At 72.9% G+C, this 56879-nt stretch carries 57 protein-coding genes and 1 pseudogene (2 of these 58 running past the window's edge); 45 read left to right on the top strand and 13 right to left on the bottom strand.

The annotated features are described in order from the left end of the window. The 5 genes from AB0F58_RS06075 to AB0F58_RS06055 all read left to right on the top strand — a co-directional run. A protein-coding gene (locus AB0F58_RS06075) for a sugar transferase (RefSeq protein ID WP_357138544.1) crosses the window boundary here: on the top strand, window positions 1–412 show its final stretch. 1100 nt of this gene lie to the left of the window's left edge; the window shows 412 of its 1512 coding nt (coding positions 1101–1512); the start codon falls outside the window, past its left edge; it ends in the stop codon at window positions 410–412. A gap of 56 nt (window positions 413–468) precedes the next feature. Next, window positions 469–1746, top strand: a complete 1278-nt coding sequence (locus AB0F58_RS06070) for a histidine kinase (protein WP_357138542.1) — start codon at window positions 469–471, stop codon at window positions 1744–1746. Further along, window positions 1743–2501 (top strand): LytTR family DNA-binding domain-containing protein, encoded by a 759-nt coding sequence (locus AB0F58_RS06065; protein ID WP_357138540.1) that lies wholly within the window; start codon window positions 1743–1745, stop codon window positions 2499–2501. The genes AB0F58_RS06070 and AB0F58_RS06065 overlap by 4 nt, the downstream gene beginning before the upstream one ends. A gap of 177 nt (window positions 2502–2678) precedes the next feature. After that, window positions 2679–3086 (top strand): hypothetical protein, encoded by a 408-nt coding sequence (locus AB0F58_RS06060; RefSeq protein ID WP_357138537.1) that lies wholly within the window; start codon window positions 2679–2681, stop codon window positions 3084–3086. A 1-nt stretch (window position 3087) separates the two neighbouring features. Further along, window positions 3088–4728 carry a cation acetate symporter gene (locus AB0F58_RS06055; protein WP_357138535.1) on the top strand — a complete coding sequence of 547 codons (1641 nt, stop codon included), beginning with the start codon at window positions 3088–3090 and terminating at the stop codon, window positions 4726–4728. A gap of 75 nt (window positions 4729–4803) precedes the next feature. On the opposite strand, the gene AB0F58_RS06050 is transcribed toward AB0F58_RS06055, so the two are convergent. Both AB0F58_RS06050 and AB0F58_RS06045 read right to left on the bottom strand, forming a co-directional pair. Beyond that, on the bottom strand, window positions 4804–5454 hold the full coding sequence (locus AB0F58_RS06050; protein ID WP_357138531.1) for a response regulator transcription factor: 651 nt from the start codon (window positions 5452–5454) through the stop codon (window positions 4804–4806). Continuing rightward, the gene (locus AB0F58_RS06045; protein WP_357138528.1) at window positions 5451–6605 is read right to left on the bottom strand and encodes a sensor histidine kinase; all 1155 of its coding nucleotides are present in this window, start codon (window positions 6603–6605) and stop codon (window positions 5451–5453) included. Before AB0F58_RS06045 ends, AB0F58_RS06050 begins: the two co-directional genes overlap by 4 nt. A gap of 86 nt (window positions 6606–6691) precedes the next feature. Between AB0F58_RS06045 and AB0F58_RS06040 the strand changes: the two genes are divergently transcribed. The 3 genes from AB0F58_RS06040 (at window position 6692) to AB0F58_RS06030 (ending at window position 10767) form a co-directional block, all read left to right on the top strand. Then, entirely contained in the window at window positions 6692–8143 is a 1452-nt protein-coding gene (locus tag AB0F58_RS06040; RefSeq protein ID WP_357138525.1) for a serine hydrolase domain-containing protein, read from the top strand. Between the two features lie 186 nt (window positions 8144–8329). Further along, complete coding sequence (locus AB0F58_RS06035; protein WP_357138522.1) at window positions 8330–9094, top strand: ABC transporter ATP-binding protein; 765 nt, start codon at window positions 8330–8332, stop codon at window positions 9092–9094. Beyond that, entirely contained in the window at window positions 9079–10767 is a 1689-nt protein-coding gene (locus AB0F58_RS06030; RefSeq protein WP_357138519.1) for an ABC transporter permease, read from the top strand. Before AB0F58_RS06035 ends, AB0F58_RS06030 begins: the two co-directional genes overlap by 16 nt. Window positions 10768–10797: 30 nt before the next feature. Here AB0F58_RS06030 and AB0F58_RS06025 read toward each other — a convergent pair whose 3' ends face one another. Further along, the gene (locus AB0F58_RS06025; RefSeq protein WP_357138516.1) at window positions 10798–11052 is read right to left on the bottom strand and encodes a hypothetical protein; all 255 of its coding nucleotides are present in this window, start codon (window positions 11050–11052) and stop codon (window positions 10798–10800) included. A 92-nt stretch (window positions 11053–11144) separates the two neighbouring features. On the opposite strand from AB0F58_RS06025, the gene AB0F58_RS06020 reads away from it, so the two are divergent. The 17 genes and pseudogenes from AB0F58_RS06020 to AB0F58_RS05940 all read left to right on the top strand — a co-directional run bounded on the left by AB0F58_RS06020 (window position 11145) and on the right by AB0F58_RS05940 (window position 28518). Further along, window positions 11145–11633, top strand: coding sequence for an SRPBCC family protein (locus tag AB0F58_RS06020; protein WP_357138513.1), 489 nt, complete (start codon window positions 11145–11147; stop codon window positions 11631–11633). 28 nt (window positions 11634–11661) lie between these two features. Next, window positions 11662–12195: pseudogene (locus AB0F58_RS06015) on the top strand (flavin reductase family protein); the annotation flags it as partial. Between the two features lie 344 nt (window positions 12196–12539). Further along, window positions 12540–13838, top strand: a complete 1299-nt coding sequence (glyA, locus tag AB0F58_RS06010; protein WP_357138510.1) for a serine hydroxymethyltransferase — start codon at window positions 12540–12542, stop codon at window positions 13836–13838. A gap of 21 nt (window positions 13839–13859) precedes the next feature. Next, entirely contained in the window at window positions 13860–15122 is a 1263-nt protein-coding gene (locus AB0F58_RS06005) for an ATP-grasp domain-containing protein (RefSeq protein WP_357138507.1), read from the top strand. Beyond that, complete coding sequence (locus AB0F58_RS06000) at window positions 15119–16522, top strand: MFS transporter (RefSeq protein WP_357138503.1); 1404 nt, start codon at window positions 15119–15121, stop codon at window positions 16520–16522. The genes AB0F58_RS06005 and AB0F58_RS06000 overlap by 4 nt, the downstream gene beginning before the upstream one ends. After that, window positions 16519–16977 (top strand): hypothetical protein, encoded by a 459-nt coding sequence (locus AB0F58_RS05995; protein WP_357138500.1) that lies wholly within the window; start codon window positions 16519–16521, stop codon window positions 16975–16977. Before AB0F58_RS06000 ends, AB0F58_RS05995 begins: the two co-directional genes overlap by 4 nt. Before the next feature lie 172 nt (window positions 16978–17149). Next, window positions 17150–17515: a DUF485 domain-containing protein gene (locus AB0F58_RS05990; protein WP_357138497.1), complete on the top strand. Its 366-nt coding sequence runs from the start codon at window positions 17150–17152 to the stop codon at window positions 17513–17515. Then, window positions 17493–19166 (top strand): cation acetate symporter, encoded by a 1674-nt coding sequence (locus AB0F58_RS05985; RefSeq protein WP_357138493.1) that lies wholly within the window; start codon window positions 17493–17495, stop codon window positions 19164–19166. Before AB0F58_RS05990 ends, AB0F58_RS05985 begins: the two co-directional genes overlap by 23 nt. 193 nt (window positions 19167–19359) lie before the next feature. Then, window positions 19360–20337 (top strand): NAD-dependent epimerase/dehydratase family protein, encoded by a 978-nt coding sequence (locus AB0F58_RS05980; protein ID WP_357138490.1) that lies wholly within the window; start codon window positions 19360–19362, stop codon window positions 20335–20337. 77 nt (window positions 20338–20414) lie between these two features. Next, a complete protein-coding gene (locus tag AB0F58_RS05975; protein ID WP_357138487.1) occupies window positions 20415–21644 on the top strand; it encodes an LCP family protein in 1230 nt (409 codons plus the stop codon). Between the two features lie 201 nt (window positions 21645–21845). Beyond that, on the top strand, window positions 21846–23060 hold the full coding sequence (locus AB0F58_RS05970) for an LCP family protein (protein WP_357138484.1): 1215 nt from the start codon (window positions 21846–21848) through the stop codon (window positions 23058–23060). A gap of 262 nt (window positions 23061–23322) precedes the next feature. After that, window positions 23323–24261 (top strand): LCP family protein, encoded by a 939-nt coding sequence (locus tag AB0F58_RS05965; protein WP_357138763.1) that lies wholly within the window; start codon window positions 23323–23325, stop codon window positions 24259–24261. Window positions 24262–24290: 29 nt separating this feature from the next. Next, window positions 24291–24626 (top strand): rhodanese-like domain-containing protein, encoded by a 336-nt coding sequence (locus AB0F58_RS05960; protein WP_357138481.1) that lies wholly within the window; start codon window positions 24291–24293, stop codon window positions 24624–24626. Between the two features lie 10 nt (window positions 24627–24636). Continuing rightward, window positions 24637–25425 carry a glycerophosphodiester phosphodiesterase family protein gene (locus AB0F58_RS05955; RefSeq protein WP_357138478.1) on the top strand — a complete coding sequence of 263 codons (789 nt, stop codon included), beginning with the start codon at window positions 24637–24639 and terminating at the stop codon, window positions 25423–25425. Between the two features lie 136 nt (window positions 25426–25561). Then, entirely contained in the window at window positions 25562–27019 is a 1458-nt protein-coding gene (locus AB0F58_RS05950; protein ID WP_357138475.1) for an ATP-binding protein, read from the top strand. A gap of 74 nt (window positions 27020–27093) precedes the next feature. Continuing rightward, entirely contained in the window at window positions 27094–27510 is a 417-nt protein-coding gene (locus AB0F58_RS05945) for an ATP-binding protein (protein ID WP_357138760.1), read from the top strand. Between the two features lie 123 nt (window positions 27511–27633). Next, window positions 27634–28518, top strand: a complete 885-nt coding sequence (locus tag AB0F58_RS05940) for a DUF5926 family protein (RefSeq protein ID WP_357138472.1) — start codon at window positions 27634–27636, stop codon at window positions 28516–28518. A gap of 66 nt (window positions 28519–28584) precedes the next feature. On the opposite strand, the gene AB0F58_RS05935 is transcribed toward AB0F58_RS05940, so the two are convergent. Continuing rightward, a complete protein-coding gene (locus AB0F58_RS05935) occupies window positions 28585–29793 on the bottom strand; it encodes an arginine deiminase (RefSeq protein ID WP_357138469.1) in 1209 nt (402 codons plus the stop codon). Window positions 29794–29956: 163 nt separating this feature from the next. On the opposite strand from AB0F58_RS05935, the gene AB0F58_RS05930 reads away from it, so the two are divergent. The 5 genes from AB0F58_RS05930 to pheA all read left to right on the top strand — a co-directional run bounded on the left by AB0F58_RS05930 (window position 29957) and on the right by pheA (window position 33372). Continuing rightward, window positions 29957–30697 carry a hypothetical protein gene (locus AB0F58_RS05930; RefSeq protein WP_357138466.1) on the top strand — a complete coding sequence of 247 codons (741 nt, stop codon included), beginning with the start codon at window positions 29957–29959 and terminating at the stop codon, window positions 30695–30697. Window positions 30698–30866: 169 nt separating this feature from the next. After that, entirely contained in the window at window positions 30867–31328 is a 462-nt protein-coding gene (locus tag AB0F58_RS05925; protein ID WP_357138463.1) for a hypothetical protein, read from the top strand. 84 nt (window positions 31329–31412) lie between these two features. After that, window positions 31413–31802 carry an ACT domain-containing protein gene (locus AB0F58_RS05920; RefSeq protein WP_357138460.1) on the top strand — a complete coding sequence of 130 codons (390 nt, stop codon included), beginning with the start codon at window positions 31413–31415 and terminating at the stop codon, window positions 31800–31802. An 81-nt stretch (window positions 31803–31883) separates the two neighbouring features. Further along, window positions 31884–32405, top strand: coding sequence for a hypothetical protein (locus AB0F58_RS05915; protein ID WP_357138457.1), 522 nt, complete (start codon window positions 31884–31886; stop codon window positions 32403–32405). Window positions 32406–32415: 10 nt separating this feature from the next. Next, entirely contained in the window at window positions 32416–33372 is a 957-nt protein-coding gene (gene pheA, locus AB0F58_RS05910) for a prephenate dehydratase (RefSeq protein WP_357138455.1), read from the top strand. A gap of 81 nt (window positions 33373–33453) precedes the next feature. Here the strand turns inward: pheA and AB0F58_RS05905 are convergent, their stop codons facing one another. From AB0F58_RS05905 to AB0F58_RS05895, 3 genes are all read right to left on the bottom strand, one after another. After that, window positions 33454–34176 (bottom strand): AIM24 family protein, encoded by a 723-nt coding sequence (locus AB0F58_RS05905; RefSeq protein ID WP_357138452.1) that lies wholly within the window; start codon window positions 34174–34176, stop codon window positions 33454–33456. A gap of 93 nt (window positions 34177–34269) precedes the next feature. Beyond that, window positions 34270–34632 (bottom strand): metallopeptidase family protein, encoded by a 363-nt coding sequence (locus tag AB0F58_RS05900; RefSeq protein ID WP_357138449.1) that lies wholly within the window; start codon window positions 34630–34632, stop codon window positions 34270–34272. A 75-nt stretch (window positions 34633–34707) separates the two neighbouring features. Then, complete coding sequence (locus AB0F58_RS05895) at window positions 34708–35139, bottom strand: OsmC family protein (protein ID WP_357138446.1); 432 nt, start codon at window positions 35137–35139, stop codon at window positions 34708–34710. A gap of 271 nt (window positions 35140–35410) precedes the next feature. On the opposite strand from AB0F58_RS05895, the gene AB0F58_RS05890 reads away from it, so the two are divergent. From AB0F58_RS05890 to AB0F58_RS05880, 3 genes are all read left to right on the top strand, one after another. Continuing rightward, on the top strand, window positions 35411–36256 hold the full coding sequence (locus AB0F58_RS05890; RefSeq protein ID WP_357138444.1) for a hypothetical protein: 846 nt from the start codon (window positions 35411–35413) through the stop codon (window positions 36254–36256). Window positions 36257–36406: 150 nt separating this feature from the next. Then, window positions 36407–37228: an HAD family hydrolase gene (locus tag AB0F58_RS05885; protein ID WP_357138441.1), complete on the top strand. Its 822-nt coding sequence runs from the start codon at window positions 36407–36409 to the stop codon at window positions 37226–37228. Further along, entirely contained in the window at window positions 37228–38067 is an 840-nt protein-coding gene (locus tag AB0F58_RS05880) for an HAD family hydrolase (protein WP_357138438.1), read from the top strand. The genes AB0F58_RS05885 and AB0F58_RS05880 overlap by 1 nt, the downstream gene beginning before the upstream one ends. A 7-nt stretch (window positions 38068–38074) precedes the next feature. Here the strand turns inward: AB0F58_RS05880 and AB0F58_RS05875 are convergent, their stop codons facing one another. Further along, window positions 38075–38674 (bottom strand): bacterial proteasome activator family protein, encoded by a 600-nt coding sequence (locus AB0F58_RS05875; protein WP_357138435.1) that lies wholly within the window; start codon window positions 38672–38674, stop codon window positions 38075–38077. 153 nt (window positions 38675–38827) lie between these two features. On the opposite strand from AB0F58_RS05875, the gene AB0F58_RS05870 reads away from it, so the two are divergent. Both AB0F58_RS05870 and AB0F58_RS05865 read left to right on the top strand, forming a co-directional pair. After that, window positions 38828–39625 (top strand): alpha/beta hydrolase, encoded by a 798-nt coding sequence (locus AB0F58_RS05870; protein ID WP_357138432.1) that lies wholly within the window; start codon window positions 38828–38830, stop codon window positions 39623–39625. A gap of 89 nt (window positions 39626–39714) precedes the next feature. Then, window positions 39715–40902 (top strand): ABC transporter substrate-binding protein, encoded by a 1188-nt coding sequence (locus tag AB0F58_RS05865; protein WP_357138430.1) that lies wholly within the window; start codon window positions 39715–39717, stop codon window positions 40900–40902. Window positions 40903–40964: 62 nt separating this feature from the next. Here the strand turns inward: AB0F58_RS05865 and ddaH are convergent, their stop codons facing one another. After that, window positions 40965–41798: a dimethylargininase gene (gene ddaH / locus AB0F58_RS05860; protein ID WP_357138428.1), complete on the bottom strand. Its 834-nt coding sequence runs from the start codon at window positions 41796–41798 to the stop codon at window positions 40965–40967. Window positions 41799–41857: 59 nt separating this feature from the next. Here ddaH and AB0F58_RS05855 point away from each other — a divergent pair, with 59 nt between their 5' ends. Together AB0F58_RS05855 and AB0F58_RS05850 are read left to right on the top strand one after the other, a co-directional pair. Then, a complete protein-coding gene (locus AB0F58_RS05855; RefSeq protein ID WP_357138426.1) occupies window positions 41858–42316 on the top strand; it encodes an Lrp/AsnC family transcriptional regulator in 459 nt (152 codons plus the stop codon). A 185-nt stretch (window positions 42317–42501) separates the two neighbouring features. Further along, window positions 42502–44412 carry a beta-propeller domain-containing protein gene (locus tag AB0F58_RS05850; protein WP_357138423.1) on the top strand — a complete coding sequence of 637 codons (1911 nt, stop codon included), beginning with the start codon at window positions 42502–42504 and terminating at the stop codon, window positions 44410–44412. A 131-nt stretch (window positions 44413–44543) separates the two neighbouring features. Here AB0F58_RS05850 and AB0F58_RS05845 read toward each other — a convergent pair whose 3' ends face one another. The 3 genes from AB0F58_RS05845 to AB0F58_RS05835 are packed head-to-tail and all read right to left on the bottom strand — an operon-like array spanning window position 44544 to window position 46567. Further along, the gene (locus tag AB0F58_RS05845; RefSeq protein ID WP_357138420.1) at window positions 44544–45656 is read right to left on the bottom strand and encodes a hypothetical protein; all 1113 of its coding nucleotides are present in this window, start codon (window positions 45654–45656) and stop codon (window positions 44544–44546) included. Between the two features lie 51 nt (window positions 45657–45707). After that, window positions 45708–45965, bottom strand: coding sequence for a DUF6457 domain-containing protein (locus tag AB0F58_RS05840; RefSeq protein WP_357138418.1), 258 nt, complete (start codon window positions 45963–45965; stop codon window positions 45708–45710). Next, entirely contained in the window at window positions 45962–46567 is a 606-nt protein-coding gene (locus AB0F58_RS05835; protein ID WP_357138415.1) for an NTP transferase domain-containing protein, read from the bottom strand. The genes AB0F58_RS05840 and AB0F58_RS05835 overlap by 4 nt, the downstream gene beginning before the upstream one ends. Before the next feature lie 198 nt (window positions 46568–46765). Here AB0F58_RS05835 and fdhD point away from each other — a divergent pair, with 198 nt between their 5' ends. After that, window positions 46766–47611: a formate dehydrogenase accessory sulfurtransferase FdhD gene (fdhD, locus tag AB0F58_RS05830; protein WP_357138411.1), complete on the top strand. Its 846-nt coding sequence runs from the start codon at window positions 46766–46768 to the stop codon at window positions 47609–47611. Window positions 47612–47812: 201 nt separating this feature from the next. Here the strand turns inward: fdhD and AB0F58_RS05825 are convergent, their stop codons facing one another. After that, the gene (locus tag AB0F58_RS05825) at window positions 47813–48853 is read right to left on the bottom strand and encodes a DUF4192 domain-containing protein (RefSeq protein ID WP_357138408.1); all 1041 of its coding nucleotides are present in this window, start codon (window positions 48851–48853) and stop codon (window positions 47813–47815) included. Between the two features lie 219 nt (window positions 48854–49072). On the opposite strand from AB0F58_RS05825, the gene AB0F58_RS05820 reads away from it, so the two are divergent. From AB0F58_RS05820 to AB0F58_RS05790, 7 genes are all read left to right on the top strand, one after another. Then, window positions 49073–49990 (top strand): fructosamine kinase family protein, encoded by a 918-nt coding sequence (locus AB0F58_RS05820; protein WP_357138405.1) that lies wholly within the window; start codon window positions 49073–49075, stop codon window positions 49988–49990. Further along, on the top strand, window positions 49987–51000 hold the full coding sequence (gene moaA / locus AB0F58_RS05815) for a GTP 3',8-cyclase MoaA (RefSeq protein ID WP_357138403.1): 1014 nt from the start codon (window positions 49987–49989) through the stop codon (window positions 50998–51000). Before AB0F58_RS05820 ends, moaA begins: the two co-directional genes overlap by 4 nt. A gap of 1 nt (window position 51001) precedes the next feature. After that, complete coding sequence (locus tag AB0F58_RS05810) at window positions 51002–51247, top strand: MoaD/ThiS family protein (RefSeq protein WP_357138400.1); 246 nt, start codon at window positions 51002–51004, stop codon at window positions 51245–51247. 12 nt (window positions 51248–51259) lie between these two features. Next, window positions 51260–52507 carry a metallophosphoesterase gene (locus AB0F58_RS05805; protein ID WP_357138397.1) on the top strand — a complete coding sequence of 416 codons (1248 nt, stop codon included), beginning with the start codon at window positions 51260–51262 and terminating at the stop codon, window positions 52505–52507. Window positions 52508–52639: 132 nt separating this feature from the next. Next, window positions 52640–55837, top strand: a complete 3198-nt coding sequence (locus AB0F58_RS05800; RefSeq protein WP_357138394.1) for a UvrD-helicase domain-containing protein — start codon at window positions 52640–52642, stop codon at window positions 55835–55837. A 288-nt stretch (window positions 55838–56125) separates the two neighbouring features. Further along, a complete protein-coding gene (locus tag AB0F58_RS05795; RefSeq protein ID WP_357138391.1) occupies window positions 56126–56509 on the top strand; it encodes a VOC family protein in 384 nt (127 codons plus the stop codon). A gap of 178 nt (window positions 56510–56687) precedes the next feature. Then, window positions 56688–56879: the start of a flagellar basal body protein FliL gene (locus AB0F58_RS05790; protein WP_357138388.1), read on the top strand. Its footprint extends 720 nt past the window's final position; only the first 192 of its 912 coding nucleotides appear in the window; its start codon is at window positions 56688–56690; its stop codon lies off the right edge, out of view.

Below are 56879 nucleotides of genomic sequence, written 5' to 3'. Positions count from 1 at the left end.
GTACGTCGACGCGGAGGACCGCCTCGCCAGCCTGGTGGACCAGAACGAGACCGACGGCATGCTCTTCAAGATGAAGGAGGACCCCCGGGTCTTCCCGGTCGGCCGGTTCCTGCGTGCCTCCTCGATGGACGAGCTGCCCCAGTTGATCAATGTGCTCTGGGGCGAGATGTCCCTGGTCGGGCCGCGTCCGCTCCCCGCCGACGACGGTGACTTCCTGGGCGACGTACGGCGTCGGCTGCTGGTCCGGCCCGGCATGACCGGTCTGTGGCAGGTTTCCGGTCGCTCCGACCTCTCCTGGGACGAGGCGGTCCGGCTCGACCTGTACTACGTCGACAACTGGTCGCTCGCGTACGACCTGAGCATCCTCTGGCGGACCGTCGGGGTGGTGCTCGCCCGCAAGGGCGCCTACTGACCGAGGTCGGCCCGGGAGGGCTTGGCGGCCGGCGCAAGACCGGACAGGATCGGGGGGTGAGCGGCAACGTCCCCGCGGCGCTCGCGGTCGTCGCACTGGTGACCGCGCTGGTGGCCGCCCTGTTCGGAGTGGGTCGGCTGCGCGCCAGGCGGGGTATCGCCACCGCCACCCAGCGGGCCACGTACGAGGTGCTGCACACCGTCGGGCTGGCCGCCGCACCGCTGCGTACCGGACTGGACGAGGCCAGCGCGGCGAAGGCGGTCCGTCACCTGCGGGCGCTGGTGGGTGCGGTCGGGTTGGCGCTGGCCGACCGGGACCACCTGCTCGCCCTCGACGGGCGCGGCGCGCACCACAGCGACCAGCTGCGCGCGGCGGCCCGCCGCGCGGTGGCCGCCGGCCGCTCGACCGTGCTCGGCGAGGTGGAACTGCACTGCGACCAGGTCGACTGCCCGGTACGCGGCGCGGTGGTCGCCCCGCTGCGCGGCCCGGACGGGCGGGTGGTCGGGGCGCTGGTGGCGGTCGCCGACGAGGCTCCCGCCCCGGGGCTGGTGCAGGCCACCCTGGAGACCGCCGACTGGGCCGGGGACCAGCTCGCCCTAGCCGAGCTGGACTCCTCCCGGGAACGGCTGGCCCGGGCCGAGGTCCGGGCGCTGCGGGCGCAGATCAGCCCGCACTTCATCTACAACGCGCTGACCGCCATCGGCTCGTTCGTCCGTACCGACCCGGAACGGGCCCGGGAACTGATCCTGGAGTTCGCCGAGTTCACCCGGTACTCGTTCCGGGCGCACGGCGAGTTCACCACGTTGGCCGAGGAGCTGCGCTCGATCGACCGCTACCTGACCATCGAGCGGGCCCGGTTCGGCGACCGGCTTCAGGTGCGGCTCCAGATCGCCCCGGAGGTACTGCCGGTGACGCTGCCCTTCCTCTGTCTGCAACCACTGGTGGAGAACGCCGTCCGGCACGGGTTGTCCCGCAAGCCCGGCACGGGCATGGTGAGCATCGAGGCCCGGGACGCGGGCGCCGAGTGCCACATCACCGTGGAGGACGACGGCGTGGGGATGGATCCGGCGGCCCTGACCGCCGGGATCGCCGAGCTGGCCGGGGAGTCGGACGGTGCGGGGCGGTCCGGCGGTCCGGGACAGCCGGGTTCGGGACATTCCGGCGGTCCGGGGGACGATTCCGGCCAGCACGTCGGGCTCTCCAACGTCGACGAGCGGCTCCGGTCGGCTTTCGGCGATCGGTTCGGCCTGGTCGTGGAGACCGGTCTCGGATCGGGTACGAAGGTGAGCATGCGGATCCCGAAGTTCCACCCCGGCGTCCGGGCCGGCTCGTGACCGGCGGATTCCTGCGCGTGCTGGCGGTCGACGACGAGCCCCCGGCGCTCGACGAGTTGGCGTACCACCTGCGCGCCGACCCCCGGGTGGCCCGGCTGCACACCGCGTCGGACGCCACCGAGGCGCTCCGGGTGCTCCGCGACGACGACGTGGACGTGGTGTTCCTGGACATCCGGATGCCCGGTCTGGACGGCATGGAGCTGGCCCGGGTGCTGCGCCGCTTCGCCCGTCCGCCGTCGATCGTCTTCGTCACGGCGTACGACGACGGCGCGGTGGACGCCTTCGACCTGGGCGCGACCGACTACGTCCGCAAACCGGTCCGGGCGGAACGGTTGGCCGAGTCGCTGCGCCGGGTGATCGGGGCGCGGGTGGTGCCGAGCCACCCGGCCGCACTGACCCGGGCCGAGGACGACCCCACCATCCCGGTCGAGCTGGCCGGGACAACCCGGATGCTGCCCCGCTCGGCGGTGCGGTGGGTGGAGGCGCAGGGCGACTACGCGCGGCTGCACACCGCCGACGGGTCGCACCTGGTCCGGGTGTCGCTCTCCACCCTCGCCGACCGCTGGGCGGACGCCGGTTTCGTCCGGATCCACCGCTCCTACCTGGTGCAGCTACGACTGATCGCCGAGCTGCGGCTGGTCAACTCCGGGTACGTGGTGGTGGTCGACTCCACCGAGCTCCCGGTGAGTCGCCGGCACACCCGGGAACTGAAGGACCGCCTGGTCCGCGCCGCCAAGCAGGACTGGAACCGCTGACCCGCGCGGACCGCACGGGGCACGGACGACCACCGGGACGCTCACCGCCGACCTCGCGTTCTCCACAGGTCGGCCGGGTTGTCCACAGGTTCCGGGCCGGTTGTCCACAGGTTGTGCACAGCCGGCCCGGCTGCTGCCCGGTCTTGACATTCGGTGCAGGGCGATGAGACTGCGTCAGTGGCCGCCCCCACCGACCCCGTGCCCGCACCCCGGCGACCGACGCCGCCCGCTCGGGCGCGGATCGTGCTCGCCGAGGTGTCCCGGCGGGGCACCGACCGGACCCGCAGTGAGCTGACCGAGCAGACCCGGGTTGGCGAGGCGCTGGTCCGGGGCCTGGTTCGGGCCCAGCTCGCGCTGGCGCTGCGACTGGCCGTGGTGGTGCTGGTCGGGCTCGGCGGACTGCCCTGGCTCTTCGCCATCGCGCCGACCGTCGGCCGGGTCACCGTCGCCGGGGTCAACCTGCCGTGGCTGCTGCTGGGGGTGGCCGCCTTCCCGTTCCTGGTCGCGGTCGGCTGGGCGTACGTGCGGTTGGCCGAGCGGAACGAGCAGGACTTCTCCGACCTCGTCCAGCGACCGGAGCGCTGAGGTGGAGAACGGGTACGTGGTGCCGGCGATCGTGGCGGTCACCCTGGCCACGTTCGCCATCGGCTTCTACGGGCTGCGGGTGGCCCGGACCACCTCCGACTTCCTGGTCGCCTCGCGCGCGGTCAGCCCGACCTGGAACGCCGCCGCGATCGGCGGGGAGTACCTCTCCGCGGCCTCCTATCTCGGCATCGCCGGGCTGATCCTCAAGTACGGCGTCGACGTGCTCTGGTACCCGGTCGGCTTCGCCGCCGGCTATCTGGCGCTGCTGCTCTTCGTGGCCGCTCCGCTGCGCCGCTCCGGGGCGTTCACCCTGCCGGACTTCTGCGAGCTGCGCCTGCACTCGCGCCGGCTGCGGGCGCTCGCCACCGTCTTCGTGATCTTCATCGGTTGGCTCTACCTGGTGCCGCAGCTCCAGGGGGCGGGACTGACCCTGACCACGCTGACCGGCTCGCCGTACCCGGTCGGGGCGCTGGTCGTCGCCCTGGTGGTCATCGCGAACGTGGCGCTCGGCGGGATGCGCGCCATCACCTTCGTGCAGGCGTTCCAGTACTGGCTGAAGCTGACCGCGCTCGCCGTACCGGTGATCTTCCTGGTGTTGCAGTGGCAGGCCGACGGTCGGCCCGAGGTGACCCCGCCCGACGGGCCGGCGTTCCGGACCGCGACCACCGTCGTGGTCGACCATCCGGCGACCCTCACCCTCGCCGACGGCACCACCCGCGAGGTACGCCCCGGCGACGAGCTGGCCTTCGCCGCCGGCGAGCCGGTGCCGGCGGTCTCCGGCGTGATCACCGACGCCGCCGACTGGCTGCTGCCGAGCACCGCCGGCGACGACGACCGGGGGCTGTTCGGCACGTACTCGCTGATCCTCGCCACCTTCCTCGGCACCATGGGGCTACCGCACGTGCTGGTCCGCTTCTACACCAACCCGGACGGCGCGGCGGCCCGCCGGACCACGCTGGTGGTGCTGGCCATGGTCGGGGCCTTCTACCTGCTGCCCACGCTCTACGGGGTGCTCGGCCGGATCTACACCCCGCACCTGCTGGTGACCGGGCAGACCGACGCGGTGGTGGTGCTCCTGCCCGGTGCCGCGCTCGGCGACGGGGTGACCGGACGGCTGCTCGCCGCGCTGGTGGCCGCCGGGGCGTTCGCGGCGTTCCTCTCCACCTCGTCCGGGCTGCTCACCAGCGTCGCCGGGGTGATCTCCACCGACGTCCTCGGCCGCGGTTCGGTCCGTGGCTTCCGGCTGGCCACCGTGATCGCCGGGGCGGCACCGGCGCTGCTGGCGCTCAACGTCTCGGGGATGGACGTCTCCCAGGTGGTGGGGCTCGCCTTCGCGGTGGCCGCGTCCAGCTTCTGTCCGCTGCTGGTGCTCGGCATCTGGTGGCGGGGGCTGACCGACGTGGGGGCCGCCGCCGGCATCCTCGCCGGTGGCGGGGCCGCGGTCGCCGCCGTGCTGCTGACCGTGGTCGGCCCGCCGCTGACCGGCTGGCCCGCCACCCTCATCGCCCAACCGGCCGCCTGGACGGTGCCGCTCGCGTTCACCGTCATGGTGGCGGTCTCGATGGCCTCCCGCCGCCGCCTCCCCGCCGACGTCGCCACCACCATGCTCCGCCTGCACGCCCCCGAGTCCCTGCGCCTCTAGCAGCGCCCCGTCAGGGATCGGCCAGGCCGCCCGGCAGCTCCCCCTCAGGGATCGGCCACGCCTGGCAGCGCCCCGTCAGGGGTCGGCCAGGCCGGCCTCGTAGCCGGCGATGACCAGTTGCGCCCGGTCCCGGGCCGCCAGTTTGGCGAGCAGGCTACCGATGTGGGTCTTGAGGGTGCCCCGGCTGATGTGCAGGGCCGCGCCGATCTCGTCGTTGGACAGTCCCCGCGTGATCAGGGCCAGCACCTCGCACTCGCGTGGGGTCACCCCGTCCAGCCGGCGCCGGGGCACACGCCGGGGAACGGAGTGGGCGATGAGCCGCCGGGTGACGCTCGGGGCGAACAACGACTCACCCGCCGCCACCGTCCGGATCGCGTTGACCAGCCGGACCGGGGTGATGTCCTTGAAGACGAAGCCGCTCGCCCCGGCCCGCAACGCCCGGTAGACGTGGTCGTCCAGGTCGAACGCGGTGAGCACCAGGACCCGTGGCGGGTCCGGCAGGGCGGTGATCCGGGCGGTGGCCGCGATGCCGTCGAGGTCGGGCATCCGGACGTCCATCACGACGACATCGCACCGGTGGGCGGCGGCGAGCGCGACCGCCTCCCGTCCGGTGCCGGCCTCGCCGGCCACCGCCATCCCCGGTGTCGCGTCGACCAGCCGGCGCACCGTGCCACGGAACAACGGTTCGTCGTCGGCCAGCAGGACCCGGACGGGCGCACCGGTCATGTCGGGAAGGGCAGGGTCGCCCGGACGGCGAACCCGCCGTCCGCCTCCGGGCCGGCGGACAGGCTGCCGCCGTGCAGGGCGGCCCGCTCGCGCATCCCCAGCAACCCGTGACCGGGCGGGCCGGTCCGATCCGGTGTCCTGCCGTCGTCCACCACGGCGAGACTGAGCCCCTCGTCGGTCGTCGCGACGGTCACCCGGCAACGCGTGGCGCGGGCGTGGCGGCGTACGTTCGTCAACGCCTCCTGGAGGATCCGGTAGGCCGACGCCCGCACCCCGGCCGGCACGCGCGACAGGTCCGCCCGGTCGACGGTGACCGCCACGCCGGCGGCCCGGGTCTCCTCGACGAGCCGGTCCAGGTCGACCGGGCCCGGTGGCCCTCCGGGGTCCCGGGCGGCACCCTGCCCGCGCAGCCCGCCGAGCACCGTCCGGACGTCGTCCAACGCGCTCCGGCCCGCCTCTTCGATCGTGCGCAACGCGGCCTCCCGCCCGGTGCCCAGGTGGTTCGCCACCGCCGCCTGCATCGTGATCAGGCTGAGGCTGTGTCCCACCACGTCGTGCACGTCCCGCGCGATCCGCAGCCGCTCCTCGGCGACGGCCCGCGCCACCCGCAGCTCGGTGAGCTGGTCGGCGTGCCGGTGCCGGGTGCGGACGGCCCGGCCCAGGGCCCACGAGGCGACGATGACCGCCGTGCCGAAACCGGTGGCCGTCACCGGCGTGGTCGAGAACGACTCCACGTCCTCCCGGACCGGGACGATGGGCAGCCCGGTCGCGAACGCGTCGACCAGGCCCGGCACCAGCACGCCCCCGAGCGCGCCGGTGAGGCCCCAGGCGGCGGCCCGGACCGACGACAGCGCCACCGGATAGAGCGCCGCCGCCACCACGTACACGACGACCTCGGTGCCGACCCCCACGACCAGTGCGACGGCCGTGGCCAGCAGCACCACGACGAGGACCGGCACCGGCCACCACCGGCGGACCGCCAGCGGCAACCCGAGCAGCCCGGCCAATCCCCACACCCACCAGCCCGAGACGGGTCTCATCAGCACCACCGCGGCCACCACGGCCCCGGCGGCCACCGCGTCGACCGCGATCCAGGCCCCCCGCCAGAGCCAGGGCGGGACGGTCGCGGGTGTCCTCGCCGAGGGTGCCACGGGACCAACCGTAGCGACGGAGCCCCGGCGCCGCCTCGGACCACGGTCCGATGCGGGACGCCCCGGCCACGTCCCAGGCTCGGAGGGTGCTGACCCACGCCCTCGCCGCTCTGGTCCTCGCCCTTGCGCCCGCCCCCGGCCCCGCGCCCGCTCCGGCCGTCGACGCCGCCTCGATCGATGCCGTCGTGGACGCCTACCGGGAGACGACCGGCATCCCCGGGGTGGCCGTCGCCGTGACCCGGGGCCGCGAGGTGGTGCACACCGCCGGTTACGGACACACCGCGACCGGGGCTCCGGTCACCGACCGCACGGTCATGGCCGTCGCCTCGCTCAGCAAGTCCGTCACCGCGCTCGCCGTCATGCAACTGGTGGACGCCGGGCGGGTCCGGCTGGACGCGCCGGTCCGCGAGTACCTGCCGGAGTTCAGGATGGCCGACGGGCGCGCCGCCGCGATCACCGTGCGCCACCTGCTCCACCAGACCTCCGGCATGTCCGACCTGACGTACCGGTCGTCGGGCGCGCCGGCCCCGCGCACTCTCGAAGCGGCGGTCGCGTCGATGCGGACCGCCCGGCTGGCAGCGGACCCCGGTGCCCGGTTCGAGTACCACAACCCGAACTACCAGGTCGCCGCCCGACTCGTCGAGGTGGTCGGCGGCCAGCCGTTCGACGACCACCTGCGCCAGCACGTGTTCCGGCCGCTCGGGATGGGCGACAGCCGTACCGGTGCCACCGCCGACGACCTGCCCCCCGAGGCGCGGGGCCACCGGATGCTCGCCGGGATGGCCGTCGCCCTGCCGGAACCGCCGGCCTTCGGCGCCGGGTCGGGTGGCGTGCTGAGCACCGCGCACGACCTGGCCGCCTGGCTGGTCGCCCAGAACGACCGGGGACGCGGCCCCGACGGTACGCCGGTGGTCTCGGCCGCCGCGCTCGCCGAGACGCACCGCCGGCCCGCGACCGGCTCCTACGCGATGGGCTGGACCATCGGCGAGACACCGTCCGGCGCGCCGCTCGTCGACCACACGGGAGGCCTGATCACCGTCACCGCGTACCAGGCCGTGCTCCCGGCCAGCGGGTACGGGATCGTGGTCCTCGCCAACGCCGGGAGCCAGTACGGGGACGCCCCCGATCTCGGCGCGCGTCTCGTCGACCTGGTCGAGGGCCGTACGGTGTCCCCGCCGCCCTCGCCCACCCCGCTGATCCTGATCGACGTCGTGCTGCTCCTGCTCACGATCGGGGCCGGGTTCCTGGCGGTCCGGGGCGTCCAGCGGTCCCGACACTGGGTCGCGCGGTGTCGTCCCGGCCCGGCCACCGTCGCCCGGCTGCTGCCGTACCTGCTCCCGCTACCGCCCCTGCTCTGGCTGGACCGGTTGGTGAGCTACCTCTACCGGGGTCTGGACATCTCCTGGCTCCAGGCCGGTCACCTGTATCCCACGGCCACGTTGTTGCTGGTCGTCGCGGCGCTGGGCTGCGGCGCGGTACTCGTCGCACGGGTGGGCCGGATGCTCCGCGCCGCTGACCGGAGACGCCGGGCACGGTGATCCCGGCACCGGGACACCGGCCCGTCGGGGCCGGACCAGCGCCGGGCGGACACCCGGGGCAGCGGCCCGCCGGCCGTGACCCGGCCCGCCGGGGCGGCCGAGCGCCGGGCGGAAGCACCCCGAGGGGGAGGCGAGATCGTCCCTGAGCAGGAGAGGCCGGTGGCAACCAGCGGATAGTTTCGGGTCATGACTTCTGCGCACCCGGCCCTCCAGCTGCGTGGGCTGGCCAAACGGTTCGACAGCAAGATCGCGGTGGCGGGCGTCGACCTGGACGTCCCAGCCGGGTCGTTCTACGGGTTGCTGGGCCCGAACGGCGCCGGCAAGACCACCACCCTGTCGATGGCCGTCGGCCTGCTGCGGCCGGATGCCGGTGGTGCCCTGGTGCTCGGGCAGGACGTCTGGGGCGACCCGGTCCGCGCCAAGCAGCTGCTCGGGGTGATGCCGGACGGCGTCCGCCTCTTCGACCGGCTCAGCGGCGCGGAGCTGTTGGCGTACCACGGCCTGCTGCGCGGCATGGACCCGACGGTGGTCGACCAGCGCGCCGCGGAGCTGCTCGACGTGCTCGCCCTGGGTGACGCCGGCCGGACCCTGGTGGTCGACTACTCGGCCGGCATGAAGAAGAAGATCGGGCTGGCGTGCGCGCTGCTGCACGGTCCCCGGCTGCTGGTGCTGGACGAGCCGTTCGAGGCGGTGGACCCGGTCTCGGCGGCGTTGATCCGCGACATCCTGCACCGGTACGTCCTGGGCGGCGGGACGGTGGTCTTCTCCAGTCACGTCATGGAGGTCGTGGAGCGGCTCTGCTCGCACGTGGCCATCCTCGCCGAGGGGACGATCAAGCGGGTCGGCACCCTCGACGAGGTGCGCGGGGAGCGCTCTTTGGAGCAGGTCTTCGTGGAGGTGGTCGGCGGGCGCACGGCGACCGGCGAGGAGCTGTCGTGGCTGTCACGGTGACGGAACCCGCCGAGCGGGTCCGCCCTGTCCCGGCCCGTCACTTCGTCCGGCTCAAGCTGCGGGTGATGGGCAACAACTTCCGGGGCCAGGGCTGGCGCATCGCCCTCTTCGTCGGTGGTGTGATCGCCGGGCTCTGGTTCGCCGGCACCGGGTTCTTCCTGCTGGCCGCCCCCGGGCTGGCCGACGAGCCCCGGTACGCGCTGATGACCGCCGCGTTCGGTGGGGGCCTGCTGGTGCTCGGCTGGCTGCTGCTGCCGCTGGTCTTCTTCGGCGTGGACGAGACGCTCGACCCGGCCCGGTTCGCACTGCTGCCGCTCTCCCGGCGCACCCTGGTCACCGGCCTGTTCGCCGCCGCTCTGGTCAGCGTGCCGACGGTGGCGACGCTGCTCGCCACGACCGGACTGGTGCTCACCTCGGCGGCGCTCGGGGGTGTGGGGGCGGCCCTGGCCGCCGCCGTCGGGGTGGTCGCCGGGCTGCTGCTCTGCGTGGCGGCCAGCCGGGCGATCACCAGCGCCTTCGCCACCATGCTGCGCTCCCGGCGGGTACGCGACCTGGCGGCCGTGCTGCTCGCGGCGCTCGCCGCGCTGCTCGGTCCGCTACAGCTCGTGCTGCTGGCGGCGGTGCAGGACGCCGACTGGGACCGGCTGACCGGGGTGGCCCGCGTGGTCGGCTGGACCCCGTTCGGCGCTCCGTGGACGGTCGGCCTCGACGTGGCCGAAGGGCGGGCGTGGGCGGTACCGGTGAAGTTGCTGATCACCGTGGCGGCCATCGGCGCGCTGCTGGTGTGGTGGTCCCGGTCGCTGGAGTCGGCGATGGTCGGGGCGGCCAGCTCCGGCCCGGCCAAGGCCCGCAGCGGCCCGGTCGGCGGGGCGGTCGCGCAGCTCTTCCCGCGCGCGCTCGGGTGGGTCCGGCGGGACCGGTTCGGCGCGCTGGTGGCCCGGGAGTGCCGCTACTGGTGGCGGGACGCCCGACGGCGGGCCAACCTGATCACGATCGCGGTGGTCGGACTCTTCGTGCCGGTGATGGTCAACTTCGGTGGGGCCGGCTTCGTGGCCGGGGACGGCGTGGAACTGGCCACCCCCGACTCCTCCCCGGTGATGGTCAGCATCTCGATGGTCTTCGTCGGCCTGCTCGCCGCGGTCACCCTGGCCAACCAGTTCGGGTTCGACGGCAGCGCGTACGCGGCCAACGTGGTGGCCGGGGTGCCGGGTCGGCTGGAGCTGCGGGCCCGCATGGTCGCATTCTCGGTGTACGTGCTGCCGATGCTGGCCGTCGTCGCCGTCGTCCTCGCGGTGCTGCTGGACCGGCCGGCGTGGCTGGGCGTGATGGTGGGCAGCCTGCTCGCCACGTACGGGGCCGGGCTGGCGATCAACTCGCTCGTCTCGGTGCTGGGGGCGTACTCGCTGCCCGAGACGAGCAACCCCTTCGCGCTGAACAGCGGTGCCGGGCTCGCCAAGGGCCTGCTCACCCTGCTGTCGATGCTCGGCTCGGCAGTCGCGGCCATGCCGCTGGTGATCGCCGCGGCGCTGCTCGGCGACGCCTGGCTCTGGCTGGCCGCCCCGGTGGGACTCGGGTACGGGCTGGGCGCGGCGCTGCTCGGCGCGTACCTCGCCGGTGACGTGCTCGACAACCGGGCTCCGGAGCTGCTGACGGCGGTGACCCCGCGCCGCTGACCGGGGCCGGCTCCCGCAGGCCACCTCCGGTCAGCGGCGGCGCAGGAAGGCGTAGAAGAGGTGGCTGCCGGTGCCGGGGGTGATGTTGACCAGCTCCCACCCGAACTGGCACAGGTACTCGACGGCCTCCAGCAACTGGGTGATGTTGCTGTTCATCAGCTTCGGACGGCCGACGACCGCGAGGTGACGGTGCGGGTAGCCCCGGAAGTCCACCTCGTTGCGGAGCACGGCGTCGCTGGCGACGACCCGGGTCTGGGCGAGCTGCTGCGGTGTCACGGAGACCATGCCCGCACGATAGAGGCCCACCGCACACTGCGCTGGGGTCACGCGGGCTGGCGCGACGTGCCGGGTGGGCGCGACGGCGGCACAATGGGCCGATGCCCGTTGTCGAGGCGGTCGTCACCGTCCCCGTGCCACCCGATCTTGCGTTCGCCGTGTCGCAGACCGTCGGGTCGGTGCGCTACCGGTGGGATCCGTTCGTCCGGGAACAGCACTTCGCCGACGGGGCGACCCGACCCGGCAAGGGCGTCCGTACGGTCACCCGCTCCCGGCACGGCCTGCTCATGGTCAGCGAGTACGTCTCGTACGCGCCACCGAGTCACGTCGGGATGAAGATGGTCCGGGGCCCCTGGTTCTTCGAGGTGTTCGCCGGTGGCTGGCGGTTCGCCCCGGGGCCCGAGGCGGGCACGACGGTCGCCACCTGGCGGTACAACTTCCGGTGCCGCCCGGCGTTCCTGCGTCCGGTGGCGGAGCGGATCGGGACGTGGCTGCTCGGCCGGGACATCCGCCGCCGGATCGCCGGCTTCGCGGCCGGCTGCGCCGACCCAGTGGTGGTGGCCGCCGCCCGGTCGGATGCTGGGCGGTGAGGCCCGCCGGCCCGCTCGCCGGGTCACAATGTTTCACGTGAATCATCAACCGGGCGCGGAGATCCACCACGTCGATCCGTTCGCCACGCCGGCCGGAGAGCGGTCACCGGCCCGACGGCTACGCGGGCGGTTGGCGTCCCCGGTCACCCTCTGGACCGCACCCGGGCCGGCCGGGCTGACCGTCTCGTCGACCCTGGTCGCCGAGGGGGAGCCGGACCGGCTGCTCGGGTTGGTGGACCCGGAGGCCGACCTGTGGGCGGCGGTCGAGGAGACCGGTCGGTTCGCGGTCGCGGTCCTCGGTCCGGCGCACCGGCAACTGGCGGACCGGTTCGCGGGCCTCTTCCCGTCCCCCGGCGGCCTCTTCACCCTCGACGAGTGGGTCGAGACTCCCTACGGTCCGGTGCCGGTCGACGCCGGGGGTTGGGTCGGCTGCCGCCTCGACGGCAGCCGCGAGTGCGGCTGGGCACTGCTGGTCGAGGGGACCGTCGAGACGGTCAGCCTGGCCGCCGAAGCCGAGCCGCTGCTCCACCACCGGGGCCGTTACCGCACGCTGAAGGGCTGAGCGGCGACGCGCGTCGCACCCGCGACCGCGAGTCGCAACATTTCTCGGCAATCAGTATTTAACATTGACCCCGAATTCCCACCGAAACCATTGGGGCAAACAGCCACCCAAAGCACAGTTCAGTGCGGCCATTCAAGATCCTCATGACGTCGTGTAACAACTTATTACCATCGACCGACACAACTTGAAGATAGATCAATTAATGAAACTTCCGACGCGGTTGACAGCGACCATCGCCACTGTTTGAATTACCCCCGCCACTGGGTTGTACGCTCTTGCCCATAATCGTCGAGCACGCGCCAATCAACCCGATCCGCCGTAATCTTTTTCCACCTGGAGGATCGATGTCCACGCGCGTGGCCAGCGAGGCGACCGCTGAATTCTTCACCACGGAGCTGAGCGAGACGGACCCCCTGATGCGGGGTGCGATCGAACGCGAGGAGCACCGTCAGCAACGCCAACTGGAGCTGCTCGCACCCAAGAACTACACGAGTCGGGCAACTCGGGAGGCATTTCGATCTATCGTTTCATTCACCACGATCGAGGGCTACCCGGGGAAACGCTACCACGCCGGAATGGACAATCTCGACGTCATCGAGAACCTTGCCCGCGACCGGGCGAAAGAGCTGTTCAAGTGCCGGTACGCGAATGTCCAGCCGCATTCCGGGACCCAGGCCAACCAGGCCGTGTTCTTCGCGCTGCTCCAACCGGGTGACACCGTCCTGAGCATGTCCCTCGACGCGGGTGGGCATCTCAGCCACGGTCTGCGCTCGAACTTCTCCGGCCGCTACTTCACCGTCGTGTCATACGGCATCGACCCGGAGACCGGTCTGATCGACTACGACCAGCTCACCGACCTGGCCCGCCAGCACCGACCGAAGCTGGTGATCACCGGCGGCTCGTCGTACCCGAGGGCGGTCGACTTCGCGCGACTCCGCGCGGTTTGCGACGAGATCGGGGCGTACCTGCTCGCCGACATCGCCCATTTCGCCGGGCTGGTGGCGGCCGGGGTCCACCCCTCCCCCTTTCCCCACACCCACGTGGTGACCAGCACGACCAACAAGAACCTGCGCGGTCCGCGCGGCGGACTGATCCTCACCGACGATCCCGAACTGGGCCGCAAACTCGACTCCGCGATCTTCCCGGGGGTGCAGGGCGGTCCGCTCCCCGAGTTCATCGCCGCGCGGGCGGTCGCCTTCGGCGAGGCACTCGAACCCGCCTTCACCGAGTACGCGCAGGCGGTGCTGGACAACGCCCGGCGGCTGGGCTCGGTACTCCAGCAGCGCGGCTACGACATCGTCACCGGCGGAACGGACACCCCGATCGTGATGGTGGACCTGCGTCGACACGGTCTCACCGGCGACCTCGCCGAGCGCAGCCTGGAGAACGCGGGAATCCCCTGCAACAAGAACCTCGTCCCCGGCGACCCGCAGAAGCCGTCGGTCACCTCCGGGCTCCGCTTCGGCACCTCCGCGGTGACCACCCGGGGGCTGCGCGATCCGGAGCTGCGGATCCTGGCCGGGCTCGTCGCCGACGTCCTCGACGGCCTGATCCACCAACCCGAGCACGTCACGAAGATCGAGGCCGAGGTCCGGACCCGGGTCGAGGAACTCGCCAGCCGATTCCCCATCTACCAGCACTGACGTCACGCGGAAGGCGAATCGATGGCACACGTTCTCTTCGTCGACTCCAACGTGCCCGGAATGGATGCGATGCGGCGGGCCATGGCCGCCGGGCACCGGGTCACATTGATCACCTCGACCACCTACCGGATGTACCCCGACAACGCCGACACCGCAGCCGTCCTCGCGGCCGTGCACCGGCTGCGTCCGATCGAGATGGCCAGTGACGTCGAGGCGCTGACCGCGGTGGTACGGGAGGTCCTGGCCGAGGAACCCGTCGACGCCGTGATCACGCAGAACGAGTTCTGCGTGGAGGCCACCGCGCTGATGGCCCGCCGGCTCGGTCTGCCCTTCACCGACACCGACGCGGTGGTCACCGCCCGGCACAAGGGCCGTACCCGCGAGCGGCTCGCCGCCGCCGGGCTGGCCTCGGCCCGGTACGCGGTGTCGCCCACCGTCGAGGAGGCGGTCCGGGCGGCCGAGGCGATCGGCCTGCCGGTCATCGTCAAGCCGCCGAGCGGCGCGGACAGCATCCTCGCGTTCCGTGCCGACACCCCCGCCGAGGTCGAACAGGCCGCCCGCCGGGTGCTCGACGAGGTCGCCCGCCTCCCCCGGCTCATGCACGACCAGTTCACCCGGGGTGTCCTGATCGAGCAGTACCTCGTCGGGGAGCTGGTCTCCGCCGAGCTGGGCGCCGGGAACGGCCGGTTCCACCGGTTCATGCTCTCCGGGCGGCCCCGGGCGGTCAGCAACGAGTGCGTCGAGATGGGCGCGTTCATGCCCGCCGACGTGTCGCCGCAGACGGCGGGGCAGTGCTTCGCGTACGCCGAGGACGTCTGCCGGGCGCTCGGGCTGGACCTGGGCATCTTCCACATCGAGTTGATGGTCACGGCGGACGGGCCGGTCCTGGTGGAGGCGAACCCCCGGCTGATGGGCGGCGTCATGCCGAGCCTCTACCAGCACGTGACCGGCTTGAACATCCACGACAGCCTGATCCGGATCCACCTGGGGCAGGAGGTCGAGGAACCGCTGCCGGCGGCGCACTCCTGTGTGACCACCCGGAAACTCATGCCGCTGCGGGCGGGCCGGCTGGCCGACGAGATCGAGCTGGACTGGCTCGACCACTACCGCGACCGGGTCATCGCCTTCGACCCGTACCGGCTGACGCCGGGGGCGCAGGTCGGGGAGCTGGAGATCCTCGCCCGGTACCAGGTGCGGGCGGAGAGCCTGGGCGAAGCGAGCCGGGAGGCGGACGTACTGCTGGACCTGTTCGAGAAGAGCATCGGCGTTCCGCTGATCCGGTGACGGACCGGCCCACCGAGGAAGGCGTCGCCATGGAAACCGCCGGCAGCAGTCTCCGTACGCTGGCCCGGTCCCGGCCGTTCGTCGCGCTGTGGAGCAGCATGTTCGTCAGCACGGTCGGCACCGGCCTGCTGCTCGTCGCGCTCTCCGTGGCGTACTACCAGCGCAGCGGCCAGGCCCTCGCCGCCGGGCTGGTCTTTGCCGCGCAGTACCTGCCGCTCATCGTCCTGATGCCGATCGCCACCCGGCTCTGTGACCGGCTACCCACCCGGCACCTCCTGGTCCGGCTCGACCTGGTCTCGGTGGTGGTGTCGATCGGCGTCGGGGTGGCCTTCGGGCACACCTTCTGGGCGGTGTTCCTGCTGCTCGTGGCCCGGGGCTTCCTGGAGATGACGACGAAGTCGGCGCGCGGGGTCGCCATCAAGACGTACCTGCCGGCGGAGCTGGTGGAGCGGGGTAACACCCTGCTGAACAGCGCATACTTCCTCGGCTCGGCGGCGGGTGGCCTGATCGGCGGCGTGGTGATCGGCCGGGTTCCGGTGGTCGTGGTGGCCGGGCTCGCCTCGGTCGGCTTCGCGGTCTCGGCGGCCTGCTGCCGGGCCCTGCCGCTCGCACCGGCTCCGGCCGGCGCCCCCGCCGGGGGCGCCACGACGGCCGGCGTGTGGCGACGCTCGCTGACCGTGGTCGGCCGGGATCCGGAGCTGACCCGCGCGCTCAGCTACCTGATCGCGACCGTGGTGCTGTTCCAGGGGGTCAACCAGATCGCCCGGGTCTGGTTGCCGTTGACCTGGCTGGGCATGCCGGCCAACGGGGCGGCCTGGCTGGAGGCGGTGAGCGTGTCCGGGATCGTCGCCGGGATGGTCCTGGTGATGCTGGGACTGCCGGGTCGCTGGCGGCTGCCGGTCCGGGTCCTGTTCGTGTTGACCGCAGGACTGATGCTGGTGCCCTTCGCCACCCACTCGACGGTGCCGGCCTTCGCCACCTACTTCGTCTACACGATGGTCTTCGAGATCGTCTATCTGATGTCCTTCGGGGTGGTGCTCAGTCGCACCGCCCAGCCCGACCTGCCCGCCGTCATGGTCCTCTTCTACGGCGTGGCGTTCTCCGGAATGACCGTCACCGTCCTCCTCGTGGGCGCGCTCACCGACCGGTACGGGTTGCCCGCCATGCTCCTGGTGGTGGCGGCGCTGGCCCTGGCCATGGTGGTGGCGACCGAGCGTCGGGCCCGACGGCACGCCCCCGATCGGCACGTCTCCGCAGGCCGACTCCGCCCCGACGACCGGGAGCCGGACCTGATGGCCGTGTCGGGCGCCGCCGTCCGTGCCGTGGCTCCGGCCTCCGCGCGTCCCGGGGAGAACCCCGTCCCGGGGACTCCCACCTCTCCCGAACAGGTAGGACGATGAACATCCGCTTCGTCAAGCTGCGCAGCGGCTCCACCGACCACGTCGTCGTCAACGCGGTCGACGTACCCGCCCGGCAGTGGCCCGGTCTGGCCCGCAGGCTGTGCCAGGCCGCGCAGGGTGCCGGTGCGGACGCCCTGATCGGGCTGGCCCACGCCGGCCGGGGCCGGTTCGATCTCACCTGCCTCGGCGGCGACGGCACGACGGTGCCGGCCACGGTGTGGACGGCTGCGGCAGCCGCGGTGGCGGTCCGGCGTCGCTACGGGTACCAGGTGGTCCGGCTCCACGCCGACGACGGGATCTTCGAGGCCACGGCCCAGGGACAGCAGGTACGGATCCGGCTCGGTGGACACCAGTCCGCGCCGGACCATCCGGACGGCTGGCTGGTCACCGTCCGGTACGCGTTCGACGGGGAGATCGTCCACCACGCCTCGGCCAGCGGTCTCTTCGCCGACTGAGCCGGGGTACGACCAGCCGACCGTTCAGCGAAGTGACCCAGGTCACTCGGCGCAGCCAATCGCCCGTTCGGCGCAGCTAACGACCGGCACCGATCTGTACCTTTCCCGGCGGCGATCACCGTCCCTACCGTGCGCGGAACACCCCACGCCCGCGAAAGGTGGTGATCTACAGATGTCGACGGACACACCTGCCCCCGCCACGCCGAGCAACGAGCGGTACCTCGCCGTACAGCGGTCGGACGAGTTCGCCGGTCTCCGCCGTGCGTTGCGCGGCTTCGTCTTCCCGATGACCGTGGCCTTCTTCCTCTGGTACGCGCTCTACGTGATTCTCTCCGCGTACGCGCGGGACTTCATGGGCACGAAGCTCTTCGGCAGCAACATCAACGTGGCGCTCGTCTTCGGGCTGCTCCAGTTCGTCTCGACGTTCCTGATCGCCTGGCTCTACGCCCGGTACGCCGACCGGAAGATCGACCCGGTCGCCGACCGGATCCGCGCCGAGATCGGGGAGGTGAACCGTGCACACGATCCTCGCGGCTGAGGCGGGCAGCACCACCGCCCGCAACCTGACCATCGCCCTTTTCCTGGTCTTCGTGGCCGCCACTCTCGCGATCACCATCTGGGCCAGCCGGCAGACCAAGACGGCCACCGACTTCTACGCCGGTGGGCGGTCCTTCTCCGGTTTCCAGAACGGCATGGCGATCGGCGGCGACTACATGTCGGCGGCGTCGTTCCTGGGCATCGCCGGGATCATCGCCCTCTACGGCTACGACGGCTTCCTCTACTCGATCGGCTTCCTGGTCGCCTGGCTGGTGGCCCTGCTGCTCGTCGCCGAACTGCTGCGCAACTCCGGCCGGTACACGATGGCCGACGTGCTGGCCTTCCGGATGCGTCAGCGGCCGGTCCGGACCGCCGCCGCGGCCTCCACCATCACCGTGTCGATCTTCTACCTGCTGGCCCAGATGGTCGGCGCGGGCGCGCTGGTGGCGCTCCTGCTCGGCATCCGGCCGGGGACGACGTTCCTCGGGATGGACGCCGACACCGCCAAGGTCGCCACCATCATCATGGTCGGCGCTCTCATGATCATCTACGTCACGGTCGGCGGGATGAAGGGCACCACCTACGTACAGATCGTCAAGGCGTTCCTGCTGATGGGCGGGGCGCTGGTGATGACGCTGCTGGTGCTGGCGAAGTACAAGTTCAACCTGTCGTCGCTGCTCGGCGACGCCGCCGCCTCGTCCGGCAAGGGCAACGCCTTCCTGGAACCGGGACTCCGGTACGGCGTCGAGGTGGCCGGCAACGCCACCCAGACCTTCTACAACAAGATGGACCTGCTCTCGCTCGGCATCGCCCTGGTGCTCGGCACGGCGGGCCTGCCGCACATCCTGATCCGCTTCTACACGGTGCCGACCGCCAAGGCGGCCCGCAAGAGCGTGCTCTGGGCGATCGGCATCATCGGCACCTTCTACCTGCTCACCCTGGCCCTCGGCTTCGGGGCGGCGGCCCTGGTCGGCGGTGAGGCGATCACCGCCCAGGACAAGGCGGGCAACACGGCCGCGCCACAGCTCGCCGAGGTGCTCGGGGCGGACTTCCTCGGCGGCGACCTGGGCGGCGCGACCCTGCTGGCGATCATCGCGGCGGTGGCCTTCGCCACCATCCTGGCGGTGGTGGCCGGGCTGACCCTGGCCTCCTCGTCGAGCCTGGCGCACGACTTCTACGCCAACGTGATCAAGAAGGGCCAGACCTCCGAACGGCAGGAGGTCCGGGTGGCACGCCTCTCCGCCCTGGTCATCGGCGCGGTGTCCATCCTGCTGTCGATCTTCGCGCAGAACCTGAACGTGGCGTTCCTGGTCGCCCTCGCCTTCGCGGTGGCCGCCTCGGGCAACCTGCCGGCGATCCTCTACAGCCTCTTCTGGAGGCGGTTCAACACCTCCGGGGCGGTCTGGGCCATCTACGGCGGCCTGCTCTCGGCGGTCCTGCTGGTCTTCTTCTCCCCGGTGGTGTCGGGACAGCCGACGTCGATGTTCCCCGAGCACGACTGGCAGTGGTTCCCGCTGTCCAACCCGGGGCTCCTCTCCATCCCGTTCGGTTTCCTCTGCGGCTGGCTCGGCACCGTGATCTCGAAGGAGAACGACGAGGAGAAGTACGCCGAACTGGAGGTGCGTGCCCTGACCGGACACGGCGCCCACTGACACGGGTCGTCCGCCCACCCACCCACCGACCGCTCCGGTCGGAGCAGGGGTTCCCTCCTCTCGCATCGAGAGGAGGGAACCCCTGCCGGCACGATGACGTGGCCTGCCCCGTCGGAGGTGGTGGCCGGCAGCGTGGACGACGGCGCGCCTGTCGGCACGGCGCCGGGCGGCACCGCTGAGTAGGCTGGCCGGCATGAAGGTAGCTCCCCGTTTCGGTCCCGGTCACCGCATTCTCGTCACCGGCGGTGCCGGTTTCGTCCCGTCGCACCTGGTCGACGTGCTGCTGGAGCGCGGCTGCACGGTGGTCGTGGTGGACAACTTCGTCACCGGTGCCAAGGAGAACGTCGCCCACCTCGTCGAGCGTCCCACCTTCACGCTGGTCGAGGCGGACGTCTCCGACGGTCTGCCGACCCACCACCCGGCCCTGGCGGAGCGCTTCGACGCGATCCTGCACATGGCCTCCCCGGCCAGCCCGACCGACTTCGCCACCCTCCCGGTCGAGATCCTCCGGGTCGGGTCGGTCGCCACGCTGCACCTGCTCGACCGGGCGGTCGCCGACGGGGCCCGGTTCCTGCTGGCCTCCACCTCCGAGGCGTACGGCGACCCGAAGGAGCACCCGCAACGGGAGACGTACTGGGGCAACGTCAACCCGATCGGTGTCCGCAGCGTCTACGACGAGGCCAAGCGGTTCGCGGAGGCGGCCACCATGGCCTACCACCGGCGGCACGGCCTGGACGTCGCCATCGTGCGGATCTTCAACACGTACGGCCCCCGGATGCGGCCGGACGACGGTCGGGCCATCCCCACCTTCATCGCCCAGGCACTGCGGAACGAGCCGATCACCGTGCACGGCACCGGGGCGCAGACCCGTTCCATCTGCTACGTCGACGATCTGGTGCGGGGCATCCTGCTGCTGCTCGACTCGACGGAGACCGGGCCGATCAACTGTGGCACCGAGCACGAGATGTCGATGCGGCAGCTCGCCGAGCTGATCGTGTCGCTCTCCGGCAGCGCATCCGAGGTGACCTATGTCACCCGTGCCGCTGACGACCCGGAGATGCGGCGGCCGGACCTGACCCTGGCCCGGGACCTGCTCGGGTACGAGCCCGGAGTCGCGCCCGAGGACGGCCTCCGACGCACGATCGACCACTTCCGGAAGCGGTTGGGCTGATTTTCGCACCGGAGTTCGGCGGTTGGCTCAGCTTCACCTGAAGGCGTGACTGGCTTCGGGTCCGTACCCTGAGTTACATGTCAGCGACCTCGTCAGCCGGCCTCCCGCTTCCGTACCTGCACCGGGGCTCCACCGGGCGCGCCTCGGTCCCGGGGTCCGGCCCGGACCGCCGGTCCCGCCCGGTCGCGCCGGCCGACGAGCGCCACCGGGCCGGTGCCGGAGCGGGCCCGACCGACGACGGAGCGACCGGTCCGGCTGGTCCGACCGGCCCAGGTGGTCCCCGCCGGGCCGGTCAACCGGGCCCCCGTCCCCGCTGGGGCCGGATCGCTCTGGTCGCCGGGATCGCCGTGCTGGTGCTGGCGCTCCTCGGCGGCCTGGGCGCCTGGGTCTACGCCCGAGGGCTGAACGACGACCTGGCCCGGACCGACCCGTTCACCCAGATCACCGAGGGACGACCGGCCAAGGCGGTCGACGGTGCGCTCAACATCCTGCTGGTCGGCAGCGACTCGCGGGATCCGGACGCGCCCATCGACCAGTCCAGCAAGTGGCGGGCGGACACCATCATCGTGATGCACATCCCGTCCAGCCACGCCGAGGCCTACCTGGTCTCCATTCCCCGCGACCTCTACGTGCCGATCCCCGAGAGCCCGAACGCGGACTGCGGGTCCGGCCAGCGCGGAAAGATCAACGCGGCGTTCGCCTTCGGTGGGCTGCCGTTGGCGGTACGGACGGTGGAGTGCTTCACCGACGTGCACCTGGACCATGTGATGGCGGTCGACTTCGCCGGGTTCAAGCAGGTCACCGACGCGCTCGGCGGAGTGGACCTGCCGGTGGAGCGGACCGTGACCTCGATCCACAAGCCGTACCGGACCTTCACCAAGGGCGTCAACCACATGAACGGGGCCGAGGCGCTGGACTGGATCCGGCAGCGTAAGCAGTTCCCGGACGGCGACTTCGCCCGGATGCGGCACCAGCAGGAGTTCCTCCGGGCCCTGATGGACAAGGCGGCCAGCAGCGGCACGCTGACCAGCCCTCGCCAGCTGAACGCCTTCCTCAAGTCGGTGACCGACGCGGTGACCGTGGACCAGGGATTCTCCCTGATCGACATGGGGGTGCAGTTCCGGAAGCTGCGCGGCGAGAACCTCACCTTCGTGACCAGCCCGCACCTGGGCAGCGAGACCATCGACGGCGAGTCGGTGGTGGTCTCCGACCGGGAGAAGGCGTTGGCGATGTACCGGGCCATGGCCGGGGACCGGATGACCGAATGGGTCAAGGCGAACCAGCCCGCCAAATCCAACGGCGGCTGAGGCTTCGACAGACGTCAGCACCGATCGGCGGTCGGGGCGCCCTGGCGGCGCGCCGACCGCCGATCGGCTTTTGCGGATCAGCCGTTCGGCCAGCAATCGCCGGTCACGGCGGGTGCACCGGAAACAACCACCGGATGAACTCGCCAGATCGGGAGTGGATCCGTAAAGTGATCCCGCCCCCGATATCGAACTGGAGAACGCATGCCGGTTCAGACCCGCCGTCGCCCTTCGTCGCGGGAGCCCTCCCCCGCAGGCCGGGCTTCGGCCTCCGTCGTTCCGCCACCCCGCCGGGGTGGCGGTCGCGGTAAGGACACGTCCCCGAAGCGGAAACGGCGCAAGGACCCGCTCTGGGCCCGGATCACCGTGATCGTCGGCGCGATGTTGATGATGACCAGTGGTGCCGCGATCGTGGGCAGCAAGGCGCTCATCGGTCAGGCCACCGGGAACATCTCCCAGCAGAACCTGCTCGGCGACGCCGGCAAGAGCGACGCCGAGGGCGGCGACACCCTCGAGGGGCCGATCGACATGCTGCTCCTCGGCGTGGACGCCCGGGAGAGCTGGGCCGCCGACGACGTACGGGCGGACAGCATCATCATCCTGCACATCCCCGCGACGCACGACCAGGCGTACCTGATCTCGATCCCCCGGGACACCGAGGCGCAGATCCCGGCCTTCAAGAAGACCGGTTTCCCCGGCGAGACCACCCTGATCAACGCCGCGTTCCACTACGGGGCACGCAACGGCGGTGGCTGGTCCGGCGGCGCCCAGCTGATGGCGCAGACCATCAAGAACATGACCGGGGTCAGCTTCGACGGCGCGGCGATCATCAACTTCGGCGGGTTCAAAAAGGTGATCGACGCCCTGGGCAGCGTGCACATCTGCGTCAGCCAGGAGGTCAAGTCGATCCACATGTCGTACGTCGACGGCAAGCCGATGTGGAACGCGGAGGCCAAGAAGACCGGCAAGAAGAGGACCCCGGTCGTGCACAAGAAGGGCTGCCGGCAGATGGAGGGCTGGGAGGCCCTGGACTACTCCCGCCAGCGGTACGGCCTGAAGAACAGCGACTACGACCGTCAGCAGAACCAGCAGCAGCTGATCAAGGCGATGGCGAAGAAGGCGATCGGCGACGGGGTGATGACCAACCCGTTGAAGCTGAAGAAGCTGATGGACGCCGCCGGCGACACGCTGATCCTGGACACCGGCCGGGCGGACATGGCCGATCTGGTCTTCACCATGCGCGGGGTCACCGACAACGAGCTGACCATGCTCCGGACGAACAACGGCACCTACCACGTCAACGAGCACGGCCGGGAGGCCCTCAGCCCGTTGACCCTGGCCATGTTCAAGGCGGTCAAGGAGGACAAGCTCTCCGAGTTCGTCTTCGCCAACCCGAGCGTGCTCTCCACCCGGAAGTGACCCCCGCCGGCCGTGCCCTGGTTGGCCCGGCAGTGGGAACTCAAACGCGGCCAGCCCCGCCTGACCGCCCGGGACAGGTCCACCGACTCGGGCAAAGGCCACTCGTAACGCGAAACGGACTCGTAGTCTGGGCTGAGCAGGGCTCGTCCCAGGCTACGGGGGAGGCGTCACGTCCAGGTCAGCGCGGACCAGCTCGGGGCCGGTGGGCACCGGCGCGCCGCGCTGGGCCCGGACCCTGGTCGGCATCGGGCTGGCCCTGGCCCTGGTGGCGGTGGCCGCGGTGGTCGGGGTACGCGCGCTCACCGAACGGTACGACCGCGCGGTCGCCCGGGGACACCTGCTCGACGACGACGCCCGCCGGAACCGGACCGATCCGGACGGGCCGCTGAACTACCTCCTCGTCGGCTCCGACCGGTTCCGGGGTGCCGACGACGCCGACCAGCGCTCGGACACCATCCTGATCGTGCACCTGCCCGCCGGGCTGCGCCGGGCGTACCTGATCTCCGTTCCCCGCGACCTGCTGGTCGCCATCCCGCCGGCCGACAACGGGTACGGCGGCGGACAGGACAAGATCAACGCCGCGTACGACCTCGGTGGCGGCGGCGACGGCGGTGCCCGACTGCTCTCGGCCACCCTGCACCGGCTCACCGGCCTGGAGTTCGACGGTGCCGCCGTGGTCGACTTCACCGGGCTCCGTCGGGTGGTCGACCTGCTCGGTGGCGTCCGGATGTGCGTGGACACCGAGGTCCGGTCGGTGCACACCGGCACCGTCTTCGCCCCCGGCTGCCGGCAGATGGACGGGGCCGCCGCGCTGGACTACGTCCGGCAGCGGTACGACCTGCCCGGCGGCGACTACGACCGGCAACGACACCAGCAGCAGTTGCTGCGGGCGATGCTCGACCGGGCCGGCAAGCGCGACCTGCTCGGTGACCCGCTGAAGCTGGACTCGCTGATCCGGGCGGTGGGGGACTCGTTGACCGTGGACACCAACGGCGTGCCCCTGGAGGAACTGGTCCTGGCGCTGCGCGCACTTCCCGCCGACGGGCTGGTCGGCATTCGGGTGCCCTCGTCGCCGCAGCTCATCGGCCAGGTGTCGTACGTCGTGCTGGACGACGGCGGTACCGAACTCTTCGGGGCCGCGCGGGGCGCACGCATGGCGCGCTGGGTCGCCGCGAATCCGCGGTGGGTGAACGCACTGTAGAAGCGGTACGGGGTCTAATCTTGGTATCCGTGTTCGGACCCCAGATTCCCACCGTGACCGTGAACGACATCACCGACGCCACCTACCTGCTCGACGTGCGGGAGGACGGCGAGTGGGTGGCGGGGCACGCCCCCGGCGCGCACCACCTACCCATGACGGAGCTGCCCGCCCGGCTCGCCGAGGTACCCAACGACGTCGACGTCGCGGTGATCTGCCGGTCCGGCGGACGCTCCGGGCACGTCGTCGCGCACCTGGTGCAGCAGGGGTGGGACCGCGTCAGCAACGTCGAGGGCGGGATGCAGCAGTGGGCCGCCGCCGGGCGACCGGTGACCACTGACAGCGGAGCGCCGGGCCAGGTCGTCTAGGCCCAGGGCGATGAGCGGGCCACTGGTCTTCGGCCACCGCGGCTCCTCCGCCGCGCTGCCCGAGCACACCCTCGCGGCGTACCTGCGGGCACTCGAGGAGGGCGCCGACGGCCTGGAGTGCGACGTCCGGCTGACCCGGGACGGGCACCTGGTCTGTGTGCACGACCGCCGGCTGGACCGGACGAGCAACGGGCGGGGCCGGGTCAGCACGCGCACCCTCGCCGAGTTGGACGCGCTGGACTTCGGATCGTGGCACCCGGGCTGCGGGCCGATCGACGACGACGAGCCGGCCGATCCCGCGCGGACCCGGCTGCTCACCCTGGAGCGGCTCCTCGACGCGGTACGCGACGCCGGGCGGCCGGTCCGGTTGCTGGTGGAGACCAAGCACCCCACCCGGTACGGCGGCAACGTGGAACGGCGGCTGGTCGAGCTGCTGCGCCGGTACGGCCTCGCCGAGCCGGGGCCGGACGACCCGGTGCGGGTTACCGTGATGTCGTTCTCGCCGCTGGCGGTACGGCGTACCCGGGAGCTCGCCCCGGCGCTGCCGACCGTGCTGCTGCTGGACGCGCTGCCGGGGTGGTTGCGACTGGGCCGGCTGCCCTTCGGCGCCCGGATCGCCGGGCCGGGCATCGCGCTGGTCCGGTCCCGGCCATGGCTCGTTCCGGCGTTGCGGGCCGCCGGCCACCAGGTGTACGTCTGGACGGTCAACGAGCCGGACGACCTCGACCTGGTCCTCGCGGCCGGGGTGGACGGCATCATCACCGACCGGCCGGCCCTGGCCCTGGCCCGGCGTGGCTGAACCGCGCCCCGCGCCCGGCCCGCACGCCACCCGGCCGCACGCCCTGTCCCACCCGGCCGGCCCGACCGATCCGCGCGGCGGGGCCGGGCCTGGTCCGGGGTGTCGGGAATCCGAGCGGGGAGGCACACTCTGGGGCATGCCGGAGCGACCCGACTACGCCGCTCTCATCGCCGGCCACACCGTCGTCGTCGAGAGGATCAACTCGGGAGACGCCGGGTTGCCCGTCCTCACCCAGCTGCTCCGGGTGGCCCAGCCCGCCCTGGGCGCGGCCGGCATGGCCTTCGTCGAGTTCACCCCGAACGGTGGACGGGTGATCGCGGCGACCGGCGCGGCCGAGTGGGCGGTCGGTCGTCCGCTCCCGCCCTCCGATCCGGCCACCGCCTGCCTGTTGTACGGGCCCCGGGTACAGCGGGTCCGGGCCGACCGGTTCGACGGCAACCTGGCCGAGGAACTGACCCGGCGAGGGCTCTGCTGGCTGGTCGCCGCGCGGGCCGAGATCGGCGGCCGGCCGGTCGGCAGCCTGCACGCCCTGCACCCCACGGCGGACGGGGAGGCCACCGGCGAGAGCGCGGTGATCGGGTACCTCGCCTCCTGCATCGCGCACATGTACGGCGACCAGACCGGGCTGCCGGTACACGGCGACGGGCCGGTGGTGGCCGCGCTCGCCGACGGACTGGCCGTGGTCGACGGGGACGGCTACGTACGGCTGTGGAACCCGGCCGCCGCCCAGATCACCGGTCGCAGCACCGGGCAGGCCCTCGGCCAGCCGTTGCCGTTCCCGCTGCCACCTCCGGGGCAGGTGCTCGACCACCGGCTGCCGGACGGGCGCTGGCTCCGGATCGCCTCCGGTGAGCTGCCCGGACCGCGTTTCCTGCGGGTGGCCACCTTCCGCGACGTCAGCGACCAGCAACACCGCGACCAGGAGCGGGATCTCTTCGTCGCGGTGACCAGCCACGAGCTGCGCACCCCGGTCACCGTCATCAAGGGGTACGCGAACACCCTCACCGACCACTGGGACTCCCTCACCGACGCGGACCGCCGCAAGGCGGCCCGGGTGATCGGGCAGCGGGCCAACGAGCTGGCCCGCCTGGTCGACCGGCTGCTCTCCTCGGCCACCGACCTCGGGCCGGGTGCGGACACCCCGCCGACCGCGCTCGACCTCGCCGAGGCGCTCCGGTCGGCGGTCACCGGCCTGCCCGCCGAGCTGCGCCAGCGGATCGTCCTCGACCTGCCCGCCGGCCTGCCCCCGGCGCTCGGCGACCGGGCCGACCTGGCGACCGTCCTGACCGAGCTGACCACCAACGCCGACAAGTACTCCCCGCCCGGCTCGCCGATCGGGATCAGCGCCGACGCCGACGAGCAGACCGTCGCGTTCCGGGTCGTCGACCAGGGCATCGGCATCCGCCCGGAGCACGTGGAACGGGCCTTCGAGCGGTTCTGGCAGGGCGAGTCGGGGGACCGGCGGCGCTATCCCGGCGCGGGGCTCGGTCTCTATCTCGTCCGCCGGATAGTGGAACGGCGCAACGGGTGGGTATCACTCCGCCCGGGGACGGGTGGAGGTACCGTCGCAGAGGTGCGGCTGCCGCGCGGGTGAGATCCCACCGGCACGAGGTAGGCGGCGAGGAGGCACGGGCAGTGTCGGCGAGGTCGGCGGAGCGGTCCTGGTGCGTGGTGGTGCCCCACCACCCGAGTGGTGCCCGCCTGGCCCGGCACCGGCTGGCCGCCGTGCTCGCCGACGAGGTGCCACCGCCCCTGCTGGCCGATCTGGTGGCGGTCCTCGCCGAACTGGTCGGCAACGCCGTCCGGCACGCCGACCCCCTGCCGGGCGGGGTGGTCCGGGTGGCGTGGCGGTTGCGTCCCGAAGGTGACGGGCAGCACGTCCGGATCCGCGTCACCGACGGTGGAGCGACGGGCCCACCCCGGATGCGGGCAGCGGGGCTCGACGCCGCCGACGGGCGCGGGCTGCACATCGTCGCCGGCCTGGCGAGCCGGTGGGGGGTCGACCGCGACGGGCTCGGGCAGAGCGTCTGGGCCGACTTCGATCCGGCCGGGGTGACCCGGGCCGACCTGGTGACCGCCGGCTGACCCGTTACCCGACCGTCCCGCTGTGCCGGGCGGGGCTCCGGGGCCGGCGGTGGGGACGCGCCGACGGGCGTCGGACGCACCGCGCCCCACATCCGTTCCGCCCGGCCCTTAGGCTGTCTCGCCGTGAGCAAGCGTCGAAAGAACCAGCGGGCCGCCGAAGACACCCCGAAGCGGGAGAAGGTGCGGGACATCTTCGTCCCCCGCCCCTTCGAGGGACTGACCGACGAGTCGGAGTGGATCGCCCTGCGCGAACTGGTGCCGGCCGCGTCCGCGCCGCTGCGCCTGACGCCCGCCCTGGTCGAGGAGCACGGTGACCGCCCGGTGACCCTGGCGACGGTGCTGCCGATGGCCGCCCCGGCCATGACCAAGCCGGACGGGCGGATCTTCATCGGGCTCCAGCGGCACCTCCAGTCCGGTGACGTCTCCCGCGACCTGGCGGAGGCGCTGCTCTGCGCGCTGCGTACCGAGCCGGGCCGGTCGGTCCCGGTGCCCCCGCTCCCCGGTCCGGGTCCCCGTCTCCAGGACGTCCTGGTCGACGGCCCGCTCGAGGTCACCATGCACGAGGGGTTCGACTTCTGGCTGGACCCCGGCGCGGGCGACGACCCGAACGTGCAGGCGTCGTTGGAGCGCGCCAACGCGGCGGTCTACCCGACCGTCCGGCTCGCCGCCGCCCGCGCCGCGTACTGGTGCCAGGTGCCGGAGAAGGCGCACGTGCGCTGGGTGCTGCCGGACGACGAGGACGCCGCCCTGGACACGTTGGCGCGCCTCGGTGCCGCCGGCACGCTGACGCTGGGCGAGCAGACCCGCTTCGCCGGGATGTTCCGGGCCCACGGCCGCCTGGTGCCCGTCTGGGACCTGCCCGAGGAGCCGCCCGCCGCCGAGTGGGAGGAGCCGCTGGCGCAGTTCGCCAAGCGGTACGCCGAGGCGCTCACCGACCGCACCCCGCTCGACGCGGCCGGCCGTCGCGCCCGTCAGGGCCTGCTCGGCCGCCAGCTGACGCTGCGCTGAGCTGCGCTGACCCTTCTCCCGGTTGAGGCGCAGGGGCCCGTCCTGATCAGGAAGGGCCCCTGCGCCTCAGCCGGGCAGGGGATCACGGACCAGCGGGCAGGACATGCAGCGCGGCCCGCCCCGGCCCGAACCCAGCTCGGAGCCGGCGATCGCGATCACCTCGATGCCGGCCCGTTCGAGCTGGGCGTTGGTCTCGACGTTGCGCTCGTACCCGACGCAGAGCCGGGGTGCCAGGGCGAGCGTGTTGTTGCCGTCGTCCCACTGCTCGCGCTCGGCGGTCACCGGATCCAGGCCGGTGTCGATCACCCGGAGCGTGTCGAGGTCCATCGCGTCGGCCGCCGCGCGCAGGAACGGGGCGGGCCCGTCGACCTGCGGCTCGCCGTCCGGACCCGCCACCACGGTGTACGCCGACAGCGTGTCGGCGACGTTCGGGTACATCAGCACGGCGTCGACGTCGACCATGGTGCAGACGGTGTCGAGGTGCATGGTGGCCCGCTCCTGCGTGATCGGCACCACGAGGACGGTGTGGGCCAGTCCGGCGGCGAACGCCCGGCGGGCCAGGCGTTCCGCACCGGCGGGCGTGGTGCGCTCGCCCACCCCCACCGCCAGCACACCGGGGGCGAGCAGCAGCACGTCCCCGCCTTCGAGGTGCTCCAGCCCGGGTTCGTAGACGGAGCGGGAGTCGGCGAACCGGGGGTGGTGCCGGTAGATCGCCCCGGTCAGCGAGGTTTCCCGGCGCCGGGCCGGCATGGCGAGACTGGTCACCCCGACCCGGTCACGGATCCACAGTGACGAGTCCCGGGTGAAGAGCAGGTTCGGCAGCGGGTCGATGACGAAGTCGTGCTGGTCCATGATCGTGTAGACCAGCCCGCCGGGGCGGTCCCAGCTGGTCCGTAGTTCCTCGTGGGCCAGGCCGGCGACGAACACGTCGGCGAGGGCGGCCGGGTCGAGGTACGCGAGGTGGTCGGCGACCCGGCGGCGCAGCGTGTCACCGAGGCGCCGGTCGCGCAGGACCTGGTCGGTCAGCTCCGCGCGGGCGTCCGCGACGGCCAGTGTCTCGGCCAGTAGGGTGACGAGGTACAGCACCTCCACCCCGCGCTCGCGCAGGGTGGCGGCGAAGGCGTCGTGCTCCTCCTGTGCCCTACCCACCCATGGGATAGCGTCGAACAGAAGTGAGTCGTTGTTGCGGGGGGTGAGTCGCGCGAGTTCGGGGCCGGGCCGGTGCAGGAGCACGGTGCGGAGCCGGCCGACCTCACTGTCCACGTAGTGGGTCACCCACGCAGCCTAGGCCAGTCCTTGACGGCATCCGGGAAAAGAAGTGGTCGTGAATGTGGCATTCATCCACACTCACTCCGGTGCTTCGACTTGCCGACACACCGGTCTAGCCACGTAGGGTAGTGAGGACATAACTTCGAGGGACCTTTTGCCGGAGGTCGCGATGTCTGTCTTTCCCGCACGCCGAGCTGTATCCACCAGCCGGGCACTGCCGCCCAGGGGGGTTCCACAGTCCCACATCGAGGCCTCCGGCCTCCCCGCCCCGGTCCGGCCCTCGCCGTTCGGGTGGGCGCGTCGTCGACGCGCCGAGAAGGGCGCCCGCCGCCTGGAGGCCGCAGGGGCCCGCGCTCTCGGTCAACTCGACACCCTCGGGCCGGCCTGGCACGTGGTCGAGTGGCCGCGGGCGGATCTGGCCGACACGCTGCTCGACCCGGTCCAGGACGACCGCGCCGGGTTCCTCGCCATCGGCCCCAGTGGGCTCTTCGCGATCAGCATCGTCGACCACGGCCGCACCCGCGTGCTCGTAGCCGGGGACGTCGTCCAGATCAACGGCAAGCGCCCGCCGTACGTGACGGAGGCCCGCCGGGACGCGAAGCGGGCCAGCAAGGCGCTCACCAAGGCCGTCGGCAAGACCATCCCGGTGACGCCGGTGCTGGCCTTCGTCGGCTCCGGGGACATCAGCGTCTACGGTCTGCCGAAGGACATCCTGATGGCCACGCACCGGGAACTCGACCGGCTGCTCATCGCCGGCGGCGCGCGGATCAGCCCGGCCACCGCCGAGAAACTCGCGCAGGTCGCCCAGCATCCCGGCACCTGGAACAACGGCACGTACCGTCCAACCGCCGACTACCGGTGGTACGAGGAGAGCCGAATGGCCGCTGACAAGCGGGCCAACCACCGGTAACGTCACCGGCGACGCTACGCGGCCGGCTGGGTCCACCACAGGTCCGCGCCGTCGCCGGTCAACCGCTGGCGGGCACCCGCCCCACCTGCGGTCCGGTGGCTTCCGCGGGTCGCCGGTGGGCGGGCGGCCGGCCAGAATGGACAGCCCGGCGGTGCACAGAGGAGGCTCGGTGGCCCACGTCGAACTCTCGCTTTCGGACGTTTTCGCGCCAACGGCGCGGATCCCGACAGAGCCCGGGTTCGACAACTTCGGGCAGTGGTCCGCCACCGTCTCCGGGGCCCTGGAGCCCTGCCTGCTCATCGACCACGAGACCAAGGTCGTCGCCGTGTCGGCGTCCGGTTGCGAACTGCTCTGCCTGGGTGCGCCGGACGACCTGATCGGGCTGCCGTTGCTCGACGGCGGGCTGCGCCTGCTCGACTTCACCGCCAACCGGGGCGAGCTGACCGAGCAGGAGGTCGACAAGATCCCCCCGCTGATGGCCCTCTCCTCCGGTCGACTCGCCCGGGGCCTGCTCCGGGTGCAGGCCTCCGCCGCGAACTGCTCGGACGCCACGGTCGACGCCATCTCCACACCGGTGCTCGCCGACGGCGGCGTCGTCGTGGGTTGCCTCACCTTCTTCTCCGAGGTCTGAACTCCGGCCTTCTCCGGGGCCTGAACCCCGGCGAGCGGTGGAACGGCGTATACCGGGGCTTCCCCGACGCCGTAAGGTGCCCTCATGCTGGATGTCGCTCTGCTGCCGGGCGAGTACGCTGTGTGCCGGCTACCCGCCGGTGCCGCCCTCCCACCCGCGCTCTGGAGCGATCTCGACACCGGACAGGTCGTCTCGGTGAGCTGGGCCGTCGACGGTGTCTCCCTGATCTGCCCGATGGACCGGGTCCCCGGTGGTCTCCTGGTGGAGACCGCCTGGCGGTGTCTGCGTGTCGTCGGCCCGCTGGACATGGCGGTGACGGGGACCCTCGCCGCACTGGTCGGCCCGCTCGCCGCGGCCAGGGTCAACGCGGTGGCCTTCTCCACCTACGACACCGACCACCTGCTGGTGCCGGCGGTACGCCTGACCGAGGCGACGGCCGCCCTGTGCGGGGCCGGACACCGCATCGCCGACTGACTTCACCCCGGGCCCGTCCCGTCCTACCATGGGCAGGCCCCCGCGTCGGAACGACGTCCACCTATGCCCAAGGACCGGCTCGTGCCCACCACGCTCTCCCGGCTGCTGGCGTTCAGCCTGCTGACCGTCGTACTCGGCGGGTGCGGGGTTCCCCCGGAGCTGGAGCGGTACCCGGCCGACCGGCCGACGCCCACCGCCGCCCCGTCCGCCACTGCCGCCCCCGGCCCGCCCACCGGCCTTCCGCTCCCGCCGCCGACGCTGCTGCCGACCGCCCCCGGCTCCTCGGGCGCGGTCGCCGTCGCCTGTCGCAACGGCCCCTCCGCCGAACAGGTCGTCCGGCTGGTACGCGGCTCGGCCGGAGTGCTGCCCGGCGGCACCGGGGTCCGGGCACGCAGCGGTCCGCTCTGCGCGGACAACTGGCAGTACACGGTGCTCGCGGTCTCCGGGTACGAGGACCTGACCGTGGTCAGTCAGGGGCGGTCGGGTTCGCTCCGGCTGGTCACCGCCGGCACCGATGTCTGCACGATCGACGTGCGCACCGCCGCGCCGACCGGGATCCGGACCCTCGCCTGTGACGGTACGGGCGGCCTACCGGGTGCGTAGGCTGGTCGACATGCCGGGAACACCGCCGACGCGTTTCGTCTACCTCGGCCCCGAGGGCACCTTCGCCGAACAGGCGCTGCGCACCGTCCCCGCCGCCGAGCGCGGCACCCGTACGCCCGCGCGCAGTGTCGGCGAGGCGCTGGACAGCGTGCGGGTGGGGGAGGCCGACGCCGCCCTGGTGCCCCTGGAGAACTCGATCGGCGGCGCGGTCGGCGTGACCCTCGACGAGCTGGCCGAGGGGGAGCCGCTGGTCATCACCCGGGAGGTGGTCCTGCCGGTGGAGTTCGTCCTCGGGGCCCGCTCCGGCACCACCCTCGACGACGTCCGGAGCGTGGCGGCCCATCCGCAGGCCTCCACCCAGTGCCGGAACTGGCTGCGGGCTCACCTGCCGGACGCGGTGGTGGTGGACGTCCTCTCCAACGGGGCCGCCGCCGGCGGGGCTGCCGCCGGCGAGTACGACGCGGCGGTCTGCGCCCCGATCGGTGCCGCCCGGCATCGGCTGGCGGTGCTCGCCGACAAGATCGCCGACCATCCGGACGCGGTGACGCGGTTCGCCCTGGTCTCCCGGCCGGGGCCACCGCCTCCGCCGACCGGCGACGACCTCACCTCGCTGGCCGTCTACATCGCCCACGACCGGGTCGGTGCACTGTTGTCGGTGCTCATGGAGCTGGCCGTGCGCGGGGTTAACCTGACCCGGATCGAGTCCCGGCCGACCGGCGAGGCGCTCGGCCGGTACGTCTTCTTCCTGGACTGCACCGGCCACGTCGCCGACGTCCGGCTCGGGGAGGCGTTGCAGGGACTCCGTCGGGTCTGCGCGGACGTCCGCTTCCTGGGGTCGTACCCCCGGCACCGCTTCAGCGACGCGGCGGGTGACCGCCCGGTCCCCGCTCCCGCCGGCCTCTCGGACGTCGACTACGTCGACGCGGCGGCCTGGCTGGCCCGGATCCGCGCCGGCAACCAGCCCTGATCCGCGAACCGCTGGCCGGCTCCGGCCGGGGCACCTGCCGCACCGGAAGATGCGGGCCCGGTGCCCCGACCGTCGGGTCGGTCAGCTGAGCAGGTTGCCGAGCAGGCCGCCCTGCTGTTGCTGCTGGGTGCCGCTGCCCTGGATCGGCGGCTCCTCGGAGGGCTGGACCACCACGAAGCCCTGACCGGCGAAGCTCATCGTGAACGCCTCGCCGGTGCTCCGGCCGAGCAGGGTGCCCAGGCCGAGCTGCTCGGCCCGGTGGTAGCCGGTCTGGAGGTTCGCCGACCAGCACACGGCGGCCTGCGGGTCGACGTAGGTCGGCGCGTCGACGTTGAGCACCACCGGAGTGCCCTTGGTGGTGATGGCGATCCGACCGTGGCCGCTGAAGACGCAGTTGAACAGGCCGGACGCGGCCATCCCGGTGCCGCCGACCATCTTGATGTCGTACTGGAGGCTCGAGTCGAAGGCCAGCACGCTCGACCCGTTGATGGAGAGGGCGTCGCCGGGCTCGAGGTCGATGATGTGCACGTCCTTGGCGAAGTCGGCGAGGAAGACGTCACCCCGACCGGTGATCTTCATCAGTGGGACGCCCTCACCGGTGAGCTTCTGCTTGAGGAACTTGCCGAGGCCACCGGAGCCGAGGGCCTGGAACTGCACCTGTCCCTGGTACGCGACCATCGAGCCGACGCGGGCCATCGCCTCGCCGTTCAGCTCGATCTTGAGCATCTTGGAGTTCTGCAGCCGCATGCCGGGCTGGGCGGACTCCTTCTCCAGGTTCTCCGCGGAGAACAGCGCGCTGCGCATGGGTCTTCCTCCTGATTTAGCCGGTGTCCTGCTGGAGGGTAGGCGAGCAGCGCAACCGGCCGACAGGGCCGACCGGCCCGGTCGGTGCCCTGGTCAGCCCCAGCCCAGCTCGTGCAGTCGGTCGTCGTCGATGCCGAAGTGGTGGGCGATCTCGTGCACCACGGTCACCGCGACCTCGTCGACGACGTCCTCGTCGCTGTCGCAGATGCGCAGGATCGGTCGGCGGTAGATGAGGATGCGGTCCGGCAGGACTCCGGAGTAGTCCCAGCCCCGCTCGGTCAGCGCGTGCCCCTCGTAGAGGCCGAGCAGTTCCGGTTCACCGGGTGGCGGGTCGTCCTCGACCAGGATCACCACGTTGCTCATCAGGGTGAGCAGTTCCTCGGGCACCTCGTCGAGGGCGTCGCCGACCAGCTCCTCGAAGCGCTCGCGACTCATCTCGACCGGCACGTCACCCATTCTGCCGCAACCGGTGGCCCCGGCGTCGTCCACGGCCCGGCAGTGGCGTCACGACCACGCCGGGCCGGGGCGGACTCAGGACGCCAGGCGGGCGGTGAGGCTGATCTCGGCGCCCGGGGAGAGCAGCCGGGAGATCGGGCAGTTGCGCTTCGCGGCCTCGGCCAGCTCGGTGAACGTCGCCTCGTCGATGCCGGGGACCTGCCCGGTGGTGTCCAGCTCGATGCGGGTCACCGTCATGCCGGCGTCGGTCTTGTCCAGGTGCACCCGGGCGGTGGTCGCCACGGAGGTGCCCGGCGTACCCGCGTCGGCGAGGGCCTTCGAGAGGGCCATCGAGAAGCAGGCGGCGTGCGCCGCACCGACCAGCTCCTCCGGGTTGGTCCCCTCGCCCTCCTCGAAACGCGACGTGAACGAATAGTTCCCCTCGTACCCTCCCTGGCCGGTGCGGAGCGTGCCGGAGCCCTCGGTCAGGTTGCCCTGCCAGCGGGCGGATGCGGTTCGGATAGGCATGCCACGACGCTATCCGAACCGGCGTCGCCGGGCGACCGGTTGCGCCCCGCCGGGTCCGCATCGCGGCACCCGCCGCCGGGTCCTGCATCGCGGCACCGCCGCCAGGCCCTGCATCGCGGCACCGCCGCCGGGTCGAAGCGCAGGCCAACACCCCCGGGGGCGGGGACGGCCGGCACGCCGCGCCCCCGGCCCTTCCCCGTCGGCTGTGTCATGATTCGGCACAGACCCGCGAACGCTGCAGCTCGGACCCGCGACCGCGGAAGGGTGGCCGATGTCTCAGGATCTCCCCATTCCCCGTCAGGGCAACCGGTCCGACGGCGCGGCCGTCCTGGACTGGGGCCCGACCGACCCCGCGCCGGACCGCCTCACCCGTACGGTGGCCGGACTCGGCCGGGATCCCCGGCTCGCGGTCGTCCTGGTCGGGCTGGGCGGTGCCGCCGCACTCGCCTCGTTGACGGGCGAGTGGCTGGTGATGACCGTGCCGGAGAACGGGCCGGAGGGCAGTGGCAGTCTCCGCGTCCCCGGCGGCGTCTCGGAGGTGGGCGGCTTCGGGGTCGGCTACCTGGTCGGACTGCTCGGCCTGACCGGCGCGGCGGCCCTGGCCCTCGGCGGCACGCGGGACGCCCGGCGCAACGCCCGGGTACTCGGCTCGGGGCTGGCGGTGGCCCTGCTCGCGCTTCTCGTCGCCGCCGCCGTCTCCCTCGACGACTCCACCCGGCGGTCCCTCTTCTACAGCGCCGACAGCGGCTTCCGCGTCGACTACGGGCGGGGCCTGGTGATGGCCTTCGTGGGGGTGGTGCTGCTCGGGGCGGCGCTGCGGCTGAGTGGAGCGGCCGACCGCCGGCCGGACGCCGGTGGCGGTGCGGGTGCCGGCGGGGTCGGGTCGGAGGCCGGAGCCCCCGGCCACGGGACGGCGGCCCGGGACGACGTGACCGGTTCCCCGCACCTCGCGACGGCGGAACCGGACGGTTCGGCGGCGGAACCCGCCGACCGGCCGTGGTGGTCGAGGCGGCGGAGCCGGGTGACGGAGGACGAGCCGCCCGCGCCCGAGGGGCTGACGGTGGAGCCGTCGGCCCCGTTCGCCCGTCCCGAGCCACCCGGCGGGACCGGCGGGTAGCCGAACCGACACCGGGGGTCGGTGGTCGGTTCGCCGTCAAGTCGTGGTCGGGAACAGTCCGGCGAGGTACGGTTGCTGCCCGCCGTCACGCACGGCGAGGCTCCGACGACCAGTTCGGCTGGCGCGGCGGCGGCGGGCGAAGGAGGAGCGATGACCCGCCCGGGACTGCCGAAGATGATCGCCACCGACCTCGACGGAACGCTCGTCCGCAGCGACGAGACGGTTTCCGCGTTCACCCACGGGGTGCTCGACCGGATCCGGGCCGCCGGCATCCCGGTGGTCGGCGCGACCGGCCGGGGGCCGCGACTGACCGAGCTGACCCGCAACGACATCCGGGCCGCCGACTACCTCGTGATGGCCGGCGGTGGCCGGGTGGTGGACCAGAGCGATCCGGCCGGCCCGGTGGTGCTCCGCGACCAGCGGCTCTCCGCGGCGACGCTGGCCGGGATCGTCGCCGACCTGGAGGCGGCGGTCGGTCCGCTCACCGTGATGGTCGAGGCCCTGGACGACTCGGGTGCCCCGCTCTGGGGCGACTACCACCCGAGCTGGCCCTACCAGGACCTGTTCGAGGCGCGTACCCGCGCGGAGTGCCTCGCCCACGACGTGATCAAGGCGTTCGCGCGTACCCAGGACCACCACGTGGACGAGCTGCTGGAGGTGGCGCGGGGCATCGTGCCCGCCGAGGTGGCCACGCTCACCCAGGCCGGGCTCGGCTTCGTCGAGATCTGCCCGGCCGGGGTGGACAAGTCCACCGGGCTCGCCGTGGTCGCCGAGGCGCTCGGCGTGGATCCGGCGGACGTGCTGGTCTTCGGGGACATGCCCAACGACCTGCCGATGTTCGAGTGGGCCGGCTGGGCCCGGGTGGCGGTCGCCAACGCCCATCCGGCGGTGCGGGCCGCCGCCGACGAGGTGACCCTGCGCAACGACGACGACGGGGTGGCGGTGTACCTGGACCGGCTACTGTCCGGGTGATGGACCCGACCCCTCCTCCCACCTCCATACGCCCCACCCCCCGGCTCGTCGCCACCGACATCGACGGCACCCTGCTCGGCCGGGACCGGACGCTGAGCCCGTACACCGCACGGGTGCTGGAGCGGATCAGCACCCGGGGCACCCCGGTCGTGCTGGTCACCGGCCGTCCGATCCGCTGGCTGCGGCTGGTGTACGAGCAGCTCCACGCGCCGCTGCCGGCGATCTGCGCGAACGGCGCGGTGGTCTACGACCCGGCCACCGACGAGGTGCTGCGCGCCGACCCCCTCGCCCCGGAACTGCTCGCCGAGGTGGCCCGGCGGTTGCGGGCCGCGGTGCCGGGGGTGAGTCTCGCGGTGGAGGTGGTGGACAGCCGCCAGATGCGGCACGAGGCACACTTCCCGCTGCACTGGGACGCGGACCCGACGGTGATCCGGGCCGTCGAGTCGCCGGAGGAACTGCACGCCGTGCCGGCGGTGAAGCTGCTCGTCCGGGCGGGGGTCCAGGATCCGGACCAGTTCACCTCGGTGGTGGCGGAGGCACTGGCCGGGCTGGCCGAGGCCACCCACTCGTCCGGCTCCGGGCTGGTGGAGATCTCCGCCTCGGGGGTGACCAAGGCCGCCGGGCTGGCCTGGTACTGCTCCCGGCTGGGGCTGTCCGCCCGGGACGTACTGGCCTTCGGTGACATGCCGAACGACGTACCGATGCTGACCTGGGCCGGCCGGGCGGTGGCGGTGGGCAACGCGCACCACGCCGTCCTGGCGATCGCCGACGAGGTGACCGGGGCGAACACCGAGGACGGCGTGGCGACGTACCTGGACCGGGTCTTCGGCCCGAGCTGAGGCCGGGTCAGAGGTACTGGCCGGTGCTGTGCCCCTCTCCGGGCGAGGGGGGCATTCCCGGCATACCGGGCATGACTGTGGCGGGGCCGCTGGGCAGCGCCTGCCGGCCGGACCGCATCTGCTCGAGCTGCACCCGGGCGGCCATCTGCTGAGCGACCAGCGCCGCCTGGATGCCGTGGAAGAGGCCCTCCAGCCAGCCGACGAGCTGGGCGTGGGCGATCCGCAGCTCCCCCTCGCTCGGGGCCTTCTCCTCGGTGAAGGGCAGCGAGATCCGCTCCAACTCCTCGCGGAGTTCCGGGGCCAGCCCCTCCTTCAGCTCGACGATCGACCGCTCGTGGATCTCCCGCATCCGGTGCCGGCTGGCGTCGTCGAGCGGGGCGGCCTTGACCTCCTCCAGGAGCTGCTTGATCATGCTGCCGATCCGCATCACCTTGGCCGGCTGCTCGACCAGACGGGTCGGGTCCTCGTGATGCGCCTCGTCGGTCTGCACCGTGCCCACCGGTCGGCCGTCCGGGCCGACCACCACCACGGTGCCGGAGTGCCCGGTGCCGTCCCGGCCCGGCTCGTCGTTCTGTGCAGCGGAACGTCCTTCGGTCATGGCACCCATCCTTACCCAGGCCGGGATGCCACCGCTCGCCGGGCGGCGTCCCGGTGAGCAGTGGGGTGTGTGGGACGTTACCCGCCGGCCCGGTAGCCGACGGGGCGGTGCTGGCGCCCGCCCCGCTCCTCAGCCCGCAGCCGGTGGCACTAGCGTCGCGGTATGTCCACCGATCCCCGTGCGGTGCTGACCCGCCCCGCCCCCGCCCCGGACGCCACGCTCGCCTACGGCGCCCTGCCGGACCAGATGGCCGACCTGCGCCGTCCGGTGCGGGCCGGATCGGCCCGGCCGCTGGTCGTGGTGGTGCACGGCGGTTTCTGGCGGGCGGAGTACGACCGCACGCACACCGGCCCGCTGGCGGCCGGCCTGGCCGGGCTCGGGTACCCGGTGGCGCAGGTGGAGTACCGGCGCACCGGGCAGCCGGGGGGCGGCTGGCCGGGAACGTTGACCGACGTCCGGGACGCGGTGGCCGCCCTGCCCGGCCTGGTGGCGGCGGCGCTGCCGGACCGGGTGGCCCCCGGGCCGCCGCTGCTGGTGGGACACTCCGCCGGTGGCCAGCTTGCCCTGCACGTGGCCGCCACCGCCCCGGAGACGGTGGCCGGGGTGCTGGCGCTGGCCCCGGTGGCGGACCTGGCCGAGGCGTACCGCCGGGACCTGGACGGTGGGGCGGTGGCCGCGCTGCTCGGCGGCGGCCCGGCGGAGGTGCCCGACCGGTACGCGTACGCCGACCCCTCGATCGCGCTTCCGCTGCGCACACCGACGGTGATCGTGCACGGTGCCCGGGACGAGCACGTGCCGATCGCCCTGAGCCGGACATTCGTGGCGAAGGCGAGCGCCGCCGGGGCACCCACGACCCTCGTCGAACTACCCGACTGCGAGCATTTCGGGCTTATCGATCCGGATTCGTCGGCCTGGCCGGAGGTGGCCGCTGCGCTGCGATCATTACAACAAGATCAATGACCATTGACGCAGCGTCGGGGAGGGAGTAGAACGCCGAAGGGACTGCGACCGACCAGGCACCACCTCCCGGAAGGAACTTGGTGTAGTAGATGAACCGCAGGCGGGTGCTCCAACTGTTGGCCGCAACGGTGGGGACGACAGGGCTGACGGCCGCGTGCGGCACCGACGCGGGGGACGACACGCCGGCCGCCGGCAGCCCCATCAAGATCGGGTTGATCGCGCCGCGGACCGGCGGCTACAAGCCGATCGGCGACGAGATCCTGAACGGTTTCCAGCTTTTCCTCGACCTCAACGACCAACGCCTCGGCAACCGGCCGGTCACCCTGCTCACCGCCGACGAGGGGGAGAACGCCAGCACCGGCAAGGCGGCCGTCGACAACCTGCTCCAGCAGGGGGTGCTCGCCCTGACCGGAGTGGTCAACTCCTCGGTCATGGTCGGCATCCGGGACACCGTCGAGCAGGCCCGGGTGCCGCTGGTCGGCTCGGACGCCTCCCCCGCCACCCTGCAGAGTGTGGTCTACATCTGGCGGACGTCGTACGTGCTCGACGAGCCCGGCCGGGCCCTGGGCCGCTACCTCAAGCAGCAGATGCCGGCGAAGAGCCGGGTGGTGATCGTCGCCCCGGAGAACGTCGGCAGCCTCGACGTGGTCAAGGGGTTCACCCAGGAGTTCGGGGCCTCCGACCCCCGGCTGATCGGTGAGCCGATCTGGACCCGCTTCTCCACCAACCCGGACGGCGACTTCTTCTCCACCGAGATCGGGCAGGCGTTGGCCCGTGACCCGGACGCGATCTTCTGCTTCTACGCCGGCTCGGCGGCCGTGCAGTTCATCCGCCAGCTCCGCGGTGCGGGCTACCGGGGCCCGATCTACGCCCCCGGTTTCCTCACCGAGGGCTCGGTGCTCAGCGAGATCAAGCCGGCCGAGGCAGCGAACATCATGACCTCGCTGAACTACTCCGCCGACCTGAACAACGCGGCGAACCGGCGGTTCGCGGCGGCGTACCGGAAGAAGCACAACGCCTCGCCGACCACGTACGCGACGGCGTCGTACGACGCGGCGCAGGTGCTGGACAAGGCGATCCGGCTCGCCGGCGCGAACGCCAACTCGCAGCAGGTGAACCTGGCCCTCGGCAAGGTCGGTCAGATCGACAGCCCGCGGGGTTCCTGGCAGTTCAACCAGCCCCGGACCCCGCAGCAGCGGTGGTACCTGCGCCGGGTCCAGCTCGACGGGCAGGTGCTGGCGAACATGCTGGTCAGCGAGCTGGCCACGCTGGGCTGAGCGACGGCTCCCCGGGTCGGCGACCGGTTACCGGTCGTCGACCCGGGAGCGACCGGTTCCGGTCAGTGCCGCAACTCGGCGATGCAGCACTTCACGCTGCCGCCGCCCTTCTTCAGCTCGGTCAGCTCGACCGGCACCGGGGTGTACCCGGCGGCCTTCAGCTTCTCGGCCAGTCGGGTGGCCTCGCTGTTGAGCACCACGTTCGCCCCGTCACTGACCAGGTTGAGCCCGAAGGCGAGGGCGTCGGTGTCGTCGGCGACCACCGCGTCCGGGAAGAGCTGGGCCAGCACCCGTTGGCTGGCGTGCGAGAACGCGCCGGGGAAGTAGACGACGTTGGTGTCGTCGATCGCGGCGAGCGCCACGTCGAGGTGGTAGAAGCGCGGGTCGACCAGGTGCAGCGAGATCACCGGACGGCCGAGCGCCTCCTGGGCCTCCGCGTGGGCGGCCGGGTCGGTGCGGAAGCCGTAGCCGGCGAGTACCAGCCCGCCGTGCGCCTCCGGCACGTACGCGAAGTCGCCCTCGCCCTCGTTGGTCTCGTTCGGGGCGATGAACCGCCAGCCCTGCTCCTCGTAGAAGGCGCGGTGCGTGGCGGCCTCGGCGGCCCGCTGCTCGTGCTTGAAGCGCGCGCCGTAGACGATGCCGTCGACCACGAACGCGCCGTTGGCGGCGTAGACCATGTCCGGCAGGCCCGCCTGCGGTTCCAGCAGGTGCACGGTGTGGCCGAGACCGACCAGGGTTTCCCGTAGCCGGTCCCACTGCTTGACGGCCAGTGCGGTGTCGACCGGCGTGGTGACGTCCATCCACGGGTTGATCGCGTACTCGACCGCGAAGTGCCCGGGCGAACACATGAGATATGTCCGCTTTCGCGGCACTCGCTGCTGGTTCACGATGACCAAGATTAGGTACGGTAGACCGTCGTCAACAGCCACAACCGTTGCTTCCGGGGGGCTGAACGTTGCAGATCGACGCCGTTGACCAGCGAATCATTGCGCTGCTCGTCGCGGACGCCCGCGCCTCGTACGCGGAGATCGGTAACCGCGTCTCGCTCTCCGCCCCGGCGGTGAAGCGGCGGGTCGACCGGTTGCGCGCCACCGGCGTGATCCGGGGGTTCACCGCGGTCGTCGACCCGGCCGCCGTCGGCTGGACCACCGAGGCGTTCGTCGAGCTGTTCTGCGCCGGCCGGACCACCCCGGCGCAGATCGGTGCGGTCGCCCGCCGGAACCCCGAGGTGGTCGGTGCCTACACCGTCTCCGGCGAGGCGGACGCCCTGGTGCACCTGCGGGCCGCCGACATGGGCCACCTCGAACAGGCACTGGAACGGCTCCGCGCGGAGCCGTTCGTCACCTCGACCCGCAGCGCCATCGTGCTGTCCCGTCTGGTCGAGTCGCCCGGGGTCGGCCCCTCCACCCACTGAGCCGACCGCCCGGGGCTCGCCCCTCCCCACCCACCGAGCCGACCGCCCGGGGTTCGCCTCCCCCTCCTCCACGGAGCGAACCGCCCGGATTCGCCTCCTCCTCCCACGGAGCGAACCGGACGACCGGGCAGGGAGGGGCGCGACGACACGGAACCGTGCGGGCACCCGGCGCGTCGGAACGCTTCATGAGACGGGGAATTGTCGCCCTCACCGCACTCACGCTGGTGGCCGGCTGCACGGCCGACACGTCGCCGCGGAACCCGCCGGAACGTGCCCCGGCCGCCCTGCGCCTGGTCGCCTTCGACTCCTGTGCGGACGCCCTGGCCGACCTGCGCGCCGCCGCCCGGGGTTCGGTGGGCCCGTGGGGCCTGCCAGGCGGCCCGCAGCCACAGCTCCTTTCGGCCGAAGGCGGTGGCGCGCGCACCGCTGCCGGCCCGGCCGCCGCCGCACCGGCGCCGCAGCCCCACTCGGCCACCAACAACCACGAGGCCGACGCCGACGAGCCCGACCTGGTCAAGACCGACGGAAAGCGGATCGTCACGCTCACCGGGGGTGTGCTGCGGGTCGTCGACCCCGTCCGCCGTGCGGCTACCGGCCGGCTCGACCTCGAACGGGTCGCCGAGGACGGCGACTGGGCGACCGGGCGGCTGCTGCTGCACGGCGACCGGGCACTCGTCCTCGCGCACCTGCCCGGCTCCCCGGAGGTGCTGCCGGCCCCCGGTACCGACCGCCGGGCCCTTCCGCACCCGCTGGCCGCCGGCCGCACCGGCGTGCTCCTGGTCGACCTGACCGGCACGCCACGGGTGGTCGGTGAGTACCGGGTCGACGGCGAACTGGTCGACGCGCGGACGATCGGCGACACCGCCCGGGTGGTGGTCCGGTCCCGGCCCCGCATCGCCTTCCCCGCGCCCGTCGGGGACGTCACCGACGCGGAGCGCACCGCGGCGAACCGGGCCGCGATCGACCGGGCGCCACTGGAGGACTGGCTGCCCCGGTACGAGTGGACCGACGGCGGCGGCCGGCGCAGCGGTCAGTTCCCCTGCGACCGGCTGTCCCGGCCGACCGGACACACCGGCACCGCCCTGCTGAACCTGCTCAGCTTCGACCTCGGCACCGGACGGCTCGGCGACGGCGATCCGGTCGGTGTGACGGCGGAGGGCGAGACCGTCTACGCCACCGCCGCCAGCCTCTACGTCGCCGACCACCGGCTCGGGCGAGCCGGCACCACCCGGAAGCTCGGCTCCGGCGCGGCGGCCGGGCCGGTGACCGGGCTGCACCGGTTCGACCTCACCGCACCGGGACGCCCCCGGTACGTCGCTTCCGGCGCCGTCCCCGGTCACCTGCTCAACCAGTACGCGCTCTCCGAGTGGGAGGGACACCTGCGGGTCGCCACCACCACCGACCCGGACGGTCGGGTCCGGGGCGCGACCTCCAGTTCGGCGGTGTACGTGCTGCGGACCGACGGGAACGAGTTGCGCCGCGTCGGCGCGGTCACCGGGCTGGGCCGGGGCGAACGGATCTTCTCGGTGCGCTACCTCGGCGACACCGGGTACGTGGTCACCTTCCGGGAAACCGACCCGCTCTACTCGCTCGACCTGCGCGACCCGACCGCGCCGAAGGTGACCGGGGAACTGAAGATCACCGGCTACTCGGGGCACCTGCAACCGGTGGGCGAGGGTCTCCTGCTCGGAGTCGGACAGGAGGCCGACGAGCGGGGTGCCCGCCAAGGGCTGCTGGTCTCCCTCTTCGATGTCGCCGACCCGGCGAAGCCGACGCGGATCGCCCGCTACCACCGGGCCGGGTCGTACTCACCGGCCGAGCACGATCCGCACGCCCTGCTGTTCTGGCCGGCGAGCGGACTGGTGGTGCTGCCGGTGTCCGGCCCCGGAAGCGGCGGTCAGGGGGCCCTGGTGCTGCGGGTCGACGGGTCGAGGCTCACCCAACTCGGATGGATCACCCGCCCCGGCGTTGGGCATCGGGGCGGGATCCTCCGTTCCCTGGTCGTCGGCGACACCCTCTGGACCCTCTCCGACGCCGGTCTTCAGGCCACCGACCCGACCGACCTCGCCGAGCAGGAGTGGATCCCGGCGACCTGATCCTTTCTCCCCTCGACGGGTGGGGCCCGGCTCTCGGGGTTGGCCGGGCCCCACCCGCCCTCCCCGGCACGCGACCAGCACGTCGACCCGGCGGTCGAGTTCCGCGTCCCGGTCGAGGTGCTGGTCAAGCGTCAGAGGTACATGCCGGTCCGGTGCTCACCCTGCTCTCCCTGCTCGTGCCGGCCGGGCTTGTCGCCCTCCCCGAAGAAGCGCTTGCCGCCGAACTCGCCGTGCAGCCGGTCGTCCAGTTCGTCCGCCAGCCCCGTCATCACCTGCACGGCCAGCATGAGGTGGGTGGCCTGGAAGTTCCGGCCGAAGACCGGGATGGACGCCCACACCGTGTCCTCGGCGCAGTAGAGCCGCCCGATCGGCATCCGGTTGGTCAGTTCGGAGAGCTTGACGTACAGCCGCTCGGTCGGCTCCACCTCGGTGAGCACCGGGGAGAAGACGTCGACCAGGGGCGGGTTGTCCCGGACCCGGACGAAGACCATCGCCGAACCGGCCCGGATGTTGATGTCGCCGTCCGAGTCCACCTGGAGCTTGTCCGAGTCCGACTTCAGCATGCTGGAGACGACCGTACGGACCTGCTCGGCCAGCGCCATGACGTCGTTCACGCCGGTCTGGGTGGCTGCGGCGGCGAGTGCCTCGTCGAGGTCCGCCTCGACGTCGCGGTCCGGGCCGAACTCACTGCGGGCGGTGCCGAGCGGACCCGTCGGGAGCGGTTCTCCCCCGGCGTCGTGCACCAGGTAGACCAGGAACGCCGGGTGCGGTGCCCCGTAGACGTCGCGCAGCGTACGGGAGACGGCCGCCGCCAGGCGGGTGGCCCCGTCGGCGGAGCCGATCAGGCCGAAGTATCCCCCCGAACCCTCCACCACCCCGGGTGGCGACCAGCCGAGCGCGATCATGTCGGCCACCGCCGCCCGGTCCAGCCGGTAGCCCTCGGGCAGCGTGGCGTTGCCGACCGCGCGGGCGACCAGTCGTCCCTCGTCGTCGACGTCCACGCTGATCGAGTAGACCGCGTCGCCGGTGCCGGAGGCGGTGGGATCGAGGGTGACCGCCAGGTGCGCGCCCACCGGCAGGTCGCCGAGCCGCGCGGCGAGCGCCCGCGCGAACTCCCGCCACGCCTCGGTCACCTTGGCGCGCAGGTCGGCGGTGGTCGGCTCGTCGAGCAGGATTGACTCATGGTGATCCGGCGTGGCGCCGGCAGCGCCATCGGCCGGCGTCGAGGGGTGGTCTGCCGTCATGATCGCCTCCGTCCGTCAGGGTCACCCTACCCACGGCACCGGGCGGACGAATCAACCCGCTGTACCCGCACCGCCCGACTCCGCGGGCCAGGACCGGGCCAGCCCGCCGAGTCGCGCCGCGACCGCTGCCGGGTCCGCACCCCGGGCGACCGCCATCCCCAACAGGTACGCGGTGACCGGGGCACCCGGACGCAGCACGTGGTGGGCGACGTCCCGGGCCAGGTCGAGCACCTCCGGTACCGGCACCCCGGTCGGATCGAGGTCCAGTTCGGCACAGGCCGCCGACACCCAGTCGTCCATCCGCGTCATCGCGTCCACTCCTCCGCCCGACGTACGTCGTCGTCAGTGTCGCAGTCGAACCAGGGCGGCGGCCCCGCCCCGGACCAGCGCAGTTCGGCCACGGTCAACCCGGTCAGCAGCGCCCGGACCGACGCCCCGGCGAGCGTCCCACCCCGGTCGACGGTGAGCCGGTCCACGGCGGTCCGTAGGGGAGCCGCCCGCCAGAGGCCGCAGAGCGACTGCCGGCGTCCGTCAGCGTCGATGGGACAGACCCCGTCGGCACCGGGGTCGGCGGCGAGCGCTCTACGCAACTCGCCCACTGCCGTGGCAGTGAGCAGCGGCAGGTCACCGGCGAGCAACGCGACCGTGGTCGTATCCGGCGGCAGCAGGGCCAGGCCGGCGGCGACGGCCGCGACCGGCCCGCCACCGGCGGGTTCCTCCCGGGTCAGCCGGACGCCGGCGGGGACGGGTACGGTGCCCGGCCCGACCACGATCCGGGGCGTCGCGTCGGCGACCGCCGCCAGGACCCGGTCCCGCATCGGGCGACCCCCGATCGGGAGACCGGGCTTGTCGACCCCACCCAGCCGGCGCGCCGCGCCGCCGGTCAGCACCACCGCCGCGTAGCCGGACACCCGACCACGGTAGCCCCGCCCGGCGGGAGCGGTCCGCCCGGCGGGAGCGGTCCGCCCGGCGGGAGCGGTCCGCCCGGCGGGGGGGGGCGGTCCGCCGCTGGTACCCGGTCGGGGCGGTCCGCCTCTCCCCGCCGGGAGCAGTCCCCTCCCCGGTGGGGGCGGTCCGCCGCCGGTACCCGGTCGGGGCAGGATGAGCGGATGGGACGGGCGACTGACCGACGCAGCGTGCTCCGCATCGACCTCGGGCCGGCCGGGCGGGTGGTCCGCCGGCCGGACAACCTGGCCGCCGAGGAACCGCTGGAGATCCGGGTCGGTCCGGCCGGGCCGGGTCGGCGTCGCCCGCTCGCGGTGACCATGCGGACGCCCGGCGACGACCTCGACCTGGCGCTCGGCTTCCTGCTCACCGAGGGGCTGATCCGGTCGGCCGACGACGTGCACACCGCCCAGCTCTGCGCCGGGACGGAGACCCCGAACACGTACAACGTGGTCGACGTGGTGCTGGCCCCCGGCGTGCCGGAGCCGGCCACCGACCCGGCCCGCAACTTCTACACCACCAGCTCCTGCGGGGTGTGCGGCAAGGCGAGCATCGACTCGGTACGCACCCGCTCGACGTACCGGGTCGCCGACGACCCGACGACCGTGCCGGCCGGGGTGCTCACCGCGCTCCCGGACACCCTGCGTTCCGCCCAGCGTGGCTTCGACCGCACCGGCGGGCTGCACGCGGCCGGCCTGTTCACCGTCGCCGGGGAGCTGGTCGTACTGCGGGAGGACGTGGGCCGGCACAACGCGGTGGACAAGGTGGTGGGCTGGGCCGTCCGGGAACGACGGCTGCCGCTGGCCGGGCACCTGCTGCTGGTCTCCGGCCGGGCCAGCTTCGAGCTGACCCAGAAGGCGTGGATGGCCGGGTTGCCGCTGCTGGCGGCGGTCTCCGCGCCGAGCACCCTCGCCGTCGACCTGGCCGTCGAGGCGGGCATGACCCTGGTCGGTTTCCTCCGTGGCGACACGATGAACGTCTACACCGGCGACCACCGGATCAGCCGCTGACGCCGTCTTGATCATCAGGCACCTGATCCGGCCGGATGCTCTGCGTCGGTCGGACAGTCACGAACGACTCACGCCGGCCACCGTCGAGGTCCTCCGCAGTGCCAGGTGAGCGCCCGCCCCCAACGGGGGGACGGGCGATCGCGTATCTGCGGTCGGGCCCGCTCAGCAACCTGGGCGACGGAGGCTCCCGAGTAGGCAGCCTCAGCGGCCGCCCCGTCGGCGGCGGCGACGGCTGGTGCGCTTGTCGTTGAGTCTCGGCCAGTCGGCGAGCCGGGACGGCGGCACGCCCCGACGGAGCAGGTCGTCCAGGAGCAGCGCCATCGAGTAGTCGGGGTAGCGGGCCAGCACCCGTTCCAGGGCAACCGCCGCCAGCGCACCCTGCCCGGCGCGGAAGGCGGCGAAGGCGAGCAGGCACCCCGGAGCGGCGATCAACTCCGGCTCGCTCCGGCGGAACACGTCCGTCCAGAGCGCAAGGTGCTCGTCTGCGCCGTCGGTGCGTTCCCACACCTCGTCCCGCGCCGGCACGAAGGTCAGCAGTACGCCGAGCCAGGCGACCTCGTCGTCGGTCGACCGCCGTCCGTGGCGGGCCCGTTCCACCGCCGCGCGGTGTGCCTGCCGCGTGGCACCGACCACCGCCCGCCCGGAGATCAGTTCCTCCGGGGTCACCGCACCGAGCAGGTCACCGAGCCGTTCCCGGGCCTGGACGGTGGCCGCGCGTACGGCCTCCCGGGCCGGACCCTCCACCGGGGACACCTGGGCGGTCAACGCCGCGCGGTCGGGAAGGGCGACCTGCCCGGCGAAGACGGCGGCGGCGGTGACCTGGCTGGCCCGGGGGTCGTACCGGGTGCCCTCGGGCGGGCAGCATCCGGGCTCGGTGCAGAGGTACGACCAGTAGCGGTCGTCCGCCACCCGCAGGGCGTCCAGCACGGCCAGGCCGGCACCGTCCAGCTCGCGGCGGACCGCGTCCAGCGTCGCGGTGACCCGGGCGGCCGGACCGTAGCCGATGACGGTGACCGCGTCGGCGTCCTGTCGGCCGATCACGTTGGCGAGGTAGCGGGCGACGGGGCCGGGTTCGGTGCCGGGCGGTGGCAGGTCGGCGCGCGCGGCGAAGATGACCTGCCTCTCCCGGAGCGCGACCAGCACCACGCTGTCGGCCGGGTGGAAGCCGAGCAGGTACGGCACGGCGGCGATCAGATCGGCGGGGGAGCGGACGGCGAGCCGGGGGCGGTCGGTGGAGTTCATGCCGGCAGCCTGCGCGGCGGACGGCCCGGCCGGCAGGCCCTGTGGACGACACGCGTTCCGTCCACAGGTCGGGTCCGGCCCGACCCAGGTCAGCGGGAACGTGCAGTCAGTGCAGGTTTCGCCGGCACGGAGGATGGGACAGCGGGCGCATGTCCGGGGCAGCAGCTCGACAGCGTCCCGGCGGGCACCATGCCGCCGCCGACCGGCTACCTTGCGCACATGGACCTGGCCTACCTGCGGGCACACCCGGCGCACCTGCCGACCTTCCTGACCCACCAGCGGATCCGGGAGACGCCGGTCTCCGGCGGGAGCAGCTGTGCCGCCTCCCGGCTCACCCTGGACGACGGGCACTCGGTCTTCGCCAAGAGCTGGCCCGAGGGAGCCGCCCAGCCGGTCCCGGCGGGGTTCTTCTACGCCGAGGCCGCCGGGTTGCGCTGGCTGCGCGAGGCGGACGCGGTGGCCGTACCCGAGGTGCTGGTGGCGTTGCCGGAACTGCTGGCGCTCGAGTGGATCGAGCCCGGCGAGCCGACGCCCGCCGCCGCCGAGCGGTTCGGGCACGAGTTGGCCGCCCTGCACCGCAGCGGCGCGCCGGCGTTCGGGGCTGACTGGCCCGGCTTCGTCGGCGCGCTCGGCCAGGACAACGCCCCCGATCCGGGGCCGTGGCCGAGCTGGTTCGCGCAGCGCCGGCTGCTGCCGTACCTGCGGCGCTCGGTGGACGCCGGCGCGCTCACCACCACCGAGACCGCGCTGGTGGAGCGGGTGATCGACACCATCGGGGAGTACGGCGGCGACGAGCCGCCGGCGCGGATCCACGGTGACCTGTGGCCGGGCAACCTGCTCTGGGGCCTGGACGGGCGGGCCTGGCTGGTCGACCCGGCCGCGCACGGGGGCCACCGGGAGACCGACCTCGCCCAGTTGGGGCTCTTCGGTGGCGCGCCCCACCTGGACCGGATCCTGGCCGCCTACCGGGAGGCGTGGCCGCTGGCCGACGGATGGCGGGAACGGGTACCGCTGCACCAGCTCCACCTGTTGCTGGTGCACACCGCGCTGTTCGGCGCGAGCTGGCGCGAGGCGGTCGGGCGGTGCGCCCGAGCGGCGATCGACGGAGCCTCCGGTCGCGCTACCGTCGAACGATGAGCGCAGACCAGCCCGGCGCGGGCGGCCTCGTCGACCGGTACGGCCGCACCGCCCGGAGCCTGCGCGTCTCGTTGACCGACAAGTGCAACCTGCGCTGCACGTACTGCATGCCGGCCGAGGGGCTGCCCTGGCTGGCCGGGCCCGACCTGCTCACCGACGACGAGGTCGTCCGGCTGGTCGGGGTGGCGGTCCGCCGGCTCGGGGTGACCGAGGTGCGGTTCACCGGCGGGGAACCGCTGATCCGCCCCGGGCTCACCCGGATCGTGGCCGCCGTGGCGGCCCTGGACCCCCGGCCCCGGATCACGCTGACCACGAACGGGATCGGGCTGGGCCGGGTCGCGCCCGCGCTGGCGGCCGCCGGGCTGGACCGGGTGAACGTCTCGCTCGACACCCTGGACCCCGACCGGTTCGTCCGGTTGACCCGGCGTCCCCGCCTCCCGGACGTGCTCGCCGGCCTGGCCGGGGCGGCGGCGGCCGGGCTCCGACCGGTCAAGGTCAACGCGGTGCTGATGCGCGGCACCAACGACGACGAGGCGCCGGCCCTGCTCCGCTTCGCGCTGGCCCATGGCTACGAGCTGCGGTTCATCGAGCAGATGCCGCTGGACGCCCAGCACGGCTGGGACCGGGCCGCCATGGTCACCGCCGACGAGATCCTCACCGCGCTGACCGGTGAGTTCGACCTGAGCGCCGACCCGGTCGTCCGCGGGGCGGCCCCGGCGGAGAGCTGGCTGGTCGACGGCGGCCCGGCCCGGGTCGGGGTGATCGCCAGCGTCACCCGGCCGTTCTGCGGCGACTGCGACCGCACCCGACTCACCGCCGACGGCCAGGTCCGCTCCTGCCTCTTCGCCACCTCCGAGTCCGATCTGCGCGGGGCGCTGCGGGCCGGGGCGGACGACGCCGACCTGGCCCGCCGTTGGCGGCACGCGATGTGGGGCAAGGCCGCCGGACACGGCATCGACGACCCGACCTTCCTGCAACCCGCCCGACCGATGTCGGCGATCGGAGGCTGACGTGCAGGTGACCATCCGCTACTTCGCCGGGGCCCGCGCCGCCGCCGGGCGCGCCGAGGAGCACACGGCCGCCGGGCGTACCCTCGACGAGGTCCTCGACGAGCTGGCCGGGCGACACGGCGACCGGCTCGCCCGAGTGCTCCGGGCCGCGAGTTTCCTGGTCGACGGCGTGACCTGTCATGATCGGCGGACCCCGCTCCCGGCCGGGGCCACGATCGACGTCCTGCCCCCGTTCGCCGGGGGCTGAGGGAGGCATGGCGTGTTGGCGGTCCTGGGCTTCGTGGGCACCCTGGCCCTGGTCACCGGCCTGATCCACTTCTACCTGTGGAGGCGGCTGGTCCGGGACACCACCCGCCCCGGCCGGTGGCGGCGGATCGGCACGGTCAGCGCCCTGGTGCTGGCGGTGCTCGTGCCGGTGACCATGGCCGGCACCCAGGCCGGGCTCTACTGGCTCGCCTGGCCCGGGTACCTCTGGCTGGCGGTGATGTTCTACCTCCTGGTGGTCCTGGTCGTCCTGGAGGTGCCGATGCTGGTGGCACGGCTGGTGCTGCGCCGCCGGGTCGCCGCCGCCGAGCCGACCACCGCTGCCCCCGAGCCGGCCCTGGTGGGGGCCACCGGCACCGCCGACCCGCCGGCCGCCGACGCGGTCGGGCAACCCGACCACGACCCGTCCCGGCGGCTGCTGCTGGCCCGCAGCGCGGCGATCTTCGCCGGGCTCACCGCCACCGGCGTGACCGGGTACGGCATCCGCACCGCGCTCGGCCCGCCCCAGCTCGACCGGGTACAGATCCCGCTGGCCAAGCTCCCCCGGAGCATGGACGGTCTGCGCATCGCCACCGTCTCGGACATCCACCTCGGACCGCTGCGGGGCCGGGCGCACACCGAGCGGATCGTGGCCGCCATCAACCGGCTCGACGCCGACCTGGTCGCGGTCGTCGGTGACCTGGTCGACGGCAGCGTCGCCGAGCTGGGCGAGGCCGCCGCCCCCCTGCGCGACCTGCGCTCCCGCCACGGCAGCTACTTCGTCACCGGCAACCACGAGTACTACTCCGGGGTCGAGGAGTGGGTACGGGAGGTGGACCGGCTGGGTCTGCGGGTCCTCCAGAACCAGCGGCTGGAGATCGTCGCCCGGGGTGGGGTGCTCGACCTGGCCGGGGTGAACGACCCGTCCGGCGAGGGCGGCACCGGCCTGGCCGCCGGTCCGGACTACGCGGCGGCGCTCGGCGACCGGGACCCCGCCCGGCCGGTGGTGCTCCTGGCCCACCAGCCGGTGGCCGCGCTCGACGCCGCGAAGTTCGGTGTCGACCTGCAACTGAGCGGACACACCCACGGCGGTCAGATCGTGCCGTTCAACCTGGCCGTCCGGCTCCAACAGCCGGTGGTCTCCGGGCTCGGCGAGGTGGACGGCACGAAGGTCTACGTGACCAACGGCGCGGGCTTCTGGGGCCCGCCGGTGCGGGTCGGCGCGGAGCCCCAGATCACCCTGGTCGAACTCCGTTCCGGCTGACCCCGCCCGGATCGGCCGGCACCGGGGGCGGCACGTCCGACGGCGGGGCGCCGGAGCGTCTACGGGGATTACCCACGTCACCGCCGCGCGTGGCGGGGAGCGGGCCTCCGGGCGGGCGTGACAGGATGCGGCGTGCCTCCGTTCAGCGCCGCACCCTCCGGTGGCCCCTCGCCGTTCGTCGCGGACCTGCACATCCACTCGAAGTACTCGCGGGCGTGCAGTCGCGACCTGACGTTGCCGAACCTGGGCTGGTGGGCCCGGCGCAAGGGCATCGGCGTACTCGGCACCGGCGACTTCACCCACCCCGCCTGGTACGACCACCTGCGGGAGACCCTGCATCCGGCCGAGCCCGGCCTGTACCGGCTCGGCCCGGAGGCCGAGCGGGACATCGCCCGCCGGCTGCCGCCCCGGCTGGCCGACGCAGCCGAGGCGGACCCGGTCCGGTTCATGCTCAGCGTGGAGATCTCCACGATCTACAAGCGGGGCGACCGGACCCGCAAGGTGCACCACCTGATCTACCTGCCGGACCTGGACGCGGTGGCCCGGTTCAACGCCGCCCTCGGCCGGATCGGCAACCTCGGCTCGGACGGCCGGCCCATCCTCGGGCTGGACTCCCGGGACCTCCTGGAGATCACCCTCGAGGCGAGCCCGGACGGGTACCTCGTCCCCGCGCACATCTGGACGCCCTGGTTCTCCGCGCTCGGCTCGAAGTCCGGTTTCGACGCGATCGCCGACTGCTACGCCGACCTGGCCGGGCACATCTTCGCCGTGGAGACCGGCCTCTCCTCCGACCCGGCGATGAACTGGCGGGTGGCCAGCCTCGACGCGTACCGGCTGGTGTCCAACTCGGACGCGCACTCGCCGCCCGCACTGGCCCGCGAGGCGACGGTCTTCGCCACCGGCCGGGACTATTTCGCCATCCGGGATGCGCTGCGTACCGGCGACGGTCTGGCCGGCACGATCGAGTTCTTCCCCGAGGAGGGGAAGTACCACGCCGACGGGCACCGGGTCTGCGGGGTGAACTGGTCCCCCGAGCAGACCCGGGCGGCCGACGGGCGCTGCCCGGAGTGCGGTAGGCCGCTCACCGTCGGTGTGCTCAGCCGGGTCGAGGAGCTGGCCGACCGGCCCGACGGGCACCGCCCGGAGCGGGCCCACGACGTCACCCACCTGGTGCCGCTCGCCGAGATCCTCGGCGAGATCAACAAGGTCGGGCCCCGGTCGAAGAAGGTCGGCGGAAAGCTCAACGAGCTGGTCGCCGCGCTCGGCCCGGAGCTGGAGATCCTGACCACCACCCCGCTGCCGGAGATCCAGCGGGTCGGCGGGGAACTGCTCGCCGAGGGGATCGGCCGGCTCCGGCGCGGCGACGTGCGCCGGATGCCGGGCTTCGACGGCGAGTACGGGGTGATCACCCTGTTCGACCCCGCCGAGCTGGGCGCGGCAGGCGGGTCGGCCGGACAGGAGACGCTGTTCGACGTACCGGTGCCGAAGCAGCGCTCGCCGAAGGAGCCGGCGGCCACGCCCCGGGCCAAGAGCCCGGCGAAGGCGGAGCCGAAACGGCGGCCGGCGCGCGAGGCGGCCGTACCCGCCCCGCCGATCGCGCCCGCGCCCTCCCCGCACGAGCCGTTCGAGCCGATGCTCGCCGGGATGGAGGAGGTCGGCACCGGCCTGCTGGACCGGCTGGACGCGATGCAGCGGGTGGCCGCCTCCGCGCCGGGCGGTCCGCTGCTGATCGTCGCCGGTCCGGGCACCGGCAAGACCCGCACGCTGACCCACCGGATCGCCTACCTCTGCGCCGAGCTGAACGTCTTCCCGGAGACCTGCCTGGCGATCACCTTCACCCGGCGGGCCGCCGAGGAGCTGCGGCACCGGCTGGACGGGCTGCTCGGGCCGGTCGCCGAGGACGTCACCGTCGGCACGTTCCACTCGCTCGGGCTGGCCATCCTGCGGGAGAACGCCGAGGCGGCGGGGTTGCCGCCGGACTTCCGGATCGCCGACGACGCGGACCGGACGGCGGCCCGTGCCGAGGCCGGCGAGGATGTGACCGCCTACACCGACCTGCTGCGCAAACAGCAACTGGTCGACCTGGACGAGCTGCTCACCCTGCCGGTGGAGTTGCTGCGCGCCGACCGGAAGCTGGTGCAGCGGTACCGGGACCGGTGGCGGTGGATCTTCGTCGACGAGTACCAGGACGTCGACGCCGTCCAGTACGAGCTGCTGCGGCTGCTCAGCCCGGCGGACGGCAACCTCTGCGCGATCGGCGACCCGGACCAGGCGATCTACTCGTTCCGGGGGGCGGACGTCGGCTACTTCCTCCGCTTCTCCGAGGACTTCACCGACGCCCGGCTGGTCCGGCTGAACCGCAACTACCGCTCGTCGGCACCGATCCTGGCGGCGGCGGTGCAGGCCATCGCGCCGTCCTCGCTGGTCCGGGGCCGCCGGCTGGACCCGGCCCGACTCGACCCGGAGGCACCGCTGGTCGGCCGCTACCCGGCGGCCACCGTCGCCGACGAGGCCGACTTCCTGGTACGCACCATCGACGAGCTGGTCGGTGGCCTGTCCCACCGGTCGCTGGACTCCGGCCGGATCGACGGGCGGAGCTCGACGGTCTCCTTCTCCGACATCGCCGTGCTGTACCGCACCGACGCCCAGGCGGCCCCGATCCTGGACGCCCTGGTCCGGGCGAACATCCCGGTGCAGAAGCGCTCGCACGACCGGCTGCGGGACCGGCCCGGCGTGGCGGCGATCGCCCGCGAGCTGCGACACGCCGACGGGCTCGACGGTGGCCTGTCGGCCCGGGTACGCCTGGTCGGGCAGGTCCTCGCCGACCGGTTCGCCACGCCCACCCTGGACTCCACCGGCTCGGTCCGGCCCGAGGACGTCCGCACCGCGGTCGACCTGCTCACCCCGCTGGCCCGGCGCTGCGGTGACGACCTGCCGCTGTTCCTGACCCAGCTCGCCACCGGCGCGGAGGTGGACGCCCTGGACCCGCGGGCCGAGGCGGTCACCCTGCTCACCCTGCACGCCGCGAAGGGCCTGGAGTTCCCGGTGGTCTTCCTGGTCGGCTGCGAGGACGGGCTGCTGCCGCTGCGCTGGCCCGGCTCGACGCCGGACGAGGACGACGTCGCCGAGGAGCGGCGGCTGTTCTTCGTCGGACTGACCCGTGCCCAGGACCGGCTCTACGTCAGCCACGCCGCCCGCCGGGCCCGGCACGGGTCGGAACGCGACTGCCGCCCGACGCCCTTCCTCGACGTGATCGATCCCGGCCTCTTCGAGCGGCTCGGCGGCGAGGAGCCGGCCCGGCCGAAGGACCGCCAGCTCCGGCTGATGTGAACGACCACCGGATCCGGGCAGCCGGGTGACCTCGGCGTCCGGCGGCGGGCCAGCCGTCCCGTCGGCGGCGGGCTGGGCGGCCTCCGTCCGGAGTCCCCCGCTCGGCGGCCGACCGCTGGCCGACGAGGCTCTTGGCCATGATGTGCTCGCGGCGCGGGCCGTCGGGCATGAGGTCACCGAGGTCACCCGGGTCGAGGGACCGCCTGCCGCAGGTACCGGGAGCGGGCCACCCGGTGTGCCCGGTGGTGATGGCTACGAGCGAAGGTCCCGCGAGCGTACGGTGGCGCCGTGAGCACTTTCTGGACCTTGGCGTGCGATGCCGACGATCCCCAGCGGATCGCTGATTTCTGGGTGTCGGCCCTCGGCTATGTCAAGGAATCCGGCTTCGACGAGCCCGACAACGCGTCCATCGTCGACCCGGACGGCCGGGGCCCGGCCATTGCCTTCCGCAAGGTGCCCGAGGGCAAGTCCACCAAGAACCGTGTGCACATCGATATCCGGGTGGCCGGTCCGGGCCCCTGGGACAGGGCCGAGCGCGCCCGGCTGATCCGGGAGAAAGTACCCGCGCTCGTTGCCGCCGGCGCGACGGTGGTCCGCGAGGAGTGGTACGGCGACGTTCTCGGGCATGTCGTCATGCGGGACCCCGAGGGCAACGAGTTCTGCGTCGCCTGATGCCACGTGTCGGGCGTGACCGGCGGTCACTGCGGACGAGGTGGGACGTGGCGAGCCGTCGTACGGGTCGACGCACACGTAGGGCGTGAGCGGAGCCGGTTAGTCACGCTACCGTGACCAGGGCGGCGGGCGCCTGCGTGCTGTCCGGCCGCCGACCACTCGTGCCCAGGAGGCGAGCATGGCGAACTACGGACCACCGGGTGCGAACCGCCCGGAGCCGTGGCACGAACCGCCGGACGAGTCGTACCCGTGGCGCGGCGGTCACCGCCCTGGCGACGATCCGCCGGGGGCCGGAGGCTATCCGGGCGCCGGGCGCCGCCCGGCAGACGACGGCCGCCCTGGGTCCGGTGACCAGTTCCGCGACGACCGC

The sequence above is a fragment of the Micromonospora sp. NPDC023956 genome (genome assembly GCF_040639195.1).
Classification (GTDB): Bacteria; Actinomycetota; Actinomycetes; order Mycobacteriales; family Micromonosporaceae; genus Micromonospora.
The sequence above is the reverse complement of the archived record's forward strand: the minus strand, read 5'-3'. Positions and strand labels throughout refer to the sequence as shown.

Bases quoted from the DNA above. Each gene is read 5' to 3' on its own strand.
- glyA (WP_357138510.1), top strand. From the start codon at position 12,540: ATGTCCACGCGCGTGGCCAGCGAGGCGACCGCTGAATTCTTCACCACG.
- AB0F58_RS05840 (WP_357138418.1), bottom strand. From the start codon at position 45,965: ATGACGCGGATGGACGACTGGGTGTCGGCGGCCTGTGCCGAACTGGAC.
- AB0F58_RS05905 (WP_357138452.1), bottom strand. From the start codon at position 34,176: ATGCGCAGCGCGCTGTTCTCCGCGGAGAACCTGGAGAAGGAGTCCGCC.
- AB0F58_RS05900 (WP_357138449.1), bottom strand. From the start codon at position 34,632: ATGGGTGACGTGCCGGTCGAGATGAGTCGCGAGCGCTTCGAGGAGCTG.
- AB0F58_RS05825 (WP_357138408.1), bottom strand. From the start codon at position 48,853: ATGAACTCCACCGACCGCCCCCGGCTCGCCGTCCGCTCCCCCGCCGAT.
- moaA (WP_357138403.1), top strand. From the start codon at position 49,987: ATGAGCGCAGACCAGCCCGGCGCGGGCGGCCTCGTCGACCGGTACGGC.
- AB0F58_RS05885 (WP_357138441.1), top strand. From the start codon at position 36,407: ATGACCCGCCCGGGACTGCCGAAGATGATCGCCACCGACCTCGACGGA.
- AB0F58_RS05950 (WP_357138475.1), top strand. From the start codon at position 25,562: ATGCCGGAGCGACCCGACTACGCCGCTCTCATCGCCGGCCACACCGTC.
- AB0F58_RS06020 (WP_357138513.1), top strand. From the start codon at position 11,145: ATGCCCGTTGTCGAGGCGGTCGTCACCGTCCCCGTGCCACCCGATCTT.
- AB0F58_RS05895 (WP_357138446.1), bottom strand. From the start codon at position 35,139: ATGCCTATCCGAACCGCATCCGCCCGCTGGCAGGGCAACCTGACCGAG.
- AB0F58_RS05875 (WP_357138435.1), bottom strand. From the start codon at position 38,674: ATGGGTGCCATGACCGAAGGACGTTCCGCTGCACAGAACGACGAGCCG.
- AB0F58_RS06050 (WP_357138531.1), bottom strand. From the start codon at position 5,454: ATGACCGGTGCGCCCGTCCGGGTCCTGCTGGCCGACGACGAACCGTTG.
- AB0F58_RS05930 (WP_357138466.1), top strand. From the start codon at position 29,957: ATGTCTGTCTTTCCCGCACGCCGAGCTGTATCCACCAGCCGGGCACTG.
- AB0F58_RS05980 (WP_357138490.1), top strand. From the start codon at position 19,360: ATGAAGGTAGCTCCCCGTTTCGGTCCCGGTCACCGCATTCTCGTCACC.
- AB0F58_RS05890 (WP_357138444.1), top strand. From the start codon at position 35,411: ATGTCTCAGGATCTCCCCATTCCCCGTCAGGGCAACCGGTCCGACGGC.
- AB0F58_RS05820 (WP_357138405.1), top strand. From the start codon at position 49,073: ATGGACCTGGCCTACCTGCGGGCACACCCGGCGCACCTGCCGACCTTC.
- fdhD (WP_357138411.1), top strand. From the start codon at position 46,766: ATGGGACGGGCGACTGACCGACGCAGCGTGCTCCGCATCGACCTCGGG.
- AB0F58_RS05845 (WP_357138420.1), bottom strand. From the start codon at position 45,656: ATGACGGCAGACCACCCCTCGACGCCGGCCGATGGCGCTGCCGGCGCC.
- AB0F58_RS05870 (WP_357138432.1), top strand. From the start codon at position 38,828: ATGTCCACCGATCCCCGTGCGGTGCTGACCCGCCCCGCCCCCGCCCCG.
- AB0F58_RS05850 (WP_357138423.1), top strand. From the start codon at position 42,502: ATGAGACGGGGAATTGTCGCCCTCACCGCACTCACGCTGGTGGCCGGC.
- AB0F58_RS05955 (WP_357138478.1), top strand. From the start codon at position 24,637: ATGAGCGGGCCACTGGTCTTCGGCCACCGCGGCTCCTCCGCCGCGCTG.
- AB0F58_RS06005 (WP_357138507.1), top strand. From the start codon at position 13,860: ATGGCACACGTTCTCTTCGTCGACTCCAACGTGCCCGGAATGGATGCG.
- AB0F58_RS05975 (WP_357138487.1), top strand. From the start codon at position 20,415: ATGTCAGCGACCTCGTCAGCCGGCCTCCCGCTTCCGTACCTGCACCGG.
- AB0F58_RS05865 (WP_357138430.1), top strand. From the start codon at position 39,715: ATGAACCGCAGGCGGGTGCTCCAACTGTTGGCCGCAACGGTGGGGACG.
- pheA (WP_357138455.1), top strand. From the start codon at position 32,416: ATGCCGGGAACACCGCCGACGCGTTTCGTCTACCTCGGCCCCGAGGGC.
- AB0F58_RS06035 (WP_357138522.1), top strand. From the start codon at position 8,330: ATGACTTCTGCGCACCCGGCCCTCCAGCTGCGTGGGCTGGCCAAACGG.
- AB0F58_RS06025 (WP_357138516.1), bottom strand. From the start codon at position 11,052: ATGGTCTCCGTGACACCGCAGCAGCTCGCCCAGACCCGGGTCGTCGCC.
- AB0F58_RS05995 (WP_357138500.1), top strand. From the start codon at position 16,519: ATGAACATCCGCTTCGTCAAGCTGCGCAGCGGCTCCACCGACCACGTC.
- AB0F58_RS05920 (WP_357138460.1), top strand. From the start codon at position 31,413: ATGCTGGATGTCGCTCTGCTGCCGGGCGAGTACGCTGTGTGCCGGCTA.
- AB0F58_RS05880 (WP_357138438.1), top strand. From the start codon at position 37,228: ATGGACCCGACCCCTCCTCCCACCTCCATACGCCCCACCCCCCGGCTC.
- AB0F58_RS05990 (WP_357138497.1), top strand. From the start codon at position 17,150: ATGTCGACGGACACACCTGCCCCCGCCACGCCGAGCAACGAGCGGTAC.
- AB0F58_RS05970 (WP_357138484.1), top strand. From the start codon at position 21,846: ATGCCGGTTCAGACCCGCCGTCGCCCTTCGTCGCGGGAGCCCTCCCCC.